The sequence below is a fragment of the Kitasatospora sp. NPDC101176 genome (assembly GCF_044768035.1).
Classification (GTDB): Bacteria; Actinomycetota; Actinomycetes; order Streptomycetales; family Streptomycetaceae; genus Kitasatospora.
In genome coordinates this window covers 1-57,671 of the sequence record NZ_JBIWPA010000009.1, presented here as the reverse complement: position 1 = coordinate 57,671, position 57,671 = coordinate 1, and the positions used below count along the sequence as shown (strand labels likewise).

At 74.2% G+C, this 57,671-nt stretch carries 36 protein-coding genes and 1 pseudogene (1 of these 37 running past the window's edge); 33 read left to right on the top strand and 4 right to left on the bottom strand.

Annotated features, from left to right (window positions below; all coding sequences use genetic code 11):
* Window positions 1-1,510: the 3' portion of a lysylphosphatidylglycerol synthase domain-containing protein gene (locus ACIRS1_RS15610; RefSeq protein ID WP_402839743.1), read on the top strand. It extends 1,040 nt beyond the left edge of the window; 1,510 of the gene's 2,550 nt are visible here — the last part of the coding sequence; its start codon lies off the left edge, out of view; the stop codon is at window positions 1,508-1,510.
* 30 nt (window positions 1,511-1,540) lie between these two features.
* Here ACIRS1_RS15610 and ACIRS1_RS15605 read toward each other — a convergent pair whose 3' ends face one another.
* Entirely contained in the window at window positions 1,541-1,738 is a 198-nt protein-coding gene (locus tag ACIRS1_RS15605; protein WP_360211157.1) for a hypothetical protein, read from the bottom strand.
* Between the two features lie 386 nt (window positions 1,739-2,124).
* Between ACIRS1_RS15605 and ACIRS1_RS15600 the strand changes: the two genes are divergently transcribed.
* The 13 genes from ACIRS1_RS15600 to ACIRS1_RS15540 all read left to right on the top strand — a co-directional run bounded on the left by ACIRS1_RS15600 (window position 2,125) and on the right by ACIRS1_RS15540 (window position 14,917).
* Window positions 2,125-2,769, top strand: a complete 645-nt coding sequence (locus ACIRS1_RS15600; protein WP_360211155.1) for a methyltransferase — start codon at window positions 2,125-2,127, stop codon at window positions 2,767-2,769.
* Complete coding sequence (locus ACIRS1_RS15595) at window positions 2,766-3,341, top strand: TrmH family RNA methyltransferase (protein WP_360211153.1); 576 nt, start codon at window positions 2,766-2,768, stop codon at window positions 3,339-3,341. The genes ACIRS1_RS15600 and ACIRS1_RS15595 overlap by 4 nt, the downstream gene beginning before the upstream one ends.
* Window positions 3,342-3,522: 181 nt before the next feature.
* Window positions 3,523-4,455, top strand: a complete 933-nt coding sequence (locus ACIRS1_RS15590) for a 3-oxoacyl-[acyl-carrier-protein] synthase III C-terminal domain-containing protein (RefSeq protein ID WP_360211151.1) — start codon at window positions 3,523-3,525, stop codon at window positions 4,453-4,455.
* 71 nt (window positions 4,456-4,526) lie between these two features.
* On the top strand, window positions 4,527-5,927 hold the full coding sequence (locus tag ACIRS1_RS15585; protein ID WP_402839738.1) for a hypothetical protein: 1,401 nt from the start codon (window positions 4,527-4,529) through the stop codon (window positions 5,925-5,927).
* Window positions 5,928-5,929: 2 nt separating this feature from the next.
* On the top strand, window positions 5,930-7,213 hold the full coding sequence (locus ACIRS1_RS15580; protein ID WP_360211147.1) for a type III PLP-dependent enzyme: 1,284 nt from the start codon (window positions 5,930-5,932) through the stop codon (window positions 7,211-7,213).
* Window positions 7,214-7,260: 47 nt separating this feature from the next.
* Window positions 7,261-7,527, top strand: coding sequence for an acyl carrier protein (locus ACIRS1_RS15575; protein WP_402839736.1), 267 nt, complete (start codon window positions 7,261-7,263; stop codon window positions 7,525-7,527).
* A 2-nt stretch (window positions 7,528-7,529) separates the two neighbouring features.
* On the top strand, window positions 7,530-8,423 hold the full coding sequence (locus ACIRS1_RS15570; RefSeq protein ID WP_402839734.1) for a hypothetical protein: 894 nt from the start codon (window positions 7,530-7,532) through the stop codon (window positions 8,421-8,423).
* Window positions 8,420-9,142 carry a hypothetical protein gene (locus ACIRS1_RS15565; protein WP_402839731.1) on the top strand — a complete coding sequence of 241 codons (723 nt, stop codon included), beginning with the start codon at window positions 8,420-8,422 and terminating at the stop codon, window positions 9,140-9,142. Before ACIRS1_RS15570 ends, ACIRS1_RS15565 begins: the two co-directional genes overlap by 4 nt.
* The gene (locus tag ACIRS1_RS15560) at window positions 9,139-10,299 is read left to right on the top strand and encodes an acyl-CoA dehydrogenase family protein (protein WP_402839729.1); all 1,161 of its coding nucleotides are present in this window, start codon (window positions 9,139-9,141) and stop codon (window positions 10,297-10,299) included. The genes ACIRS1_RS15565 and ACIRS1_RS15560 overlap by 4 nt, the downstream gene beginning before the upstream one ends.
* Window positions 10,300-10,352: 53 nt before the next feature.
* Complete coding sequence (locus ACIRS1_RS15555; protein ID WP_402839726.1) at window positions 10,353-11,114, top strand: 4'-phosphopantetheinyl transferase family protein; 762 nt, start codon at window positions 10,353-10,355, stop codon at window positions 11,112-11,114.
* A 153-nt stretch (window positions 11,115-11,267) separates the two neighbouring features.
* Window positions 11,268-13,493: an MMPL family transporter gene (locus tag ACIRS1_RS15550; protein ID WP_360211135.1), complete on the top strand. Its 2,226-nt coding sequence runs from the start codon at window positions 11,268-11,270 to the stop codon at window positions 13,491-13,493.
* A gap of 238 nt (window positions 13,494-13,731) precedes the next feature.
* Complete coding sequence (locus ACIRS1_RS15545) at window positions 13,732-14,022, top strand: helix-turn-helix transcriptional regulator (protein WP_360211133.1); 291 nt, start codon at window positions 13,732-13,734, stop codon at window positions 14,020-14,022.
* Between the two features lie 214 nt (window positions 14,023-14,236).
* Window positions 14,237-14,917: an AfsR/SARP family transcriptional regulator gene (locus ACIRS1_RS15540; RefSeq protein ID WP_360211131.1), complete on the top strand. Its 681-nt coding sequence runs from the start codon at window positions 14,237-14,239 to the stop codon at window positions 14,915-14,917.
* Between the two features lie 184 nt (window positions 14,918-15,101).
* On the opposite strand, the gene ACIRS1_RS15535 is transcribed toward ACIRS1_RS15540, so the two are convergent.
* The gene (locus ACIRS1_RS15535; protein WP_402839721.1) at window positions 15,102-22,250 is read right to left on the bottom strand and encodes an amino acid adenylation domain-containing protein; all 7,149 of its coding nucleotides are present in this window, start codon (window positions 22,248-22,250) and stop codon (window positions 15,102-15,104) included.
* Window positions 22,251-22,473: 223 nt separating this feature from the next.
* On the opposite strand from ACIRS1_RS15535, the gene sbnA reads away from it, so the two are divergent.
* The 13 genes from sbnA (at window position 22,474) to ACIRS1_RS15470 (ending at window position 48,367) form a co-directional block, all read left to right on the top strand.
* The gene (gene sbnA, locus ACIRS1_RS15530) at window positions 22,474-23,511 is read left to right on the top strand and encodes a 2,3-diaminopropionate biosynthesis protein SbnA (protein ID WP_402839719.1); all 1,038 of its coding nucleotides are present in this window, start codon (window positions 22,474-22,476) and stop codon (window positions 23,509-23,511) included.
* Window positions 23,512-23,596: 85 nt separating this feature from the next.
* On the top strand, window positions 23,597-31,552 hold the full coding sequence (locus tag ACIRS1_RS15525) for an amino acid adenylation domain-containing protein (RefSeq protein WP_402839716.1): 7,956 nt from the start codon (window positions 23,597-23,599) through the stop codon (window positions 31,550-31,552).
* A complete protein-coding gene (locus ACIRS1_RS15520) occupies window positions 31,549-38,805 on the top strand; it encodes an amino acid adenylation domain-containing protein (protein WP_402839713.1) in 7,257 nt (2,418 codons plus the stop codon). The genes ACIRS1_RS15525 and ACIRS1_RS15520 overlap by 4 nt, the downstream gene beginning before the upstream one ends.
* A 60-nt stretch (window positions 38,806-38,865) precedes the next feature.
* Entirely contained in the window at window positions 38,866-39,069 is a 204-nt protein-coding gene (locus tag ACIRS1_RS15515) for an MbtH family protein (protein ID WP_402839711.1), read from the top strand.
* 247 nt (window positions 39,070-39,316) lie between these two features.
* The gene (locus ACIRS1_RS15510; RefSeq protein WP_360221102.1) at window positions 39,317-39,565 is read left to right on the top strand and encodes an acyl carrier protein; all 249 of its coding nucleotides are present in this window, start codon (window positions 39,317-39,319) and stop codon (window positions 39,563-39,565) included.
* A 61-nt stretch (window positions 39,566-39,626) separates the two neighbouring features.
* Entirely contained in the window at window positions 39,627-40,895 is a 1,269-nt protein-coding gene (locus tag ACIRS1_RS15505) for a beta-ketoacyl-[acyl-carrier-protein] synthase family protein (protein WP_387908158.1), read from the top strand.
* Between the two features lie 13 nt (window positions 40,896-40,908).
* Window positions 40,909-42,030: a beta-ketoacyl synthase N-terminal-like domain-containing protein gene (locus ACIRS1_RS15500; RefSeq protein ID WP_363365656.1), complete on the top strand. Its 1,122-nt coding sequence runs from the start codon at window positions 40,909-40,911 to the stop codon at window positions 42,028-42,030.
* A complete protein-coding gene (fabG, locus tag ACIRS1_RS15495; RefSeq protein WP_360221093.1) occupies window positions 42,027-42,755 on the top strand; it encodes a 3-oxoacyl-ACP reductase FabG in 729 nt (242 codons plus the stop codon). The genes ACIRS1_RS15500 and fabG overlap by 4 nt, the downstream gene beginning before the upstream one ends.
* Window positions 42,756-42,781: 26 nt before the next feature.
* Window positions 42,782-44,482 (top strand): phytoene desaturase family protein, encoded by a 1,701-nt coding sequence (locus ACIRS1_RS15490; protein ID WP_402839705.1) that lies wholly within the window; start codon window positions 42,782-42,784, stop codon window positions 44,480-44,482.
* A 106-nt stretch (window positions 44,483-44,588) separates the two neighbouring features.
* Window positions 44,589-45,620: a 2,3-diaminopropionate biosynthesis protein SbnB gene (gene sbnB, locus ACIRS1_RS15485; protein WP_402839703.1), complete on the top strand. Its 1,032-nt coding sequence runs from the start codon at window positions 44,589-44,591 to the stop codon at window positions 45,618-45,620.
* Between the two features lie 167 nt (window positions 45,621-45,787).
* Window positions 45,788-46,285 (top strand): MaoC family dehydratase, encoded by a 498-nt coding sequence (locus ACIRS1_RS15480; RefSeq protein ID WP_387908168.1) that lies wholly within the window; start codon window positions 45,788-45,790, stop codon window positions 46,283-46,285.
* Between the two features lie 154 nt (window positions 46,286-46,439).
* A complete protein-coding gene (locus ACIRS1_RS15475; RefSeq protein WP_360221081.1) occupies window positions 46,440-47,759 on the top strand; it encodes a histidine kinase in 1,320 nt (439 codons plus the stop codon).
* A complete protein-coding gene (locus ACIRS1_RS15470; protein WP_360221078.1) occupies window positions 47,723-48,367 on the top strand; it encodes a response regulator transcription factor in 645 nt (214 codons plus the stop codon). Before ACIRS1_RS15475 ends, ACIRS1_RS15470 begins: the two co-directional genes overlap by 37 nt.
* A 39-nt stretch (window positions 48,368-48,406) precedes the next feature.
* Here the strand turns inward: ACIRS1_RS15470 and ACIRS1_RS15465 are convergent, their stop codons facing one another.
* Together ACIRS1_RS15465 and ACIRS1_RS15460 are read right to left on the bottom strand one after the other, a co-directional pair.
* Entirely contained in the window at window positions 48,407-49,279 is an 873-nt protein-coding gene (locus ACIRS1_RS15465; RefSeq protein WP_360221075.1) for an alpha/beta fold hydrolase, read from the bottom strand.
* A gap of 254 nt (window positions 49,280-49,533) precedes the next feature.
* Window positions 49,534-50,415: an AfsR/SARP family transcriptional regulator gene (locus ACIRS1_RS15460; protein WP_360221072.1), complete on the bottom strand. Its 882-nt coding sequence runs from the start codon at window positions 50,413-50,415 to the stop codon at window positions 49,534-49,536.
* 336 nt (window positions 50,416-50,751) lie between these two features.
* Here ACIRS1_RS15460 and ACIRS1_RS15455 point away from each other — a divergent pair, with 336 nt between their 5' ends.
* The 6 genes and pseudogenes from ACIRS1_RS15455 to ACIRS1_RS15430 all read left to right on the top strand — a co-directional run.
* A complete protein-coding gene (locus ACIRS1_RS15455) occupies window positions 50,752-52,956 on the top strand; it encodes a TOMM precursor leader peptide-binding protein (RefSeq protein WP_402839698.1) in 2,205 nt (734 codons plus the stop codon).
* Window positions 52,957-53,177: 221 nt separating this feature from the next.
* On the top strand, window positions 53,178-55,214 hold the full coding sequence (locus tag ACIRS1_RS15450) for a histidine kinase (RefSeq protein WP_402839695.1): 2,037 nt from the start codon (window positions 53,178-53,180) through the stop codon (window positions 55,212-55,214).
* Window positions 55,215-55,261: 47 nt separating this feature from the next.
* Entirely contained in the window at window positions 55,262-55,882 is a 621-nt protein-coding gene (locus tag ACIRS1_RS15445) for a response regulator transcription factor (RefSeq protein ID WP_360221063.1), read from the top strand.
* 108 nt (window positions 55,883-55,990) lie between these two features.
* Window positions 55,991-56,767 (top strand): alpha/beta hydrolase, encoded by a 777-nt coding sequence (locus ACIRS1_RS15440; protein ID WP_360221060.1) that lies wholly within the window; start codon window positions 55,991-55,993, stop codon window positions 56,765-56,767.
* A gap of 152 nt (window positions 56,768-56,919) precedes the next feature.
* Entirely contained in the window at window positions 56,920-57,522 is a 603-nt protein-coding gene (gene cysC / locus ACIRS1_RS15435) for an adenylyl-sulfate kinase (RefSeq protein ID WP_402839691.1), read from the top strand.
* A pseudogene (locus ACIRS1_RS15430) lies at window positions 57,519-57,671 on the top strand (sulfate adenylyltransferase small subunit); the annotation flags it as partial. The gene cysC and the pseudogene ACIRS1_RS15430, both read left to right, overlap by 4 nt.

The following is a 57,671-nucleotide window of genomic DNA, read 5'->3' as shown; positions in this document are numbered from 1 at the left end:
CACCGCCGGGCTCGGCCACGACACCGCGCTGATCGCCTACGAGCACCTCCCCGGACGCACCCTCGACCAGCTCGCCGAGCCGGAGATCACCGACGAGCTGCTCGCCGAGGCCTGGCGGCAGCTCGCCCGGCTGCAGCGCCGGGAGATCGCCCACCGGGCCCTCGTGCCGTCCTCCCTGCTCGTCGACGACGACGGCGCGGTGCACCTCGTCGACTTCGCCGACGGCGACATCGCGGCCAGCGAACTCGTCCTGCACTGCGACATCGCCCAGCTGCTCACCACCCTGGCGCTGCGCACCGGCGCCGCCCGCTCCGTCCGCAGCGCCATCGCCGTCCTCGGGCCCGACCCGGTCGCCGCCGCCCTCCCGCTGCTCCAGCCGATCGCCCTGGCCCTGCCCACCCGGCAGGCCCTGAAGCAGGCCGACCGGGCCGGGGCGCGGCCCGCCCCGGCCGCAGCGGAGACGGACGCCGGGGACGGGCCGGCGCCGGCCGCGGCCGGCAGCGGGCTGCTGGACGCCATCCGGGCCGAGGTGCTGCGGGCCCGGCCGCAGGCGGTGGGCCGGCCGGTGCGGCTGGAGCGGCTGCGGCCGCGGACCCTGCTGGCGGTGGTCGGCGGGGTGGTGGCCGGGTGGCTGCTGATCCCGCAGCTGTTCGCCGCCGAGGACAACCCGATCGCGGCGGTGGCCGACGCCGCCCCGGCCTGGCTGGCGCTGGCGCTGGTCGCGGCCGCGGCGAGCCACGTGACGGCCGCGATGGGGTTCGTCGGGTTCGTGCCGGAGCGGCTGGACTTCCGCAACGCGGTGCTGGCCCAGCTGGCCGGGGCGTTCGTGAAGCTGGTGTCGCCCGGGGGCGTCGGCGGCGTGGCGCTGAACACCAGGCTGCTGCAGCGGGCCGGGATCCCCACCGCGCAGGCGCTGTCCAGCGTCGGGGTGGGGCAGCTGATGGGCCTGGTGCTGCACCTGCTGCAGCTGGGCGCCTTCGTCTACCTGCTGGACCTGCAGCCGGGCGGTTCGGGGCTGGACGCGCTGCCCGCGGTGGTCGGCGGGCTCGCCGGGGCGGCGGCCCTGCTGGCGCTGGTGTCGGCCGTCCCGGCGGCCCGGCGCTGGCTGGTGGCCCGCTTGCGGCCGCTGACCGCGGAGGTGCTGCCCCGGCTGCTGGACCTGCTGCGCAGCCCGACCCGGCTGGCGGTCGGCCTGACCGGCCAGCTGCTGGTGTCGATCTGCCTGATCGCCTGCCTGTACTGCTGCACCCGGGCGATCGGCCGGGCCCCCTCGTTCGCCTCGGTGGCGGTGGTGTTCCTGGTGGGCAACGCCGCGGGCAACGTCGCGCCGACCCCGGGCGGGGCCGGCGCGGTGGACGGCGCGCTGATCACGCTGCTGCAGCAGACCGCGTCGATGGAGAAGGGCGGCGCGATGGCGGCGGTGGCGATGTTCCGCCTGCTGACGCTGATCCTGCCGGTGCTGCCGGGGTGGGCGGCGATGACCTGGCTGCAGCGCCGCAAGGCCCTGTAGGGCCTGTAGCCGCCCGTCCCGCCGGGCCGGCTACTCGCGGTACTCGTCCTCGTCTAGCTGCACGACCCGGCTCTGCTCGGCGGCGTCCGCGACGTCGGTGGCGGGGTCGGCGCCGAGGGCCCGCCGCTCGGCGACCTCGTCGTACTCGTCCCCCTCGGCCGCGTCGTCGTCGGGCTCGACGGTCTCGACCGTCTCGTCGATCAGGTAGTCCTCGTGATTCTGCGGCATGGCGTCCTTCCTCACTGTTCGTTCGGAGGCTCCCACGGGGCCCGGATGGCGGTACTCGCAGTATCCGCCGCCGGACGGCCGGACGCGAAGCCCCGGGCGGTCCGGCGTGTTGCCGGGGCTGCCGGACGGGCCGGGACCGGCTGGCGGAGCAAGGGGTCGAGCGGCCGCCGGGAGGGGTGCGCCGCGCACCCGGGGCCGCCGCCACGACGGGGCACGGCACCACCGGCGGCCCGGGGCGCACCGGCGCCGGGGTACCGGCCCCCCGCGGGCGGGCGGGCCGCGGGCGGAACGCGCCGCAGGCCGCCGGGGGTACGATCGGTGCCGTACCAAGGGCTTACCCACACCCACCCGGTGGCCCCGAGGCCCTTACGAACGACGGGGAAAGCATGTCCGGCTCGCACTACTTCACCGGTGCACCCGAGGTCGCCAGCGAGCGCCGGCCGATCACGGTCTCCCTCCCGGACCTCACCCTCGAACTGACCACCGACGCCGGGGTCTTCTCCCGCAGCCGGCTCGACCCGGGCACCCGGATCCTGCTGGAGCACGCCCCGCCGCCGCGGGTGCGCGGCCCGATCCTGGACGTCGGCTGCGGCTACGGCCCGATCGCGCTGACCTGGGCGAGCCGGCGCAAGCGCCTCCCGGTCTGGGCGGTGGACGTGAACGAGCGCGCGCTGGAGCTGGTGCGGCTGAACGCCGGGGCGCTCGGCCTGGGCAACGTCCAGGCGGCGCTGCCGGACGACGTCCCGGAGGACGTGCGGTTCGCCACGATCTACTCCAACCCGCCGATCCGCATCGGCAAGGCCGCGCTGCGCGGGCTGCTCACGCACTGGCTCGGCCGGCTGACGCCGGACGGCTCGGCGTTCCTGGTGGTGCAGAAGCACCTGGGGTCGGACTCGCTGCAGAAGTGGCTGAACGACCAGGGCTACCCGACCACCCGCGTCGCGTCGGTCAACGGGTTCCGGATTCTGGAAGCACGGCCCCGCCCGGAGGCGGGCGAGGGGCCGGAGAGTGGACGGGGAACGTCGTCGTGAAGCAGTTGCGCGGGACCGAACTGAAGCGCCTGCACCGCTCGTGGCGGCGCAGCAACGAGTTCCGGCTCGCGATCATCCTGGAGAACCTGCAGTCGCCGTTCAACGTCGGCTCGGTGGTCCGGACCGGCGCGGCGATGGGTGCCGAGAAGCTGTACCTGACCGGAGACACCCCGTCGGTGCGCTCCTCGGGCGCGCAGAAGGCCGCGATGGGCACCGACAAGTACCTCAAGGTGGAGCACTTCCCGACGGTCGCCGAGGCGGTGGCGGCGGCGAAGGCGGACGGCTTCAAGGTGGTCGGCCTGGAGCTGGCGGACGAGGCAGTGCCGATGTTCGCCGCCGAGCTGACCCCGGCGGTGGCCTTCGTGCTCGGGCACGAGGACCGCGGGATCACGCCCGAGGCGCTCGCGCTCTGCGACCAGGTGGTGTTCGTGCCGCAGCTGGGCCGGGTCGGCTCGCTGAACGTCTCGGCGGCCGCGACGGTGGCCTGCTACGAGGCCCGCCGCCAGGGCTACGCGATCAGCGGCACCCCGGACGGCGGCGACCTCGGCGGAGACCTCGGCGACGACGAGTAGCACCGAGCGGATCATCGTCACACCCCCGGAGGGGCGGGCCGGAAGGCCCGCCCCTCCGTCGTCGTGCCCGGCCGCGATCCGCCGGCCCGGCCCCGGCCCGCGCCCTCCCGCGGCGGCCGTCGGAGCGGGTGGTCAGCGCAGCGTCAGCTAAGCGTCAGCGCGTCACGCGACTGTAGTTGGCATGACGTCGATCACGGCAGTCTCCAGCTGTCTTCCCGACACCATCCCGATCGCCCGCTTCCAACAGGAACTCCAGCTGACGGATGTGCAGCTCCGGCGCTACCAGCGCTTCTACGGGCTCGCCGAGGTGTGCCGCGACCCCGCGGCGACCGAGACCGAGCTGCTGCTGCGCGCCGCCACCAAGCTGGTCGAGCTGCGGGGACAGGAACAGCGCGTCAAGTACGTCCTGCAGGCCCGGACCATGCCGTCGCCGCTGCCGTACCCGATGACCTCGCTGCAGCCGATCCAGGCCGAACTCGGCCTGGAGCACGCCGCGGGGTTCGTCGTCTCGCACCACGCGTGCGCCTCCGGGCTGCTCGCGCTGGACATGGCCGGCACCCTGCTGGCCGCCGACCCGGACCCGGACGCGCTCGCCCTGGTCCTGGCCGGGGAGAAGGCGTGCACCACCCAGACGCAGTCCATCCCGGACGTCACCGTCATGGGCGAGGGGACGGTGGCCTTCCTGGTCAGCGCGGACCGCACCGGATCCGACCGCATGATCGGCTACGCGACCCGCACCCACACCCAGTTCGGCGACGAGTTCATCATGGGCGACGCCGCCGCCAAGGAGTTCCAGGACCTGTACGGGCCGGGGCTCTGCGAGGTGATCGGCGCCGCCCTGGAGGAGGCCGACTGCCGCCTGGACGAGTTGGCGCTGGTGCTGCCGCACAACGTCAACCGGCTGTCCTGGATCGGCGTGTGCAAGGCGCTCGGACTGCCGCTCGAGAAGGTCTTCCTCGACCTGATCGGCGAGACCGGGCACTGCTTCTGCGCCGACCCCTTCATCAACCTGCAGAAGGCCACCGAGCTGGGGCGGCTGCGCCCCGGCGACCGCTACCTGATGACCAGCGTGGGGCTCGGAGCGACCTTCGCCGCCATGGTCTTCGAGCACTGAGGGCCGCCAGGCCCTGAGCCCGCCGCGCCGCGCCGCCCGAGCGGGCGCACACGAGAAATGACGAGGTCGACATGCATCTACCGTCCTCCGGCTTCAGCGCGCGCCTCAAGCGCGCCGTGACCGGCTCCGCGGACACCCCGCTGGTGTTCCTGGGCAACTTCGAGGTGGAGAACCACTGGGCGATCGGTGAGCCCGCGCTGCCCCGGGTCGCCTCGCACGCGGGCAGCGCGGTGGTGAACCGGATGGACGAGTTCGCGCTGCTGCTCGGCGGCAAGGACGACCACGTCGTGCTGAAGACCCCGCTGGACGAGGGCTACCGCGGCTACCTGGAGGGCCTCGGGCTGGAACTGCCCACCGTCCACGTGGTGGCCGGCCAGGACCCGCAGCGCACCGTCAGCGAGGACGCCCTCGCCGACCCGGCGCTGCTGCGCGCGCTGTCCGCCGTCGCCGCCGAGGGCGCCCGGCTGACCGCGCACGGCATCTCCGCCGTGGAGGAGGAGCTGTCCGAGCGCACCGGGCTGGCGCTGGGCGCCCCGTCCGCCGCGGTCTGCAAGAAGGTCAACAGCAAGGTCTACAGCCGCCGGCTCTCCGACGAGCTGGGCATCCGACAGGCCCGCGGCTGGGCCTGCGAGACGCTGGAGGAGCTGGCCGGGGCGGTCGCCGCGGCCACCGAACTGCTCGAAGCCGGCCGCAAGGTGGTGCTGAAGGACGCGTTCGGCGTGTCCGGCAAGGGCATCGTCGTGCTGGACAGCGCGGCCCGGCTGGCCCGGCTGCACCGGATGGCCGTCCAGCAGGCCGAGAAGGCCGCGAAGGCCGAGGGCGGCGCGCCGCGCACCGCGCTGGTGATCGAGGAGTGGGTCGCCAAGCGCTGCGACCTCAACTACCAGTTCACGGTCGGCCGGGACGGCTCCACGCACTTCGACTTCGTCAAGGAGCTGCTCACCGAGGGCGGCGTGCACAAGGGCCACCGGATCCCGGCCCGGCTGACCGACGGCCAGGTCGGCGAGATCGCCGCGACCGCGCTGCGGCTGGGCGAGCGGCTCGCCGCCGACGGCTACTACGGCGTGGTCGGCGTCGACGCGATGGTCGACCCGGACGAGGGCCTGTACCCGGTCATCGAGATCAACGCCCGCAACAACATGTCCACGTACCAGAACGTGGTGCACGAGGGCGGCCTGGCCGGGGCCGAGGAGGTCGCCGTCGCCCGGCACTTCCCGCTGCGGCTGACCCGTCCGCTGCCCTTCGCCGAGCTCGCGGAGCTCCTGGACGGGCTGCTGCTGACCGAGCGGGGCCCGCGACCGCGCGGCCTGTTCGTGAACAACTACGCCACGGTGAACGCCGCCGCGGGCACCGGCGCGGACGGCTTCGAGGGCCGGCTGTACGGCGTGCTCGTCGGCGCCTCCGACGAGGAGATCGAGGCGATCGACACCGACATCACCCGCCGCCTCGCGGCGCATTCGGAAGGGAGCTGACCGTGAGCGTCGCATTCGAGGTCCAGGGCCTCGGGATCACCGGGCTCGCCGAGGAGTTCGGCACCCCGCTCTACCTGTACGACGGCGAGGAGATCACCACCCGCTTCCAGGGGCTGCGCGAGTCGCTGCACCCGGCGCTGGAGATCTTCTACTCGCTCAAGGCCAACCCCAACATCTCCGTCTGCGCGCTGCTGCACGACCTGGGCTCGCGCGCCGAGGTGTCCTCGCTGACCGAGCTGGTCACCGCCCGCCGGGCCGGCGTCGCGCCGCAGGACATCATCTTCCTCGGCCCCGGCAAGAGCCGCGGCGAGGTGGCGGCCTGCCTGGACGAGGACATCCACGCCATCGTCTGCGAGTCGATCGGCGAGCTGGACCTGATCGACGAGGTGGCCCGGGAGCGCGGGATCACCGCCCGGGTCGCGCTGCGGGTCAACCCGAGCTTCTCGGTGAAGGGCTCCGGCCTGACCATGGGCGGCAAGCCCCGCCAGTTCGGCACCGACGAGGAGCTGCTGCTGGCCGAGGGCAAGGACCTCGCCACCCGCTACCCCAACATCCGGCTGATGGGCGTCCAGGTCTACCTGGGCACCCGGATCCTGATCGAGGAGTCGGTCGTCGAGAACACCCGCCGGATCCTGGAGCTGGCCGAGCGCCTCTCCACCGAGCTGGGCTTCCCGCTGGAGACCGTCGACGTCGGCGGCGGCCTGGGCATCGCCTACTTCGACAACGAGAAGGACCTCGACGTCGCGGAGCTGACCGCCGGGCTGAACCCGCTGATCGCGGACTTCCGCGAGCGGCACCCCGACACCCGCATGATCATGGAGCTGGGCCGCTTCCTGGTCGCCGCCTCCGGCACCTACGTGACCCGGGTGCGCTACACCAAGACCTCGATGGGCGAGAACTTCGCGGTCACCGACGGCGGCACCAACCACCACATGGCGGCGGTCGGCATCGGCTCGTACGTCAAGCGCAACTTCCCGATGGTCGCGCTGGAGCGGATGGACGAGCCGGCCACCGAGCCCTGGCACATCACCGGGCCGCTCTGCACGCCGAACGACGTGATCGGCAAGAAGGTGCCGATGCCGGCGCTGCGGGCCGGCGAGCTGGTCGGGGTGCAGCGCTCCGGCGCGTACGGGCCGACCGCCTCGCCGGTGCACTTCCTCAGCCACGGCTACCCGGCCGAGGTCCTCGTCCTGGACGGGCGGGCGCACCTGATCCGGGAGCGCGACGACGTCGAGGCGATGCTCGGCCGCCAGCGGCTCTACGCCGCCGGCGACGACCAGAACTGACCACCCACCGGCCGACCGACGGCCGGGACCGGACCGAGGAGAACAGCATGACCGAGACCACCGCCACCGACGCCAAGTACGTCGACGCCGTCCGCAAGGGCCTGTCCGAGGTCCTCAACAAGGACGTCTCCGGCGCGGCCGAGAGCGTCCGCCTCTTCGACGAGCTGGGCCTGGACTCCAGCAGCGCGCTCGAACTGCTCATCACCATCGAGGAGATCCTCGACGTGCAGTTCGACGCCGACGAGCTGGACATGACCCACTTCGAGACCGTGGGTTCGCTGGCCGGCTTCGTCGCCGCGGAAGCGAGCGCCTAAGCATGTTCCGCGCGAGTGCGCCCGTACGGCGCCCCGTCCCGGTCGGCGCGGACGGCCCGGCCGGACCGGCCCTGGCGGCGGCGGCCCTGCCCCGGCTCGTCCGGGCGGCCGCCCACGTGCCGCCGGGGCCGGGCGCACCGTACCGGCCGGAGGGCGCGCGGGAGGAGTTCTACCGCGAGCTCGGGGCGCTCTACGGGGCGGACTTCGACCGCGGCCAGTTCGCCGCCTCGGGGCGGCGCACCTCGGTGGAACTGGCCTACGGCGCGCTCGACGCGCTGGGGCCGCTGACCCCCGAGGAGTGCCCCGAGGTGGTGGTGGTCGCCTACGCCGCGCCGGACTTCGACCACGCCGAACTGGTCGCCTCCTGCGTGAAGCGGCGGCTGCCCGGCGAGCCGCTCTCCTTCGCGCTGTCCGACCAGGGCGTCCTGGCCCCGTTCAGCGCGCTGCGGGTGGCCGTGGAGTACGCCCGGCGCTGCGGCTGGTCGCGGCTGCTGCTGCTGGTCGTGGACCAGGGCACCCAGCCGTTCCCGCTGCCCGCGACCGGGCAGTCCGCCGTCCACGCGGACGCCGCGGTCGCCCTGCTGCTGCACTGGGACGGCGGCGACGCCGCCCTGGGCGGGGCCGCGCAGGGCGTCCCCGAGCCGGGGCTGTTCGCCCACTGGGACGACCGGGCGTCGGTGGTGGCCGGCGCCGGCCTCTCCGACGCCGGCGCTGAACTTCCGGCGCACGACGGGACGTTGATCAGGGTGGCGGACGGGCAGCCCGCCACCGGCGGCTGGGCCGCCCTGCTCGCCGTCACCGACCGGGACCGCCCGGTGGTGGTGGCCGACTACGACCGGGAGCGCGGCCTCCTGGCCTACTGCACGCTCGACACGGGGGAGCTGAGGGTCCGATGACGGTTCCGGCCGAGGTGCGCGAGCACTGGCGGGAGGCACGGACGAGTGCCCGCAACGACGGACTCGTCCCGGCGCTGACCCTGCTCTCCCGCGCGCTGTCCCCCGGGGTGGCCCCGCGCGGCCCGCGCGGACACGCCGTGGTCCCGCGCGAACTGCTCGGGGACCTCCCCGAGTTCGACGAGGAGGAGGACGGGGACGGGGGTGCGGACCCGGTGCCGGGACTCGCCGTCCTCGGCCCCGCCGCCACCCCGCCGGCCCCGGCCGGCCCGGACTCCCATGACTGGGGCACCGGGCTCGCCTGGCTGCGGCTCGGCGCGTCCGAGCGGCTGCGCGAGGCCTGCACCGCCTACCTCGCGGCCCGCCAGGTCGAGGGCACCTCGCTGCTGCTGCAGCAGCTGGTCAAGGGGGCGCTCGCCGACGTGCTGATCGACCACCTCGAGATCGAGGGCGTCCTCGACGACCTCGCCGAGGGCGTCGACCCGGACTCCCCGCTCGCCCCCGTGCTGCCGCTGGACGCCGCGGCCCTGGCCCGGCTCCAGGCCCAGATCACCCAGGCGGACCGGGCGCTGCTGCGGCTGCTCGGCGCCCACGGCTTCACCGCCGACGGGCCGGGCCGGACGGCGTACGCCTCCGAGCTGCTCGCCGACGTCTACTGCGGCTGGCCGGGCCCCGCCGGGGTCCCCGCCACGAACGCCACCTCCCGGAAGGACAACGCGTGACCAGCCTGCCGGCCTCGCTCGACACCACGCACCGGTACGTGCGGCGGTGGGCCGACGACCTGCGGGCGGGCGCGCTCGAACTCGACCGGGACCCGGAGGCCGTCCACCGCTTCCTGGACCTCCCCGCGGTGCGCTTCCTGGCCGGGCACCAGGTGCCGCCGGACTGGGACCGCGCCTCCGCCGAGGCCGGGGCCGGCCCGGCGCACGGCCTGGCCACCCTGGAGCGCGTCCTGGTCAGCGAGGAACTGGCGCGCGGCGACGCCGGGATGATGCTCGGCTCGCCCGGCGCCTCGATGTGCGGGGTCCTGCTGAGCGTGCTCGGCAGCCAGGCACAGAAGGACTGGGTGTACGGCCGGCTCGCCGAGCGCCCCCGCTGGACCTGCTTCGCCCTCACCGAGCCCGAGCGCGGCTCGGCCATCGGCGAGATGACCACCACGCTGACCCCGGTCGGCGACGGCTCGTACCTCCTGGACGGCGAGAAGCGCTACGTCGGCAACGCCGCCCGCGCCGACCTGGGCGCGGTGTTCGCCCGCGTCGCGGGCACCGAGCGGCTCGGCGTGCTGGCCGTCCTGGTGGACACCGCCGACCCGGGCTTCCGGGCCGAGCCGCTGCCCACCCTCGGACTGCGCGGCGTCCAGCTGACCCGGATCACCCTCGACCGGGTGCACGTGCCGGCCGAGCGGGTGCTCGGCACGCACCTGCCGCCGACCCGGCGCGGGATGTGGAGCATCGTCTCGGTCTTCAACCAGCTCCGCCCCAGCGTGGCCGCGATCGCCCTCGGCATCGCCCGCGCCGCGCACGACTACGTCGCCGAGAACCGCAAGGAGCTGCGCGGGGCGGAGCGCGAGCTGTTCGAGGCGCTCGGGCGGCGGATCGACGCCGCACGGGGGTTGACCTACCGGGCGGCCCTCGCGGTGGACCGCCGGCCGGCCGCCGGGCACCTCTCCTCCGCGGCGAAGGCCCGCGCCTGCGAGCTCGCCGAGGACGTGACGATGAGCGCACTCGGATTCTTCGGACCGGGTGCGCGACTGGATCACCCGCTCCTCGACAAACTCGCCCGCGACGCAAGGGGCGTGGAGTTCATGGAGGGGACACGGAACATCCAGAAGCTCAATCTGTTCCAGGGGCTGCACACCGGAAAGGTGGGCCGGTTCTGAACAGGACCGAACAGTCCTCCGCTCGGGATTCGGTCGAGATCTGGAGGATTCCGTTGAACGGCGCGCGCCGCCCCGGGGACCGGGGCGGCGGCGCCGCGCCGGACGGCCCGGACGGCTACCCGCCGCACCTGGAGGAGCTGCTCGACGAGCAGGAGCGGGCGCGCGCCCGGGCCGGGCGGCTGCCCGGTCTGCGGCGCCGTTTCGTGATCGCGCACGCCGCCACCCGGATCGTCCTCGGCGAGCGCCTCGGGCTCCCCCCGGACGGGCTGCGCTTCACCCGCGGACCGTGGGGCAAGCCCGCGGTCGCGGGGGCGGACGGGCTGCACTTCAGCCTCTCCCACTCGGGCGAGACCGCCCTGCTCGCGCTGGCTGCGCGGCCGGTCGGGGTGGACGTCGAGCTGGCCCGCCCGGACCTCGACGTCGACCGGCTGGCCGGACGCTTCTTCCCCCCGGAGGAGCGGGCCGCGGTGGCCGCCGGCGGGCAGCCGGTCTTCACCCGGCTGTGGACCAGGAAGGAGGCCTGCGTGAAGGCCTCCGGCGGCAGACTCACCCAGGGCATGGGGATCCCCGTCGCCCACCCCGGCCGGGAGGCCGCCGTGTACGCACGCTCCGGGCCGTTGCCCGGTCCGTGGAGAGTCGTCGATCTGCCGCTGCCCGGGGGATACGCGGGGTCCGTCGCACTGACCGGCGACGGGCCCTTTAACGTGTCCCGGCGGATGTGGTATCAAATTCCGCCTGGGGAATCCGGTGTCGACACTCTCCCACCGGTACTCGCGTCGAGCCCCGAGTCGGTTCTCGACGAGGCTGTCAAGTAGAAGAAACTCCCCCTCGAATCGTCGAAGTTGTACCCGTGATCATGCGTCGGAGCGTCACTAGATTCAGGGACGCGAGCAAACGTCGCACCGCACCGGCCGGACTCGGAAGTCAGGCCCGTGGCCGATCCGGGCATTTCTTCTGAGGAGGGGAACGTGATCGTGGAAGGCAGGAACGTGATCACCAGGGCCGCTCGGTGGAGCGCCGTCCACCCCTGGTGGGCGATAACGCTCTGGGTGGTGTTCGTCGTGGGGGCCCTGGTGGTCGGCGGCGTCACGGGCACCCGGCAGGCCACCACCTCCGACCTCTCCATCGGGCAGTCCGGCCGGGCGGCCGAGATCGCCCGCAGCGGCGGTCTGCAGGAGCGCGCGGTGGAGAACGTCCTCATCACCCCGTGGGGCGGTGGGCAGCTCGACCCGGTCCGGGCCGGGGCGGCCGCCTCGGACGCCGCCCGCGACCTGCGCGACGTGCCCGGCATCAGCGCCGTGGACGAGCCGGTGTCCGCCCCGGACGGCTCGGCGATGCTCGTCCCGGTGACCCTGGACGGGGATCCGGAGACCGCCTCCGACCGGGTGCAGCCGATCATCGACGCCGTGGCGAGGACCCACGAGTCGCACACCGACCTGCGGATGGAGCTGGTCGGCGCCGGGTCGATCAAGGCCGGGCTGAACGAGATGCTGAGCAAGGACCTCGGCAAGGCCACCGTGCTGAGCCTGCCGGTGACCCTGCTCGTCATGGTCTTCGTCTTCGGTGCGATCGTCGCCGCGAGCGTCCCGGTCGTGCTCGGCCTGTCCTCGGTGCTCGCCGGGCTCGGCCTGTGGGGGGTGGCCTCCCAGCTGGTGCCCGACCCGGGGCCGGTGACCCACGTCATCGTGCTGATGGGGATGGCCATCGGGGTCGACTACTCGCTGTTCTACCTCAAGCGCCAGCGCGAGGAACGGGCCCTGGGCGCCAACAACATCGACGCCATCGAGATCGCGGCCGCCACCTCCGGGCACTCGGTGCTGGTGTCCGGCGTGGTCGTCATGATCTCGATGGGAGCGCTCTACCTCGCCGGTCACATCGCCTTCGAGTCGATGGCCACCGGCGCGGTGCTGGTGGTCGGGATCGCGATCATCTCCTCGCTGACCGTCCTGCCGGCCATGCTGTCCCGGTTCGGCCGCTTCCTGGACGCCCCCCGGGTGCCGCTGGTGTGGCGGCTCACCCAGGCCGGCGGGGTGAAGCCGCGGCTCTGGTCGACGATGCTCAAGCCCTCGCTGCGCCACCCGGTCATCGCGCTGGTGCTCTCGGTCGGCGCCCTGCTCCTGCTCGCGGTGCCGGCCCTCGGCCTGAAGCTCAAGGCCACCGGGATCGACGACCTGCCCCGCTCGATCCCGGCGATGCAGGCCAACGAGCGGCTGACCAGGTCGTTCCCGAGCCCGGCGGACACCCACACCGTCGCGGTGAAGGTCCCGGACGGCAAGGCCTGGGAGCTGGCCACCGCGGTGACCGCGCTGGTCGACCTCACCTCCCGGGACGACCTCTTCGTGCACTCCCCCGCCCCGGTGGTGCGCACCTCGCAGAGCGGGACCGTGGCCACCGTGGCGATCGGCACCCGGTTCGACAGCGGCTCCCCGGAGGCCCGCGCCTCGCTGGCCCGGCTGCGCGAGGACCTCGCCCCGCAGACCCTCGGCGCGATCGCCGGCGCCCAGTTCGCGGTCGGCGGCAGCGACGTCGCCTTCGACGTCGACTACCGGGCGAACGTGATGCGCAAGATGCCCTGGGTGCTCGGGGTGGCCCTGGTGCTGACCTTCCTGGTGATGACCGCGGCCTTCCGCTCGGTGATGCTGGCACTGATCACCGTGGTGCTCAACGTGCTGTCCGCGGCGGCCTCCTTCGGCCTGCTCGCGCTGATCTTCCAGCACACCTGGGCGGAGGACCTGCTGCACTTCGAGTCCACCGGCCGGGTGGTCGCCTGGCTGCCGCTGATGCTCTTCGTGATCCTGCTCGGCCTCTCGATGGACTACCACGTGTTCGTGGTCAGCCGGATCCGGGAGGCGGCCCGCGGCGGACTGTCCGTCAAGGAGGCCGTGGAGCAGGGGATCACTCGCACCGCCGGGGTGGTGACCAGCGCCGCGGTGGTGATGGTCTGCGTGTTCGCCCTGCTGGCCTCGCTGAACTTCATCGAGATGAAGCAGATGGGGGTCGGCATGGCCTGCGCGGTGCTGCTCGACGCCACGGTGATCCGGATCGTCGTGCTGCCGGCCGTGGTCACCCTGCTCGGCTGGAAGACCTGGTGGCCCTCGCGGCTGGCCCGCCAGACCACCACCCGCACCCCGCGGATCCCCGCCATCGTGGCGGCCGCCGCGGCGGCCTCGGCGGCCCGGACGACACTTCCGTAACACCGGAACCACCCGCACCGGCCGGGGGGAAGGGCTATCCTTCCCCCCGGCCGTTTTCGTGCGCATACCCGTCTGATAACGGCCATGACAAGGTGTTTGACTCCACCTATCCTGTGGTGGTTTGTTACGGGAGTTGTAGAATCGCATGCGCGTTCGCCGGCGCGTGAGAGCCTTCCGAGGGGGGAGGCGGGCCGGCAACCGCACAACGGGGAAGCAGGGGGCGGTCAGGGGGGTGGCCATGCACAGTGACGGCAGCCTCGCCTCGACGCGCTGGCATGAGGAGCTCAACCGGGTCGGGACGCTGTCCGGACGGGAACGACAGGTCTTCGACCTGATCGGGGCCGGGCACTCCAACCGCGGCATCGCCGCCCGACTGCACGTCACCGAGCGCACGGTGAAGGCCCACGTGGCCAACATCCTGGCGAAGCTCGGTGTGGAGTCGCGGCTTCAGGTAGGGCTGGTGGCCCAGGTCCACCAACTCATGTACGAAGGTACATGGCCGCACGAGCCACGTGTGACCGATACTTGACCAGCGCGAATGATACCCAGGCTTTTCCCCATTTTCAGGCCCCCCTAAACAAGTCGACCGCTGTTCGTAGTAGCGGGCCTGAGGTCTCAACAGAAAAGCTTGTGGCTGGAGTTCACCGCTAGGGACGGGGAAATTGGTGTACATCTCCATTTTGGGCCCACTGTTGATCGGCGACGGTCAACGCACAGTAGGTCTGAGGGCGAAGAAGAACCGCGTGATGTTGACCATGCTGGCGCTCAACGCCGGCCAGGTCGTCGCGTTCGACGAGCTGATCGACGAACTGTGGGGGGAGGCACCGCTCAAGAACGCGCGCAACGCGCTGCAGGCCAACGTCAAGCGCATGCGCAAGTCCTTGGCGGAGCTCGGTCTGGAGGGGCCGGACCAGGAGGTCATCCGCACGGTCGACAACGGATACATGCTGAACGTCTCGGAGGAGTCGGTCGACGCGTACCGGTTCCTGCGGACGGCGGAGAAGGGCGCGCAGCTGGTCGGCGACCGGCCGTACGAAGCCATGGACACGCTCCGCGGGGCACTCGCGATGTGGCGCGGACCGGCCCTGCTCGACACGAGCGACGGGCCCTGGTGCCGGGCCGTCGCGCTGCGTCTGGACGAACAGCGCAAGACGGCCCGCGAGGACCTGATCGCGGCTCAGCTCCAGGCCGGCGAGGCCGCCGCGGTGGTGGCCGAGCTGAAGCAGTTGCTCGCGCAGTACCCGGAACGGGAGCGGTTCAGCGAGCAGCTGATGATCGCGCTCTACCGGTGCGGCAGACAGTCCGAGGCCGTCGACATCTTCCACCGCACGCGGAAGTGGCTCGACGAGGAGCTGGGGCTCAAGCCGAGCCGCCGGCTCCACCACCTCTACCAGGCGATCCTGATGCAGGATCCCTCCCTGTAGGTCCCGGACAGCTCCCGGGGTGACTCCCGGGGCGAGGGCAGCTCGCCCCGTCCGCCGGCGGCTCCGTCAGGGGCCGCCGGCGTTCTTGCGCGTCGTGCCGGCTCGTCGTTCCGGCGCGTGTCGTTCTCGTGCGTCGTTCCGGTGGTGGCCGGGCCCGGTCTCCCGGGCCCGGCCACCGGGCGTTTCAGGACCCGCGCAGCCCGGTGTCGACCACCGTGCCGATCCGGCGGGCCGCCGCCGGGGCGAGCATCTCCTCGTGCCCGCACGGGACTTCGTGCACGGTGAGGGCACCGGTCAGGTGCGCGCGCCAGCGGTCGGCCAGTTCGGCGGCCGGGGCGCCCTGGACCTCGTCCGCCGCGGTGAACAGCAGCAGCGACCCGTCGAACCGCCCGGGCGTGAAATCCCGCGCGATGTCGGTGTGGTGGCGCATCACCGTCATCAGCCGGCCGAGCTCCCGGTCGTCGATGCCGGCCCCCGCGGCGTGGTGGGCGAGGAAGGCCGAGCGGATCTCCTCGTCGGTCGGGTCGTGGTCCCCCTCGTGCACCGGGAAGACGTCCAGCGCCGCCAGGAAGGCCACCCGCTCGCCCTCCGCCTGCAGCCGGACCGCCATCTGGTGCGCCACCAGGCCGCCGAAGGACCACCCCAGCAGGTGGTACGGGCCGTGCGGCTGCACCCGGCGGACCCTGGCCAGGTAGAGCTCCGCCAGCTCCTCGACGCTCTCCGGCCGGTCCCACTCCCCCTCGGCGGCCGCGACGCCGTCGGACTGCAGCGCGTACACCGGCCGGTCCGGATCGACGTGCGGGGCCAGTTCGGCGTACGGCAGGCCGAAGCCCACCCCGCCGTGCACGCAGAACAGCGGCTCGGCGGATCCCGTCGGGCGGATCGCCAGGACCGGCTCCAGCAGCTCCTGCGTCACCCGCGGGGCCGGCCCGGAGGGCCGGGCGGCCGCGGCGAGCGCCGCCACCGTCTTGTGCGTGAAGACGTCGGCCAGCGAGAGCGTGAAACCGGCCTTGGCGGCCCGGCTGACGATCTGCACCGAGCGCAGGCTGTCCCCGCCGAGGGCGAAGAAGTCGTCGTCCGCGCCGATCCCGTCCAGCCCGAGGATCTCGGCGAAGACCCCCGCGATGGCCTCCTCGGCCGGGGTGCTCGGCGGCTGCGCCGGACCCCGGCCGGCCGCGGGCGCCGAGCCGGGGGCCGGCAGCGCGCGGGTGTCGAGCTTGCCGTTCGCGGTCAGCGGCAGCGCGGGCAGCGTCACCAGGGTCGCGGGCACCATGTGCGCGGGCAGCGACTCGGCGACGAAGGCGCGCAGCACCGGCACGTCCACGGCGGCGACGCCGGGCAGCGGCACCACGTACCCGGTCAGCTGGGGCACCCCGGTGGGCGAGGGGACGACCAGCACCGCGGCCTGGACCACCACCGGGTGGCGCACCAGCGCGGCCTCGACCTCGCCGAGCTCGATCCGGAAGCCGCGCAGCTTGACCTGGTGGTCGACCCGGCCGACGTAGTCGAGCGTGCCGTCGGCCCGCCAGCGCACGAGGTCGCCGGTGCGGTACATCCGGGTGCCGGCCGGGCCGTACGGGTCGGCGACGAAGCGCTCGGCCGTGGTGACCGGGCGGCCCAGGTAGCCGTGCGCCAGGCCGGTGCCGGCGATGTACAGCTCCCCGGTGACGCCGACCGGCGCGGGTGCGAGCGCCGCGTCCAGGACGTACAGCCGGTGGTTGTCCAGCGGGCGGCCGATCGGCGGGCGGCCGCTGCCCGGCAGCAGCGGGTCGCTCCAGGTCGCGCAGACCGAGGCCTCGGTCGGGCCGTAGGCGTTGCGGAACTCGGTCAGCGGGGCGAAGCGGTCGACCAGCGCGGGCGGGCAGGCCTCACCGCCGACCAGCAGGTGCAGGCCCTCGGGCAGTACCACGTCCTCCGGCAGGCCGGCCACCACGGTCGGCGGCAGCACCACGTGGTTGACGCGGTGCTCGGCGAGCAGCGCGCCCAGCACCTCCCCGGAGACCCTGCTCTCGTCGGTGGCGCACACCAGGGTGCCGCCCGAGAACAGCGAGACCCCGAGCTCCCACACGGTGGCGTCGAAGCTGAACGAGGCGAACTGCAGCACCCGGGTGTCCGGCCCGGCGCCCATCCGCGCCCGGTGGTTGGCGACCAGGTTGGCGGCCCCCAGGTGCGGCACCACGACGCCCTTGGGGCGGCCGGTGGAGCCCGAGGTGTAGATCACGTAGGCGACGTCGTCCGGCCCGAGCGGGCGGGTGCGCTCGGCGTCGACGGGGTCGTGGTCCGGCCGGCCGGTCAGGTCGGAGCGGGTGGCGAGCGAGTCCAGGACCAGCGGCACGACGCCGTCGGGCAGCCCGGGCAGCCGGTCGGCGACGGCCTCGACGGTCAGCACCTGGGCGGGCGCCGCGTCGCCCAGCATGTAGGCGATCCGGTCGGCCGGGTACTGCGGGTCGACCGGCAGGTAGGCGGCGCCGGTCTTGAGCACCGCGAGCAGCGCGACCACCAGCGGCGCGGAGCGCGGCATGGCCAGCGCGACCACGTCGCCCGGGCCGACCCGACGCTCCAGCAGCAGGTGGGCGAGCCGGTTGGCCCGCTCGTTGAGCGCCGCGTAGGACAGCCGCATGGTCGCCGGTCCGGCCGGCACGGCGTCGGGGCCGATCAGCGCCGGGTGCTCCGGGTCCGCGGCGGCCAGGCCCTCGAACAGCTCCGTCAGGGTGACCGGGGTGAGCGGGGCGGTCGGGCCGGCCCACTCCTCCAGCAGGACCCGCCGCTCCTCGGCGGTGAGCAGGTCGAGGGCGCTGAGCGGGGCGTCGGGGGTGCCGGCCGCGGAGCCGAGCAGGGTGGCCAGGGCCCCGGCGAGGCGGGCCGCCGTCGCCCCGGTGAAGAGGTCTTCGCGGTACTCCAGGCGGATGTCCAGCCCGGCCGGGGAGCCGTCCGGGCCGGTCCGCTCCAGCACCTGGAAGGACAGGTCGAACTTGGCCGTGGTGGAGCCGACCGGCAGCACCTCGGCGGTCAGGCCGGGCATCGCGGGCAGCGGGTCGGCGCTGTTCTCGAAGGCCAGGATCACCTGGAAGAGCGGCTGCCGGCCCATCGAGCGGACCGGGTTGAGCTCCTCGACGAGGTGCTCGAAGGGCAGCTCGGCGTGCGCGTAGGCGGTCAGGTCGCTCTCCCGGACCCGCCCGAGCAGGTCGGTGAAGCTCGGGTCGCCCGAGGTGTCGGTGCGCAGCACCACGGTGTTGACGAAGAATCCGACCAGATCGCGGACGGCGTCGTCGGTGCGCCCCGCCACCGGGCTGCCGAGCGGGATGTCGGTGCCCGCGCCGAGCCGGGTGAGCAGGGCGGCGAGACCGGCCTGGACGGCCATGAACAGGCTCGCGCCGCCGCGCCGGGCCAGCTCGGCGAGCCGGGCGTGGGTCGGCGCGGGCACGGTGCACCCGACCTCGCCGCCGCGGTGCCCGGCCCGGGCCGGCCGCGGGAAGTCGGTGGGAAGCTCCAGCTCCTCCGGGATGCCCGCCAGCGCCTCGCGCCAGTGCGCGAGTTCGGCGCTGGCCAGGCTGTCCGGGTCGTCCTTGGAGCCGAGCAGTCCGCGCTGCCACAGCGCGTGGTCGGCGTACTGCACCGGCAGCGGCTCCCAGCCGGGTGCGGCACCGGCCAGCCGGGCCCGGTAGGCCGTGGAGAGGTCCCGGGCGAGCGGGCCGAGCGACCAGCCGTCGGCGGCGATGTGGTGCACCGTCAGGGCCAGTGCGTGGTCGTCCGGGCCGAGCACGAACAGCCGGGCCCGCAGCGGCACCTGGGCGGAGAGCTCGAAGGGGTGGGCGGCCTCGGCGGCCAGCGCCGCCCCGAGCGCGCCCGGCTCCGATCCGGCGAGGTCCACCACGACCAGCCGGGCGCCGGCCCCGTCGGCCTCCCCGGGGGAGAGCACCAGCTGCGAGGGCAGCCCGTCGGCCTCGGCGAAGACGGTCCGCAGGCTCTCGTGCCGGGCCACCACGTCCCGGACGGCGGCGGCGAGCGCGGCGGCGTCCAGCGGGCCGGTGAGGCGCACCGCCAGCGGGATGTTGTAGGTGCCGGTCGGGCCGTCCATCTTGTCCAGGAACCAGAGCCGCTCCTGGGCGTGCGAGAGCGGCACCGAGGACGGCCGGTCGGGGACGGCCCGCAGCGCGGGGCGCCGGGGGCCGGCCGGTTCGCCGGCCGCCTCGGGCGCCTCCGGGTCGAGGGCCCGGGCCAGCGCCTCGGCCGTCCGGGCGTCGAACAGCGCCCGCACCGGGACGTCGGCGCCGAGCGCGGCGCGCAGCCGGTTGGCGACCCTCGTCGCGGACAGCGAGTGGCCGCCCAGCTCGAAGAAGTCGTCGTCCGCGCCGACCCGGTCGAGGCCGAGGGCCTCGGCGAAGACCGCGCAGAGCAGCTCCTCGCGTTCGCCCACGGGCGCGCGCCCGGTGCCCGCCCGCTCGTCCGGCGGGGCGGGCAGGGCCTTGCGGTCGATCTTGCCGTTGGGGGTCAGCGGCAGATCGTCCAAGGGAACGTACACGGCAGGGACCATGTGCGTGGGCAGCACCGATGACGCCCGCTCCCGCAACCGGTCGCGGTCGATCCCTGCCGGTACGACATAGGCGACCAGGCGGGCGTCCCCCGCCCGGTCGGTGCGGGCCGTGACGACGGCCCGCGTCACTCCGGGCTGCGCCGCGAGCACGGACTCGATCTCGCCGAGCTCGATGCGGTAGCCACGGATCTTCACCTGGTGGTCGCTGCGCCCCGCGTACTCCAGGGCGGCGCCGGCGGCGTCCCAGCGGACGATGTCGCCGGTGCGGTACATCCGCGCGCCGGACGGCCCGTACGGGTCCGCGACGAAGCGCTCGGCGGTCAGGCCGGCCCGGCCCAGGTAGCCGCGGGCCAGGCCGGTGCCGGCGATGTAGAGGTCGCCGAAGGTGCCGTCGGGCACCGGGCGCAGCGCGCCGTCCAGGACGTACACCCGGGTGTTGGCGATCGGGCCGCCGATCGGCGGCGGGCCGGCCTCGGGGTCGGTCAGGGGTGCGGCGGTGGACCAGATGGTGGTCTCGGTCGGGCCGTACACGTTGGTCACCGACGCGCAGTGCGCGGTGAGCGTACGGGCCAGGGGTTCGGGCAGCGCCTCGCCGCCGACCAGGGCGCGCAGCCCGGCCAGCCGGGGGGCGTGGTCGGCGGCCAGCGACTGCCAGAGGCTGGGGGTGGCCTGCAGCAGGGTGGCGTCCAGCCCGGTGACGGCGTCGGCCAGGGCGGCCGGGTCGCGGACCGTCCCGCGGTCGGCGACCAGCAGTTCGGCGCCGGCGGCGAGCGGGACGAACAGCTCCAGGTTGGCGATGTCGAAGCCGAAGGTGGTGACGGCGAGGAAGCGGTCGGCGGGGGTCACCGCGAAGCGGGCGACCATGTCCTCGACCAGGTTGACCAGGGCGCCGTGCGGCACCACCACGCCCTTGGGGCGGCCGGTGGAGCCCGAGGTGTAGATCACGTACGCGGGGTGGTCGGCGAGCGGGGCCGTGCGTGCGCGCTGCCCGTGCGCACCGGCCCCGGTCTCCGTGCCGTCCAGCACCCACAGCTCGCCGGTGGCCGAGCCGCCGTCCGCGGTGAGGAGCTCGCGGACCCGGCGGTGGGTGAGGGTGACCACCGGGGCGGCGTCGGCCAGCATGTAGCGCAGCCGGTCGACCGGGTAGTCCGGGTCCAGCGGCAGGTAGGCGGCACCGGACTTGAGGACGGCCAGGGCGGCCACCACCAGGTCGCAGGAGCGGTCCAGCGCGATCGCCACGACCTGCTCGGGCCCGGCGCCGGCGGCGGTCAGCGCGGCCGCCAGTTCGTCGGCGCGCTCGTGGAGCCGGCGGTAGGTCAGCCGCTCGTCGCCGCAGCGGACCGCGGGGGCGTCGGGGGCGAGGGCGGCCCGGGCGTCCAGCAGCGGGGCCAGCCAGTGCCCGGACAGCGGCGTCGCGGTGGCGTTGCGGTCCTCGGTGACCCGGTCCCGTTCGGCCTCGTCCAGCACGTCCAGCCGGCCGCAGGGCTCGTCGGGCGCGGTGACCGCGGCGGCCAGCAGCCGGGCGAAGCGCCGCCCGACCAGCTCGGCCTCCGCCCGGTCGACCAGCGCCGGCACGTGGTTGACCGCGAGGCCGAACGGGGTGCCGGGGAAGACGGTCAGGGTGAGCGGGAAGTGCGTGGCGGATCGGACGTCGGCGCCGGTCACCCGGGGGCCGCCGGCGGTGGCCAGCGGCAGGCCGCCCATCGGGTAGTTCTGGAACATCAGGGCGGTGTCGAAGAGTTCGCCGCGCACGGCGGTCAGCTGCTGGACCTCCGCCAGGGTCAGGTGCTCGTGCGCCAGCAGGTCGGCCTGCGAGCGCTGCACGTCGGCGAAGAGCTCGGCCGGGGTGCGGGCCGGGTCGACGTCCACCCGGACGGGCAGGGTGTTGGCGAACAGGCCCACCATCCGCTCGACGTCCGGGACCTCGGCCGGGCGGCCGGAGGTGACCGCGCCGAACAGCACCGTGTCCTGGCCGGTCAGCCGGGACAGCAGCAGCGCCCAGCAGCCCTGCACCACGGCGTTGACGGTCAGACCGCGCGAGCGGGCGAAGGCGGTCAGCGCGGCCGAGACCTCGGGGGTCAAGTCCAGCGGGACGGCCTGCGGCAGCGCGCCGGCCCCCTCGGCCCGGGCCCGGCCCGCCGGCACCAGCCGGGTCGGGTCGACCACTCCGGCCAGGGCGCCGGTCCAGGCCCGCCGGGCGGCCTCCTTGTCCTGCGCGCCGAGCCAGGCCAGGTGCGCCTGGTAGCGGGCGGCGCCGGTGCGCGGCTCCTTCGACGGCGTACCGCCGGCCTTCAACTCCTCTGCGAGCGCTGCGAGTTCACTGATCAGCGAGACCATCGACCAGCCGTCCACCAGGATGTGGTGGACGGTCCAGATCAGCCGGCAGCGGCCGCCCCCGGCACGGGCCAGGGTGATCCGCTGCAGCGGCGGGCGGGCGAGGTCGAAGCGGCGCAGCCGGTCCTCCTCGGCGAGCCGGTCGAACTCCTCCTCCGGCCCCGCCGGGGCGGCCGTCACCGCGACCTCCCGCCAGGGCAGCTCGACGGAGGTGGGGACGACCTGGATCGCCTCGCCGTTCTTGCGGTGCCGGAAGCAGGCCTTCAGGTTGGGGTGCCGTTCCAGGAGGAGGCCGGCCGCGGTGCGCAGCGCTGCGGCGTCGGCGTCGGTCAGCTCCTCGAGGTCGAGCACCAGCTGAATGGTGTAGACGTCCGTCCCCTCGCGGTCGTACTCCGAGAGAAAGAGCAGTCCCTGTTGCAGCGGCGAGAGCGGGAGGACTTCACTGATGGCGGACGGCCGATTCAAACCGGGCTCCTCATGGAAGGCCTGCATGGTGCGGAATAACAAACGTTTTCCGATGGCGCTGACGGGCAACTGACCGGCAACTGACGGACCGCTGACGCGCGGCCCCCCGGCGGCCCGAAACCCTGGTGGCGGGCCCCGTCAGCAATCCGTCAGCCCCTCGTCAGCGCGCGACGAGAGGCTTGCCGCCGAGGCTAATTCGTTACCGAAGGCCAGGAGTCTCCAAGTGCCGGTCATTTCCGCGTCGCACGAATTCGAGGTCAGCGACCTCTTCGTGAATCTGCAGCCGTTCTTCGGGCACCGTCTCTTCCTGAAAGTCGAAGGGTTCAACTTCGCCGGGTCCATCAAGCTGAAGGCCGCCCGGGAGATGGTCGCCCAGGCCGAGGCCGCCGGGGTGCTCGGCCCCGGCTCGACCCTGGTGGAGTCGTCCTCCGGGAACATGGGCGTCGCCCTGAGCGTGCTCGCCGCCAGCCGCGGCTACAAGTTCATCTGTGTCACCGACTCGCGCTGCAACGAGGTGACCAGGCGCACCATGGAGTCGTACGGCGCCGAGGTGCACCTGATCGACGTGCCGCACGAGACCGAGGGCCTCCTCGGTGCCCGGATCCGCCACGTCAAGGCGCTGCTCGCCGCCGACGAGAAGCGGGTCTGGCTGAACCAGTACCTGAGCCCGGGGAACTGGATGGCCCACTACCGGACCACCGCGCCGGCCATCGCCCGCGAGTTCCCGGACCTGAACGTGCTGTTCATCGGCGCGGGCACCACCGGGACCCTGATGGGCTGCGCCCGGTACTTCCGCGAGCGGCGCCCCTCGGTGCGGGTGATCCCGGTCGACAGCGTCGGCTCGGTCACCTTCGGCACCCCGCCGGCCACCCGGCACATCCCGGGCCTGGGCACCAGCGTCCGTCCGCCGCTGCTCGACGACACCCTGGTCGACGCCCCGATCCTCGTCGAGGAGGCCGACACCGTCCGCACCTGCCGCGAGCTGATGCGCGGCGGCTTCCTGTTCGGCGGGTCCACCGGGACGGCCGTCAGCGGGGCGCTGCGCTGGCTGGACGAGCACCACGGCGACGGCGCGGGCGGGGTGCGCGAGCGGATCACCGCCGTGACCATCGCCCCGGACCTGGGCGAGCGCTACATGGACACCGTCTACCACGACGCGTGGGTGCGCGACACGGTCGGCCCGGAGGGCCTGCTGCCCGGGATCGAGCACCGCGGGCTCGGGGCGGGCGTCGCCGCCGGGCTGCAGCCCGTGTCCGGCTGAGCGGACCGCACGGGCGCGAACAGCGGTGTCAGAGGTCGAGAGTGTCGCGGCGGGGCCGAGGCCGAGGATGACGGAGAGCAAAGCAGTGACCACCACCCGGAACGCAGTCCTGCCGCTGACCGCGGCGCAGGCCGAGATCTGGTTCGACGAGCAGTTCGCCGACGGGCCGCTGGCCTACAACATGGCGGACTACATCGACATCCGCGGGCCGCTCGACCCCGAGCTGCTCGGACGGGCGCTGCAGCGCCTCGGCCACGAGGCCGAGGGGCTGCGCGTCCAGTTCGTCGAGGAGGACGGCGCGCCGGGCCAGATCATCCGCCCGCTCGCGCAGATCCCGCTCAAGACGGTGGACCTCAGCGGCGAGGCGGACCCGCTGGCGGCCGCCGAGCGCTGGATGCGTGCGGACCACGCCGACCCGATGAAGGTCACCGACTTCCCGCTGTTCCGCGGCGCCCTGATCACCCTGGACGCCGAGCGGCACCTGCTCTACCTGTGCATGCACCACATCCTCGCGGACGGGTTCAGCCGCTCGCTGCTGTACCCGAAGCTCTCCGCCGTCTACACCCGGCTGGCCGCCGGCGAGGGCCCGGACGAGCTGGACGCCGACGCCATGCCGGCCTTCCACCGGCTGCTGGACGCCGAGCGCAAGTACCTCGACTCCACCAGCGTCGAGAAGGACCGCGCCTACTGGACGGACCGGCTCACCTCCGCCCGGCACGGCGCGGTGCCCGAGCTGGTGTCGCTCTCCGAGCAGGAGCCGGCCCCCGGCCGGGTCGCCCTGCGCGAGACCGCCCGGCTCTCCCCGGAGACCACCGCCGCGCTGCACGCCCTCGCCCAGGACGGCAAGGTCACCATGCCGGTCCTGATGGTCGCCGCGATGGCCGCCTACACCCAGCGCGTCACCGGCGTCCCGGCGCCGCTGCTCACCCTGCCGGTCACCGGCCGGGTCGGCGCGGTCAGCCGCGAGATCCCCGGCATGCTCGCCAACTACCTGCCGCTGGCCGTCCGGGTGCGCCCGGAGATGACCCGCACCGAGCTGCTGCGCGCGGCCTGGATCGAGGTCGCCGGCACCCTGAAGCACCAGCGCTACCGCGGGGACCGGGTGCGCCGCGACATCGGTCTGCGGATCGACGACCAGCGCGCCTTCGGCCCGTTCATCAACGTGCTCAACCAGGACCCGGAGCTGGCCTTCGGCGAGGGCTGCCGCGGGGTCGTGGTCAACCTGTCCACGGGCATCGTCAAGGACCTCATCATGACGGTCCTCAACGCGGACGACGGCACCGTCGAGATCCACCTCGACGGCAACCCCGAGCTGTACGACGCCGCCGAACTCGCCACCCACCTGGCCCGGTTCGAGACCTTCCTCGGCACCCTCGCCACCATGCCGGCGGACCGCCCGCTGGGCCAGGTGGGCCTGGGTGCCACCGGCGAGCAGCTCGGCCTGCTCGGCGGCTGGGACCGCGGCGCCGCCGCCGACCAGGGACTGGTGGAGCGGATCCGCGACGTCGCGGCCGCCCGGCCGGACGCGGTCGCCGCGGCCGACGGCACCGAGCGGATCACCTACCGCGAGCTGCTCGCCCGCGCGGGCGGCCTGGCCGCCCGGCTGGGCGACGCCGGGGTCACCACCGGTTCGGTGGTGGCGATGTACGCCGAGCCCGGCGTCCCCTTCGTCACCGGCGTCCTGGCCGTCCTGGCCGCGGGCGGCGCCTACCTGCCGCTCGACCCGACCGCCCCGGCCGCCCGCAACACCGGGCTGCTGACCGACAGCGGCGCCCGCCACCTGCTGGCCGGCGCCGGGTACCGCGAGCAGGCCGCCGAGGTCGCCGCCGGGGCGGCCGCCGTGCTGCCGCTGTCCGACCCGGCCGACGGCATCGCCGGTGCGGCCCTGCCGACCCGCGGCCAGGGCCTGGACCTCGCCTACGTGATGTTCACCTCCGGCTCCACCGGGAAGCCCAAGGGCGCGATGGTGCAGCGCTCCGGGATGATGAACCACCTCTGGGCCAAGGTCGACGACCTCTCGCTCACCGAGAGCGAGGGCGTCGTCCAGAACGCGCCGCTCACCTTCGACGTGTCGGTCTGGCAGATGCTGGCCCCGCTCGTCGTCGGCGGGACGGTGCGGGTCTCCGGCACCGAGATGGCCGCCGACCCGACCGCCCTGTTCGGGATGGCCCGCGACGAGCGGATCGCCGTCCTGGAGGTCGTCCCCTCCCTCCTGCGCGCCGCCCTCGACGCCTGGGACGTGGACGGCACCGCGCCGCAACTCCCGGACCTGCGCTGGCTGATGGTCACCGGCGAGGCCCTGCCCGCCGACCTCTGCCGACGCTGGCACGAGCGCCACCCGCACATCCCGATGATGAACGCCTACGGCCCCACCGAGTGCTCCGACGACGTCACCCACGCCGTCATCCGCACCGGCGACACCCTCACCGCCCGCGTCCCCATCGGCACCGCCGTCCGCAACACCCGCCTCTACGTCCTCAGCGACGAACTCCAGCCCGTCCCCGTCGGCGTCCCCGGCGAGCTCTACATCGGCGGCGCCGGCGTCGGCCGCGGCTACCTCCACGACCCCGCCCGCACCGCCGCCACCTTCATGGCCGACCCCTACGCCGGCCCCGGCACCCGCATGTACCGCACCGGCGACCGCGTCATCCAACGCCCCGACGGCCAACTCGAGTTCATCGAACGCCGCGACCACCAGGTCAAGATCCGCGGCCGCCGCGTCGAAACCGGCGAGATCGAAGCCGTCATCCGCACCCTCGACACCGTCGCCGACGCCGCCGTCGCCGTCCTCCCCGACGCCTCCGGCAACCCCCGCCTCGTCGGCTACCTCACCGGCCCCGGCGTCGACCCCGACCAGGTCCGCTCCGAGCTCTCCCAGCTGCTGCCCGGCTACATGATCCCGGCCTCCTGGCTCGTCCTCGACGCCATGCCCCTCACCCCGAACGGCAAGCTCGACCGCAAGGCCCTGCCCAAGCCGGCGCTCGGCGAGCAGGACACCCTGCGCGGCCCGCGCACCGAACGCGAGCGGATCCTCTGCGACATCCTCGCCGAGGTGCTCGGCACCGGGCGGGTCGGCATCGACGAGGACTTCTTCGCCCTCGGCGGCGACAGCATCCGCTCCATCCAGGTCGTCAGCCGCGCCCACAAGGCCGGCCTGAGCTTCACCACCCGCGACATCTTCACCCACAAGACCGCGGCCGCCCTGGCCCGGATCGCCGGCGGGGCGGAGCCGCAGGCCGCGGCCGCGCCCGCCGAGGACGCCGGCGGCACCGGCCCGTACGAACTGACGCCGATCATGGCCCAGTTGCACGACGACACGCACAGCCTCACCGGCCCGGTCGTCAAGTACAGCCAGCACGTCGTCGTGCGGGTGCCCGCCACGCTGGACGCCGACCTGCTCGACACGGCCCTGCACGCCCTGGTCGACCACCACGACGCGCTGCGCACCCGCGCCACCGAGCCCGCGCCCGGCCTGTGGCACACCGAGGCACTGGCCCCCGGCGCGCTCGCCGGCGTGCGCCTGGTCGCCACCGCCGAGCACGGCGGCACGGACCCGCAGGACGCCCTCGGCCACGCCGAGCGGCAGGCCTCCGCGGCCCGCGCCCGGCTCGACCCCGCCGAGGCCGTGATGATCCAGGCCGTGCTGATCGGCGCGGCGCCCGGCGCCGACACCACCCTGCTGGTGATCTCCGCCCACCACCTGGTCGTCGACGGGGTGTCCTGGCGGATCCTGCTGCCCGACCTCGCCGCCGCCTGCGCGGCGCTGGCCGAGGGCCGCACCCCCGCGCTCGACCCGGTCGGCACCTCCTACCGCGCGTGGTCGCAGCTGCTCGCCGCCCAGGCCCGCACCCAGGTCCGCGGGTCCGAACTCGCGCTCTGGCAGTCGGCCCTGACCGGCCCCGACCCGCTGGTCGGCACCCACCGGCTCGACCCCGCGACCGACGTCTACGGCACCCAGCGCACCCTGCGCCTGGAGCTCGGCCCCGAGGTCACCGGCCCGCTGCTCACCGACGTCCCGGCCGCGTTCCACGCCGAGGTCAACGACGTCCTGCTGACCGGCCTCGCGCTCGCCGTCGCCGACTGGCGCCGCCGGCACGGCCGCGCCGACTACGCGCAGACCCTGATCGAACTCGAGGGCCACGGCCGCGAGCAGCTCAGCGACACCCTCGACCTGTCCCGCACCGTCGGCTGGTTCACCAGCGCCTTCCCGGTGCGCCTGGACCCGGGCACGCTGGACTGGGACGAGGTCTGGGCCGGCGGCCCCGCGCTCGCCACCGCCCTCAAGCGGATCAAGGAGCAGCTGCGCGCGCTGCCCGACCGCGGCGTCGGCTACGGCCTGCTGCGCTACCTCAACCCGCACGCCGCCCGCGCCCTGGCCGGGCACCACAAGCCGCAGATCGGCTTCAACTACATGGGCCGCTTCGACGCCCGCGAGGCCGGGCTCTGGGAGCCGGCCGGCGGCGACGGGGTGGTCGGCACCGGGGCCCACCCCGGCATGCCGCTGCCGCACCTGCTCGACGTCACCCCGGCCACCGAGGACCGGCACGACGGCCCGCACCTGATCGCCAACTGGTCCTGGGCCGGCCGGACCGTAGCCGAGGAGGACGCCCGGGACGTCGCGGACACCTGGTTCCGCGCCCTGGAACTGCTCGCCCGGCACGCCGCCGCCCCCGGCGCCGGCGGCCGCACCCCCTCCGACCTGCCGCTGGTCGCCCTGGCCCAGGAGGAGATCGAGGAGTTCGAGGCCGAGCTCGCACAGACCGGCACCGCCCTCGCCGACGTGCTGCCGCTCACCCCGCTCCAGCAGGGCATGCTCTTCCACGCCGACTACGACGCCGCCGGCTCCGGGCCGGACGCGGACGCCGTCGACGTCTACACCCTGCAGATCGTCGCCGACATCGAGGGCGAGCTGGACGCCGCGGCGCTGCGCGCCGCCGGACAGGCCCTGCTCGACCGGCACCCCAACCTGCGCGCCGCCTTCCGCGCCCGCGCCACCGGCGAGCCGGTCCAGGTCGTGCCGCAGCACGTCGAACTCCCCTGGCTGGACGCCGACCTGACCGACCTGCCGGAGCCCTCCCGGGCTGCCGAGCTGGACCGGATCACCGAGGCCGAGCGCACCCGCCGCTTCGACCTCGCCGCCCCGCCGCTGCTGCGCTTCGCCCTGGTCACCCACGGCGAGGGCCGGCACCGGTTCATCTGGACCAGCCACCACATCCTGGTCGACGGCTGGTCGATGCCGCTGCTGGTCCGCGAGCTCTTCGCGCTCTGCGCACCCGGCGCGGACGTCGCCCTGCTGCCCGACCCGGCCCCGTACCGCTCCTACCTGGCCTGGCTGACCGCGCAGGACCGCACCGCGGCCCGGGAGGCCTGGCACCGGGTGCTGGCCGACGTCGACGAGCCCACCCTGCTCGTCCCCGCCGACCCGGCCCGCGTCCCGGCGCTGCCCGACGCGGTGCTCGCCGAGGTGCCCGCCGACCTCACCGCCGCGCTCTCCGGCTGGGCCCGCACCGAGGGCCTGACCCTCAACACCGTGGTCCAGGGCTGCTGGGCGCTGCTGCTCGGCCGGCTCACCGGCCGCCAGGACGTGGTGTTCGGCGCCGTCACCTCCGGCCGCCCGGCCGAGGTGCCCGAGGTCGAGTCGATGATCGGCATGTTCCTCACCACCGTCCCGGTCCGGGCCCGGCTGCACCCCGGCGACACCCTCGCCGAGCTGCTGCACGCCGTGCAGGACCAGCAGAGCGCACTACTCCCCCACGAGCACCTCGGACTCGCCGCGATCCACCAGGCCGCCGGCCTGTCCGGCGAGGTCTTCGACACCGTGGTGCTGTTCGAGAACTTCCCGCTGGACGAGAACGGCCTCGACACCGGCGTCGCCGACGGCCCGCGCGTCGTCCGGGCCGAGGCCCGGGACGCCCGGCACCACCCGCTGAGCATGGTGGTGCACCCCGGCGACACCCTGCACCTGCGACTGGACTACCACCCGGGCCTGTTCGGCCGGGACGAGGTCGAGCGGGTCGCGACGGTCTTCCAGCACCTGCTGCGCACCGTCGCCGAGCGGCCCGACCTGCCGCTCGCCCGGGTCGACGTGACCGCCCCGGCCGACCTCACCGGCCGCGCCACCCCCGGCGAGCTGGGCGGGCTGCTCGGCGCCTGGGACCCGACGGTCGCCGAGGAGAGCATCGGCGTGGTCGAGCGGGTGCGCGCGGTGGCCGCCAGCACCCCCGACGCGGTGGCCGTCACCGACGGCGCCGGCTCGCTGGGCTACCGGGAGCTGGTCGAGGCGGCCGGCGGACTGTCCGCCGAGCTGACCGCGACCGGGGTCACCACCGGTTCGGTGGTGGCGATGTTCGCCGAGCCCGGCGTCCCCTTCGTCACCGGCGTGCTCGGTGTGCTCGGCGCGGGCGGCGCCTACCTGCCGCTCGACCCGACCGCCCCGGCCGCCCGCAACACCGGGCTGCTCGAGGACAGCGGCGCCCGCCACCTGCTGGTCGGCGCCGGGTACCGCGAGCAGGCCGCCGAGTTCGCCGCCGCCGTGCAGGGCGAGCCGGTCACCGTCCTCCCGCTGGAGCAGTCCGGGCCCGGGGCCCTGCCGGAGTGCGTGGGCACCGGCCTGGACCTCGCCTACGTGATGTTCACCTCCGGCTCCACCGGGAAGCCCAAGGGCGCGATGGTGCAGCGCTCCGGGATGATGAACCACCTCTGGGCCAAGGTCGGCGACCTCGACCTGGCGGCCGGGGAGGGCGTCGTCCAGAACGCGCCGCTCACCTTCGACGTGTCGGTCTGGCAGATGCTGGCCCCGCTCGTCGTCGGCGGGACGGTGCGGGTCTCCGGCACCGACATGGCCGCCGACCCGACCGCCCTGTTCGGGATGGCCCGCGACGAGCGGATCGCCGTCCTGGAGGTCGTCCCCTCCCTCCTGCGCGCCGCCCTCGACGCCTGGGACACCGAGGGCGACGCCCCCGAACTCCCGGACCTGCGCTGGCTGATGGTCACCGGCGAGGCCCTGCCCGCCGACCTCTGCCGACGCTGGCACGAGCGCCACCCGCACATCCCGATGATGAACGCCTACGGCCCCACCGAGTGCTCCGACGACGTCACCCACGCCGTCATCCGCACCGGCGACACCCTCACCGCCCGCGTCCCCATCGGCACCGCCGTCCGCAACACCCGCCTCTACGTCCTCAGCGACGAACTCCAGCCCGTCCCCGTCGGCGTCCCCGGCGAGCTCTACATCGGCGGCGCCGGCGTCGGCCGCGGCTACCTCCACGACCCCGCCCGCACCGCCGCCACCTTCATGGCCGACCCCTTCGCCGGCCCCGGCACCCGCATGTACCGCACCGGCGACCGCGTCATCCAACGCCCCGACGGCCAACTCGAGTTCATCGAACGCCGCGACCACCAGGTCAAGATCCGCGGCCGCCGCGTCGAAACCGGCGAGATCGAAGCCGTCATCCGCACCCTCGACACCGTCGCCGACGCCGCCGTCGCCGTCCTCCCCGACGCCTCCGGCAACCCCCGCCTCGTCGGCTACCTCACCGGCCCCGGCGTCGACCCCGACCAGGTCCGCTCCGAGCTCTCCCAGCTGCTGCCCGGCTACATGATCCCGGCCTCCTGGCTCGTCCTGGACGCCATGCCCCTCACCCCGAACGGCAAGCTCGACCGCAAGGCCCTGCCCGAGCCCGACCTGGGAGAGCTCGCGCAGGCCCGGGCCCCGCGCAACGAGCGCGAGCAGGTGCTCACCGAGATCCTGGCCGAGGTGCTCGGCACCGGGCGGGTCGGCATCGACGAGGACTTCTTCGCCCTCGGCGGCGACAGCATCCGCTCCATCCAGGTCGTCAGCCGCGCCCGGCGGGCCGGTCTCACCCTCACCACCCGCGACATCTTCACGCACAAGACCGCGGCCGCCCTCGCACAGGTCGCCGAGGAGCTCGCGGAGGACGCCGCCGAGACCGCCCCGATGGAGTCCGGAAGCAGTCTGATCGCCCTGTCCGACGAGGAACTGGCCGATCTGGAATTCGAGTTGAATGAGGAACTTTCGTGACGACCGCCCCCAGACCCGGGTCGAAGATCAGCGAAGTACTTCCGCTCTCCCCCCTGCAGCAGGGACTGCTCTTCCTGTCCTCGTACGACCAGGCCTCGCCCGACCCGTACACCCTCCAGTTCGTCGCCGAGATCGACGGCCCGAACGCCGGTGACGGCGAGCAGCTCGCCGCCCGGCTGCGCGAGGCCTCCGCGGCCCTGCTGCGCCGGCACCCCAACCTGCGGGCCTGCTTCCGCAACCGCAAGACCGGCGAGCCCGTCCAGGTCGTCCTCAAGGAGACCGAGGTCGCGCCCGAGTGGCGGCTGCACGACCTCACCGGGCTGCCCGAGGGGGAGCGGGAGGCCGCGGCGCAGCGGCTGGCGGCCGAGGACCGGCAGCGCCGCTTCGACCTGGCCAGGCCGCCGCTGATGCGGTTCAGCCTGATCCGGCTCGGCGAGGGGCACCACCGGTTCCTCTGGTCGGTGCACCACATCGTCATGGACGGCTGGTCCTTCCCGCTGGCCGTCCGCGAGCTGATGCAGCTCGGCGACGCCGCGACCGCGGCCGCCCTGCCCGCGCCCGCGCCGTACCGCTCGTTCCTGACCTGGCTGAACGGCCGCGACCGGGACGCCGCGCGGGCGGCCTGGGCCGGACTGCTCGACGGCCTCGACGGGCCGGTCCGGGCGCTGCCCGCGGCCGCTCCCGGGCGGGAGCCCGAACTGCCCTCCTTCGTCCGGCGGTTCCTGTCACCGGAGCGCACCGCGGCGCTCTCCGGCTGGGCCCGCACCGAGGGCCTGACCCTGAACACCGTGGTCCAGGGCTGCTGGGCACTGCTGCTCGGCCGGCTCACCGGCCGCGAGGACGTGGTGTTCGGCGCCGTCACCTCCGGCCGCCCGGCCGAGGTCCCGGACGTCGAGGCGATGATCGGGCTGTTCGCCAACACCCTGCCGGTGCGCGCCGACCTCCGCCCGGACCAGCGGGCGGACGAGCTCTTCACCGCCCTGGCCGGCCAGCAGCTCGCGATGATGCCGCACGAGCACCTGCCGCTCGCCGAGGCGCAGGCCGCCTCCGGCGTCCAGGGCGAGCTGTTCGACACCGTCCTCGCCTTCCAGAGCTACCCGCTGGACGAGGCCGCGCTGTTCCGCGAGTCCGGGGGCACCGTCAGCGCCGCCCGGATGCTCTCGGCCACCCACTACCCGCTGAGCCTCACCGTCTTCCCCGGGGAGCGGCTGGACCTCCAGCTCGCCTACCGCGCCTCGGCCTTCGCCGAGGACCCGGAGGCCTGCGCGGCGAAGGTCCTGGACCGGCTGCTCCGCGTCCTGGAGCAGGTCGCGGACGACCCGCGGACCCCGCTCGCCCGGCTCGGCGCGCCCGAACCCGCCGAACTGGCCCGCATCCTCCAGGAGTGGAGCGGCGCCGCCACCGCGCCCCGGCAGCCCGCCCGGCGCGCCACCGTCCAGGAACTGTTCGCCGAGCAGGCCGCCCGCACCCCCGACGCCGTCGCGGTCACCGCGCCCGGCACCGCCCTGCGCTACCGCGAGCTGGACGAGCGGGCCAACCGGCTCGCCCACCTGATCGCCGCCCGCGGCGCCGGCCCCGGGAGCCTCGTCGCCGTCGCGCTGCCGCGCGGCGCCGAGCTGGTCGTCGCCGTCCTCGCCGTCCTCAAGGCCGGCGCGGCCTACCTGCCGCTGGAGCCCGGCCACCCGGCCGACCGGATCGGCTACACCCTGGGCGACGCCCGGCCCGTCCTGCTGCTCACCGCCACGGGCGTGCTGCCCGAGCTGCCCGAGGCCGCGGACGTGCCGCGCGTCGACCTGGACGCCCCGGAGACCGCGGCCGACCTGGCCGCCCGCCCGGCCACCGCGCCGGAGACCGCGGCCACCCCCGACGACCCGGCCTACGTCATCTACACCTCCGGCTCCACCGGCCGCCCCAAGGGCGTGGTGGTGCCGCACCAGAACGTGGCGCGGCTGCTGGAGTCCACCGACGGCTGGTTCGGCTTCGGCCCCGGCGACGTCTGGACCCTGTTCCACTCCATCGCCTTCGACTTCACCGTCTGGGAGCTGTGGGGCGCGCTGCTGCGCGGCGGCCGGCTGGTCGTCGTCCCGTACGACGTGTCGCGCTCCCCGGACGCCTTCCTGGACCTGCTCGCCGAGGAACGGGTGACCGTCCTCAACCAGACGCCCTCCGCCTTCTACCAGCTGATCCGGGCCGACGCCGAGCGCCCGCGCCCGCTCGCCCTGCGCACCGTGGTGTTCGGCGGCGAGGCCCTGGACGTCGGCAAGCTCGCCGACTGGTACGCCCGCCACCCCGACGACGCGCCCCGTCTGGTCAACATGTACGGCATCACCGAGACCACGGTGCACGTCTCCCACCAGGAGCTGGACGCCGCGACCGCGGCCGGCGGCGGCGGGAGCGTGATCGGGCGTGGCATCCCCGACCTGCGGGTCTACCTGCTCGACGGGGCCCTGCAGCCCGTCCCCGCCGGGGTGCCCGGCGAGCTCCACATCAGCGGCCCGGGCCTGGCCCGCGGCTACCTGAACCGCCCCGACCTCACCGCGGCCCGGTTCGTCGCCTGCCCGTTCGAGCCCGGCGGCACCCGGATGTACCGCACCGGCGACCTCGGCCGCTGGCGCGCCGACGGCACCCTGGAGTACCTGGGCCGCGCCGACGAACAGGTCCAGCTGCGCGGCTTCCGCATCGAGCTGGGCGAGATCGCCACCGTCCTCGGCCGGCACCCGGCGGTCGCCGAGGCCGCCGTGGTCGCCCGCGAGGACCGGCCCGGCGACCAGCGGCTGGTCGGCTACGTGGTGCTGCGCGACGGCGCCGACCCGGCCGGGCTGCGGGAGTTCGCCGCCGAGCGGCTGCCCGAGTACATGGTCCCGGCGGCCGTCGTCCCGCTCGCCGCGCTGCCGCTCACGGCCAACGGCAAGCTCGACCGCCGCGCCCTGCCCGCGCCCGCCTACGCCACCTCGGCCCGCGCCCCGCGCGGCCGCGAGGAGGAGCTGCTCTGCGGCGTCTTCGCCGAGGTGCTCGGCCTCGACCGGGTCGGCGCCGACGACGACTTCTTCACCCTCGGCGGCCACTCGCTGCTGGCCACCCGGATCGTCAACCGGGTCCGCGCCGAACTCGGCGCCGAACTCCAGGTCCGGGACCTCTTCGAGGCCCCCTCCCCCGCCCGCCTCGCCGAACGGCTCGGCGCCGCCGCGCCCGGCCGGCCCCCGCTCACCGCGGGCCCGCGCCCGGCGGTGCTGCCGCTGTCCCACGCGCAGCAGCGGCTCTGGTTCGTCGAGCACCTGGGCGCGCCCGGCGGGCTGTACGGCATCCCGCTGGCGATCCGGCTGACCGGCCGGCTGGACACCGCCGCCCTGCAGGACGCCCTGCAGGACGTGGTGGCCCGCCACGAGGCACTGCGGACCGTCTTCCCGCAGCTGCCCGCCTCCCCTGAGGGGACCCCCCAGACCACCGGCGCCGGTTCCACCCCCGTATCCGGCGCCGGTGCCGGACCCGCCGAACAGCGGGTGCTCGCACCGGCCGAGGCCGTCGTCCCGCTCCCGGTCACCGAGGTCACCGAGGCCGGACTGCCGGAGGCGCTCGCCGCCGAGGCCGCCCGCGGCTTCGACCTGGAGCACGGACTCCCGCTGCGCGCCCGGCTGTTCGCCCTCGGCCCGGACGAGCACGTGCTGACCCTCGTCCTGCACCACATCGCCGGTGACGGCTGGTCGCTCGCCCCGCTCGCCCGCGACCTCACCGCGTACTACCGCGCCCGCCGCTCCGGCCGCCCCGCCGAACTGCCGCCGCTGCCCGTCCAGTACGCCGACTACGCACTGTGGCAGCGCGAGCTGCTGGGCTCCGAGACCGACCCGGCGAGCGAACTCTCCCGCCAGCTCGGCCACTGGACGGAGACCCTGAAGGGCCTGCCGGAGGAGCTGGCGCTGCCCTACGACCACCCGCGCGGCACCCGGGCCGACCACCGCGGCGACGTCGTGCGCACCGCCGTCCCGCCGCGGCTCGTCGAGGAACTGCACCGACTGGCCGCCGCCTGGGGCGTCAGCCCCTTCATGCTGCTGCGGGCCGGACTGGCCGCCCTGCTCACCCGGCTCGGCGCGGGCACCGACATCCCGCTCGGCAGCCCGATCGCCGGCCGCACCGACGAACGGCTCGACGACCTGGTCGGCATGTTCGTCAACACCCTGGTGCTGCGCACCGACACCTCCGGCGACCCGGGCCTGCGCGAGCTGGCCGAACGGGTCCGGGCCTACGACCTGGCCGCCCACCAGCACCAGGACGTGCCCTTCGAGAAACTGGTCGAAGTGCTCAACCCCGAGCGCTCGATGGCCCGCCACCCGCTGTTCCAGGTGATGCTCGGCTTCCAGCAGGCCGGCCCCGCCCCGGCGCCCGCCGCCGACCCGGAGCTCGTCGTCACCGAGCAGCCCGTCCCGGTCCGGACCGCCAAGTGGGACCTCTTCTTCCAGCTCACCGAGCAGGCCGACGGCGCGCTCGCGCTGGCCGTCGAGTACCGCACCGACCTGTTCGAGCGCGCCACCGCCCGCCGGATCACCGAGGCCTACCTGCGGCTGCTCGCCGCCGCCCTCGCCGCGCCCGCCGAACCGCTCTCCCGGCTGGAGCTGCTCGCGCCCGCGGAGGAGGCGGAGCTGCTCGCCCTCGGCACCCACCGGGCCGGCACCCCGCGCACCACCCTCACCGCCCTGGTCGACGAGCGGATCGCGGCCGCGCCGGACGCGGTCGCCCTGGTCCACGCCGAGCCCGGCCGCCCCGGCGAGCTGCGCCGCACCACCTACGCGGAGCTGGACGCCGGGGCCAACCGGCTGGCCCGTCTGCTGACCGCCCGCGGCACCCGCCGGGGCGACCTGGTGGCCCTGCGCCTGGAACGCGGCCCGGCCGTGGTCACCGCCCTGCTGGCGATCGCCCGCACCGGCGCCGCCTACCTGCCGATCGACCCGTCCCACCCCGACGAGCGGGTCGGCGACATGCTCACCGACGGCGGCGTCCGGCTGCTGCTCACCGAGCGCGCGCTGGCCGATCGCGAGCTGCCCGCGGGGGTGACCCGGCTGGTCCTGGACGAGCCGGCCACCGCGGCCGAACTGGCCGCCCTGCCCGGCACCCCGGTGCCCGCCGTGCCGATCGACCCCGACGACCTGCTGTACGTCATCCACACCTCCGGCTCCACCGGCAAGCCCAAGGGCGTCGCCGTCCCGCACCGCGCCGCCGTCCGCCTGGTGCTGGGCCTGCCCGAACTGGCGCCGACCGCGCAGGACACCTTCCTCTACTTCGCGCCGGTCGCCTTCGACGCCTCCACCTTCGAGATCTGGGGCGCGCTCGCCCACGGCGCCCGGCTGGCGATCCACCCGCCCGGCCCGGCCGACCCGCAGGCCCTGGAGGAGTTCACGGCCCGGGCCGGGGTGACCGTCGCCTTCCTCACCACCCAGTTCGTCAACACCCTCGCCGACACCCGGCCGCGCGCCCTGGCCCCGCTGCGCGCGCTGCTGACCGGCGGCGAGGCCCACTCCCGCGACCACCTGGACCGGCTGCGGGCCGCCCTGCCGGACACCACCGTGTTCCACGTGTACGGCCCCACCGAGGTGACCACCTTCGCCACCGGCCAGGACCTCGGCCGGGCCGACGGCACCGTGCCGATCGGACTGCCGATCGGCGACACCACCGCGTACGTCCTGGACGGGGCACTGCGGCCGGTGCCGCGCGGCGTGGTCGGCGAGCTCTACCTGGCCGGCGCGGGCCTGGCCCGCGGCTACCTGAACCGGCCCGCGCTGACCGCCGACCGCTTCGTCGCCTGCCCCTTCGAGCCGGGCGGCGCCCGGATGTACCGCACCGGCGACCTCGTCCGCTGGGACCGCAACGGCCGGATCGAGTACGTCGCCCGCGCCGACCAGCAGGTCAAGATCCGCGGCTACCGGATCGAACTCGGCGAGATCGAGCGGCTGCTGGCCGACCACCCGGACGTCGCCCGGGCCGCCGTCCTGGCCCCCGCCGACGCGGCCGGCCAGCGCCGCTTGGTCGCCTACCTGGTGCCCGCCGACGGCCGACCGGAGCCGGACCAGGCCGCGCTGCGCAGCCACCTGGCCCGCTCGCTGCCCGGCTACATGGTCCCGGACGCCTACACGGCGCTGCCCGAACTGCCGCTGAACGCCAACGGCAAGCTGGACGTCAGGGCGCTGCCCGCCCCCGCCCCCGCGGCGCGCGCCCCGCAGGTGCCCCGCACCGGGCCGGAGCGGCTGCTCTGCGCGGCCGTCGAGGAGGTCCTCGGGATCGCCCCGGTCGGCCCGGACGACTCCTTCTTCGCGCTCGGCGGGGACAGCCTGAAGGCGATCCGGCTGGTCAACGCGGCCACCCTGGCCGGGTTGCCGATCAGCCTCGGCGCGGTCTTCGAGCACCGCACCCTGGAGGCGCTGGCCGCCGGCGCCGCCGGGGGCGGCGCGGTCGACCTGCTCGGCCCCGTCCTGCCGATCCGGGCGACCGGCGGGCGCCCGCCGCTGTTCTGCGTGCACGGCGGCCTCGGCTTCGCGATCCCGTTCGCCGCGCTCGCCGAGCACCTGGACCCGGACCAGCCGGTCTACGGGCTGCAGGCCCGCGGTCTGTCCGGGGACGGCCCGCTGCCGACCGACCTGGGGGACGTCGCCGAGGAGTACCTGGCCAGGGTCCGGGCCGTCCAGCCGCACGGGCCGTACCACCTGCTCGGCTGGTCCTACGGCGGGGTCGTCGCCCACGAGATGGCCGTCCGGCTGCAGGCCGCCGGGGAGCGGGTGGCGTTCCTGGCCAACCTGGACGCCTACCCGGACGACGCACCGGACGCCCGGCCGAGCGACGCGGAGTTCCTCGCCGACTTCCTCGCCGAGGCCGGCGTCGACGCCACCGGCCTGCACCGGCTCAGCCCGCAGGACGTCGCCGCGCACCTGGCCCGCACCGGGGGCCCCCTCGCCGCGCTCGAACCGGGTACGCTGGAACGGCTGCTGGACGTCATGCGGAACAACCTGGAGCTGTTCCAGCGGTTCACGCCCACCCGCTTCGACGGCTGCCCGATGACGCTCTTCGTCGCGGCCGGCGGCGAGGACCGGCCCACCCCGGAGGAACGCGCCCTCAAGGTCAAGGGCTGGGAGCCGTACGTCGGTTCCGCCGTCTTCGCGCACGACGTGGACTGCGGACACCAGCAGATGCTGCAGCCCGCCCCGGCGGCGGCGATCGGCACCGCCGTCGAACGCGCCCTCGCCGCCCTGGCCGCCGACCCGACCACCTGACGCCCAATCAACCCGGCACGCCCGAGATCCCGAGACCTTCCCGAGAGCTGGAGAACAGTCATGGCGAACCCCTTTGACCGCGAAGACGGCACCTTCCTCGTCCTCGTCAACGAGGAGGGGCAGCACTCCCTGTGGCCGTCCTTCGCCGCGGTGCCCGAGGGCTGGACGGTCGCCCTGGAGGCCACCGACCGGGCCACCGCCGTCGCCCACATCGAGACCAACTGGACCGACATGCGACCGCTCAGCCTGCAGCAGCAGGGCTGACCGGCCCGCCGCCACCGCGCGTCCGAACGGCCGCGCCACCGCCGCCCGCCGCACCCACCAGGGCCCTGGCCCGAGGGTGCGGCGGGCGGTCGTTTTGCCCCCCGGCACCCCCTGCGACCTGGCCTTCCACCCCCCGACAGGACCCGTCAGTGAGCGGTCAGTTGGACGTCATCGACCCGTCATCGGGGCTGACTACGTTCCTACTCGGAAGCCACTTCAGGGCCCATGGACAGACGGAGGAACGAGCATGACCACGGTTGCGCCGGAGCGTCTCACCCGGATCCGCGAGATCGTCGCCGAGAACATCGACGTGCACACCGAGTTCGCCGACACCGCGCTGTTCGTCGACGAGCTGGGCGCCGACTCGCTCAAGCTGATCGACGTGCTGAGCGCGCTGGAGATGGAGTACTCCATCGTCATCGACATGAACGAGCTGCCGAAGATGGTCAACGTGGAGGCCACCTACCAGGTGACCGCGGCGGCCGCCGGCTGGTGATCGGGGCGGGTTCCGGCACCGGAACCCCCGCTCGCAGGCATCCCACTGCTTAAGGAGTCCCATGTCCACCGCACAGTCACCAGCGGCACCCCGGGGCGGCGTGCCGGCCGACCGCCGCAGGGTCGTCCTCACCGGCCTCGGGGCGATCTCCAGCATCGGCACGGGGGTCGAGGAGTACACCGCGGGGCTGCGGGCCGGGCGCTCCGGTGCGCGGCCGATCACCCGCTTCGACACCGAGGGCTTCGGCCAGAACGTCGCCTGCGAGGTCCCGGACTTCGAGCCGGAGCGCTGGATCCGCAACGTCCCGCTCGAGGACGTGGGCCGGGCCGGGCAGTTCGCCGTCGCCGCCGCCCGGATGGCCGTGGAGGACGCCGGGCTCACCGAGGCCGACCTCGGCGAGCGCCAGGCCGTCATCAGCGTCGGCACCACCGACGGCGAGGGCCACGACATCGGCGTGCTGGTCGAGCAGGAGCTCGCGGCCGGCGACCCGGAGGCCATGGACCCGGTGCTGTCCCGCCGGATCAACGCCGGCCGGCTGACCACCGCCATCGCCCGCGAGCTGCGGATGCCGAACGTCGAGCCGACCACCATCACCACCGCCTGCGCGGCCGGCAACTACTCGATCGGCTACGGCCTGGACGCGATCCGCTCCGGCGAGGTCGACATCGCCCTGTGCGGCGGCGCGGACGCCGTCTGCCGCAAGGCCTTCGCCCTGTTCAAGCGCTTCGGCGCGCTCACCCCGGACGTGGTCCGCCCGTTCGACAGGAACCGCCAGGGCATCCTGACCGGCGAGGGTGCGGGCATCCTCGTCCTGGAGAGCCTGGAGTCCGCCCTCGCCCGCGGCGCGCACATCTACGCCGAGGTGCTCGGCTACGGCCTCAGCTGCGACGCCGCGCACCCGACCGCGCCCAACCGGGACGGCATCGCCCGCGGCATCCGGCTCGCGCTGGACGACGCCGGCGTCGAACGGGACGAGATCGACTTCATCTCCGCGCACGGCACCGGCACCAAGGCCAACGACAAGACCGAGTCGGCGGCCATCCTCGACGTGTACGGCGACGCCCCGCCGCGCACCGTCGCGGTGAAGTCGATGCTCGGCCACTCGATGGGCGCGGCCAGCGCGCTCGGCGCGATCGCCTGCGGCCTCGCCATCGAGCACCAGTTCATCCCGCCGACCATCAACCACCTGGAGACCGACCCGGACTGCCCGCTGGACGTCGTGCCCAACCAGGCCGTCGACGCCGAGGTCCGGATCGTGGAGAACAACTCCAGTGCCTTCGCCGGCAACAACGCCATCCTGATCCTTGGCACGTACGGAGAGCGAGTCTGAGATGACGAGTTCATTGGAAAGCGCAGCCACCCCGGCGGCCCTGCCGCCGGAGACGCTCGTCATCACCGGCTGGTCGGCCGTGTCGCCGTACGGCCTGACCCGCCAGGACTTCGCGGCCGGCGTGCGCGCCGGGGCCAAGACCGCCGTCAAGGCGGACGCCGACCTCGGCCCGCTGCCCTCGCCCGACGTCTGCCTGGTGCCCGGCTTCGACATCAAGGGCCTGCTCGGCCCGAGCGGCACCGCCAAGATGGACCGCCTCACCGCCCTGACCCTGGTCGCCTCCGACGGCCTGCTCCAGGACGCCGACGGCAACCGGGTGGTGGAGACCGACGACCGCACCGGTGTGGTCCTCGGCATCTCGATGGGCAGCCTGGAGAACGTCACCAACTTCCTCAAGCAGTCCTACACCAACGCGCTGCCCTTCCACGTCGACGCCGGCCGGATCCCCTTCGGCAGCCTCAACCACGCCGCGGGCGCCACCGCCATCCGGCACGACCTCAAGGGCCCCAACACCACCGTGGCCGGCGGCCGGGTCTCCGGTCTGCTGGCGCTCAGCTACGCCCGCCGGCTGATGGGCCAGGGCCGGGCGACCAAGTACCTGGTCGGCTCCGCCGAGGAGTTCTCGGCCGCGCACGCCTGGATCGAGCACACCGCCGTCGCCCCCGGCGACTCCACGCCGCTGCTCGGCGAGGGCTGCGGCCTGTTCGTGGTCGAGCACGCCGGCACCGCCCAGCGTCCGGCGATAGCCGCCGTGCTGGCCGTCGAGACCCGTGTCGACATCGACGACGACCCGGCGGCCGCCGTCACCGCCTGCGTCCGGCGCGCCCTGGACCGCGCCGGCGTCACCGCCGACGAGGTGTGGGCCGCCGTGCCGTGCGCCGCGCCCACCGCGGCCGGCCGGGCCGAGCACGAGGCGCTGGCCGCGCTGCTGCCGGCCGAGGCGCTGAGCCGGATCCCGTCCATGGAGCTGATCGGCGACACCAGTGCCGCCGCGGCGACCTTCCAGATCCAGGCGGTGCTCGGCGTGGCCGAGGCCGACCCGGCGGCCCGGGGCCGGATCGCCCTGGTGTCCGCCGTCGACCGTGACGGCGCCGTGGGCTGCGCCGTCCTCAGACTGATCGGGGAACAGGCGTGATCGCGCTGGTCAGCGGCGGGTCCCGGGGCATCGGCAAGGCCATCGTGCTGCGCCTGGCCCAGGACGGCTACGACGTCGCCTTCTGCTACCGCTCGAACGCCGAGGCGGCCGAGCAACTGGCCAAGGAGGCCGGCGAGTTCGGCACCCGGATCACGGCCACGGCCTGTGACGTCGCGGACCCGGAGCAGGTCCGCGACTGGTTCGGCCGCACCGAGCGCGAGCTCGGCCCGGTCGACGCCGCCGTCACCTCGGCCGGCATCACCCGGGACCGCCCGGTGATCCTCATGCCCGAGGACGACTGGAACCAGGTCCTGCGGACCAACCTCGACGGCGTCTACCACGTCTGCCGCGCCGCCGCGTTCGCGATGAGCAAGCGCCGCAGCGGGTCGATCGTCAACCTGTCCTCGGTGTCGGGCATCTACGGCAACCTCGGGCAGGCCAACTACGCCGCGTCCAAGGCCGGGATCATCGGCTTCACCAAGTCCCTCGCCAAGGAGTGCGGCCCGCGCGGCGTGCGCGCCAACGTGGTCGCCCCGGGCCTGATCGCCACCGACATGGTCGGCGACATGTCCGAGGCGGCGGTGGAGCGGATGCTGAAGAACGTCGCGCTCGGCCGGGCCGGCAAGCCCGAGGAGGTGGCCGACCTGGTCTCCTTCCTGGTGTCCGACCGCGCCGCGTACATCAGCGGTTCGGTCCTCGAGATCCACGGCGGCGGCACGTTCTGATGGCAGCAACGCGAATGGGGGCGCGCATGCGGGGGGCCGAGGGACTCAGAGACCACTACGACGCGATCGTCGTCGGCAGCGGTCTCGGCGGGTTGGTCAGCGCGGGCTACCTGGCCGCGGACGGGCGCAGCGTGCTCGTCCTCGAACAGCACGACATCGCGGGCGGCAACGCGCACGTGTTCCGCCGCCGGCGCAAGTACGAGTTCGACGTGGGCACGCACTACCTGGGCGACTGCGGCCCGGGCGGGCTGTTCCCGGCGATCCTGTCCGGCCTCGGCGTCCGCGACCGGGTGAACTTCCTCCCGATGGACAACGAGCAGGGGTTCGACCGGATCATCACGCCCACCGCCACGGTGGACGTGCCGGCCGGCTGGAACGCCTACCGGGACCGGCTCCGCCAGGCACTGCCGGAGGAGGCCGACCGGATCGACCGGTTCGTCGACCTCGCCGAGGCGGTGGCCGGCGCCACCCGGGACGGCCTGCACGGCGCCTCGATGGTGGAGCTGTTCCGCCGGTCCCCGCAGACCATGCGGTGGACCCGCCGGACGCTCGCCCAGGCCCTCGACCACTGCGGTCTCTCCCCCAAGGGGCGCACCCTCGTCGCGGCGCAGGCCGGCAACTACGGCACCATGCCGGACGGCATCACCTTCTCCGAGCACGCCGCCATGCTGGACCACTACCTGCGCGGCGCCTACTACCCGGAGGGCGGCGGCCAGGTGCTGGTGGCCGCGTTCGTCGAGGCACTGGAGTCCGCCGGCGGCGAGCTGCGCACCCGCTGCGAGGTGCGCCGCATCCTGATCGAGGACGGGCGCGCCACCGGCGTCGAACTCACCGACGGGACGCGGATCTCCGCCCCGCTGGTGATCTCCAACGCGGACTACCGGCGCACCGTGCTCGACCTGTGCGGCGGCGAGGAGGCCTTCCCCGCCGAGCTGGTCGCCAAGACCCGCGCGGCGACCATGCGCGGCGCCGTCGTCGCCGTGTACGTCGCGCTGGACACCGAGCTGCCGGGATTGCCCAACGCGAACATCTGGTGGCACGACAGCGACGACATGGAGGCCGCGCACGCGGCGATGCAGGAGCGCTACGCGCGCGACGGCTCGATGGAGTCCGTGCCGCAGCTCACCTTCTCCTTCGCCTCCCTCAAGGACCCGGGCGCGGCGGCGGTCTGCCCGCCCGGCCACAGCAACTTCCAGCTGATGACCGGCTGCCCGGCCGGCCACGAGTTCTGGGGCGTCCGGGGCGGACCGGTGGACGGCGAGCCGTACCGCCGCAACGCCGCCTACGTCGCCCGCAAGCAGCAGCTCACCGAGCTGATGCTGACCACCGCCGAGAAGGTCGTCGGCCCGTTCCGGGACCGGATCACGCACCTGGAGACGGCCACGCCGCTCAGCCACGAGCGCTACATCCGCGGCACCGGCGGCACCCCGTACGGCATGGCCAGCTGGGGCGGCGTGGGCCAGCGCCCCGACGTCCGCACCGACGTCGAGGGCCTGTACGTGGTGGGCCAGAGCGTCCGCTACGGCAGCGGCCTGGGCGCCGTCGCCACCTGCGGGATGGCCGCCGCCTCGCAGATCGTCGGGCGCGGCCTGCTGCCCGAGGTGCTCGCCGGGTCCGTGCTGGGCGACGCCTCGCGGCTGCCCGAGCGCGGCCCGGACTGGGACCCGATGGTGGTCTCGCGCGGGCGGGCCCGGCAGCGCGCCAAGGGCCTGGCCCGGATCGGCTGAGCGCCGGCCGGGGCGCTCCGCGCGCCCCGGCCGGACCGCTCGGCCGCCCGCCCCGTTCCGACCGTTCCGCCCCCGTTCCGACCGTTCGACCAGGAGCAGTGTTCCCATGAATCAGGTACCTCCCTTCGCCGTGGTCTCCGGCGCCCAGGTGCACGAGGCCCTCAACGGGCACGAGGACGAGGTCGTCGCCACGGTCGAGGCCGCGTACCGGCTGCACGGCGAGGGCCAGACGGTCAACCCGGACTCGTACTTCCTGCGCTTCCCCGACCGCCCGTCCTCGCGGATCATCGCCCTGCCGGCCTCGGTCAAGGGCGAGGTCGGCGTGCACGGCATCAAGTGGATCTCCAGCTTCCCGGAGAACGTGGCGGCCGGCCTGCCCCGCGCCTCGGCCGTGCTGATCCTCAACGACGCCGAGACCGGCTACCCGTTCGCCTGCCTGGAGAGCTCGATCATCAGCGCGGCCCGCACCGCGGCCTCCGCGGCCCTCGCGGCGGCCCGGCTGGCCGACGCCCGCGGCGAGCGCCCCACCAGCGTCGGCTTCTTCGGCGTCGGCCTGATCGCCCGGTACGTGCACACCTACCTGGCGGCCAACGGCTTCGACTTCACCGAGATCGGCGTCCACGACCTGTCCGCCGAGCACGCCCGGGGCTTCTCGGAGTACCTGCGCCGGGCCGAGGGCGAGGACGTCGCGATCACCGTCCACGACAAGGCCGAGCAGCTGATCCGCTCCAGCGACCTGGTGGTCTTCGCCACCGTGGCCGGCGAGCCGCACGTGACGGACCCGCAGTGGTTCTCGCACAACCCGCTGGTGCTGCACGTCTCGCTGCGCGACCTGTCCGCGGAGATCGTCCTCGACTCGTGGAACGTCGTCGACGACATCGAGCACTGCATGAAGGCGGGCACGTCGCCGCACCTGGCCGAGCAGCAGGTCGGCCACCGCGACTTCGTCGCCGGCACGCTCTACGACGTGCTCACCGGCGGCATCACCCCGCCGTCCGACCGCCCGGTGGTGTTCTCCCCGTTCGGCCTCGGCGTGCTCGACATGGCCGTCGCCAAGCACGTCTACGACCGCGTCCTGGCGAGCGGGCGGCTGCACACCGTCCCGGACTTCTTCCACGAGCTCAAGCGCTACGGCTGAGCCGCCCCGCACGACCGTCCGACGCCCGCCCGGTGCCCCACCACCGGCGGGCGTCGGCCGTTTCCGGGGCCTGCGCGCCCGCTCGCTGACGGCCAGCTGACGGCGCGCTGACCGAACGCCCCCGCGGGCCCCGAACGCCTTGTCGGCGCCGTGGACGGCCGCCCAGAATCACCCGCATGAGATCCTTTGCCAGCCTGGCCGAATTCACCGAGGCGACCGGGGAGCACCTCGGGTACAGCGAGTGGCTCGAGGTCACCCAGGACAGCGTCGACCGGTTCGCGGGCGCCACCGGCGACCTCCAGTGGATCCACGTGGACCCGGAGCGCGCCGCCACCGGCCCGTTCGGCGGGACGATCGTCCACGGCTACATGACGCTCGGCCTGCTGCCCGCGATGATGCGCGCGATCTTCGAGATCCACGACGTCAAGCTGGGCGTCAACTTCGGCCTGGACAAGGTCCGCTTCGCCCGCCCGATCCCGGTCGGCGCCCGGGTGCGCGGCGGCGCCAAGGTCACCAGCGTCCGCGAGACCCCGATGGGCCACCTGGCCGCGGTCCGGATGACGGTGGAGGTCGAGGGCCAGCCGAGCGCGGTCTGCGTGGCCGACACCCTGTCGCTGTTCGTCGCGGCCGAAACCGGCGCCGAGGCGGCCGCGGACGGCTTCTGACCGGGGGCGCAGGCGGCGCGAGGTAGGGGAACCTCCCCCTCGCGCCGCTCAAGAGGGGGGTTAGTACTACCGATTTCTCCCCCTCGTCCCGGCCAGAATGGACGCACGGCCACACGGCCGGGGCAGTGCGAACGGCACCAGAGAGGAGCGGGTCATGGACCGCACGATGCAGCTCGGGGGAAGCCCCTCGGCGGTCGAGATCAGGGGATTCTCCGTCCCCGCCGGATTCACCGGTCTGCGGCGGGCGTTGTCCCTCTGCTGGATGTCCGTCGCGGCCTTCGGCCGGTCGCTCGGCGTCACCGGCGCGATCTCCCTGGTCGGCCCCGGCCTCGGCCTGGTGCCGCGGGCCATGGAGGGCGTCCGCTCGCTGGCCGCCCGTCAGCGCGCCCTGTCCGAGGCCTGGGCCGGCGTGCGGATCCCCGGCCCGCCGGCCGGTCTGCCCGCGGCGCCCGAGGGCGCCTCGGGGGCGGTCGCCCGCTACCGCTGGATCATGAGCGACCCGCAGACCCGGCGGGAGTTCGCCTGGGTGCTCACCGACCCGATCGCCGGCGGCTTCCTCGCCTTCATGCCGATCGCGGTGCTGCTCAGCGGCTTCTGGGGGATCTTCCTGGCCTTCTTCGGCGTCCCGCTGTCGACCGAGTGGGACGGCCTCTGGTACCAGTTCATCCCGATCGACGGTCAGGCCACCGCGGTGCTGGCCGGCGTCCTCGGGGCGCTGCAGCTGCCGCTGGCGCTGTGGATGGCGCCCCGCGCGGTCCGCAAGCACGCCCTGTACACCCACTCCATGCTGGCGCCCAGCGAGCAGGAGCTGATGGCCAGCCGGATCGAGCACCTCACCACCACCCGCAGCACCGCCGTCGACACCCAGATGGCCGAGATCCGCCGGATCGAGCGCGACCTGCACGACGGCGCCCAGGCCCGGCTGGTCGCGATGGGCATGACCCTGGACGCCGCCGAACACCTGCTGGAGACCAACCCGGAGGCCGTCCGGGCGCTGCTGATCGAGGCCCGCCAGTCCTCCTCGAAGGCCCTGGAGGAGATCCGCAACCTGGTCCGCGGCATCCACCCGCCGGTGCTCGCCGACCGCGGGCTCGCCGACGCCGTCCGCGCCCTGGCCATGGTCTGCCCCGTCCCGACCGAGGTCGTCGTCGACCTGCAGGGCCGCCCGGAGATGCCGGTCGAGTCGGCCGCCTACTTCGCGATCTCGGAGATCCTCACCAACGTCGCCAAGCACTCCGGCGCCGACCGGGCCTGGATCGACATCCGTTACGATCACGGCATGCTGCGCATCACCGTGACCGACAGCGGTCGCGGCGGAGCGGACGCCACCCGGGGCACCGGCCTGCGCGGCATCGAGCGACGGCTCAGCACCTTCGACGGGGTCCTGGCCGTGAACAGCCCCGTGAACGGCCCGACCATGGTGACGATGGAGCTTCCGTGCGTATTGTCCTCGCCGAAGACCACTTCCTCCTGAGGGACGGTCTGATCCGCCTCCTCCAGGCCTACGGGCACGAGGTGGTGGCCGCCGTGGACAACGGGGCGGACCTCCTCGCCGCCCTCACCGAGCAGCAGCCGGACGTCGCGGTCGTCGACGTCCGGCTGCCGCCGAACTTCACCGACGAGGGCCTGCGCGCCGTCCTCGCCGCCCGCCGCACCATGCCGGACCTGCCCATCCTGCTGCTCTCCCAGTACGTCGAGCCGCTCTACGCCCGCGAGCTGCTCGCCAGCGGCGGCCGCGGCGTCGGCTACATGCTCAAGGACCGCGTCACCAACGGCTCGCAGTTCCTGGACTCGATCCGCCGGGTCGCCGACGGCGGCACCGCGATGGACCCGGAGGTCATCTCCCAGCTGCTGATCCGCAAGGAGCGCGACGAGAGCGTCGGCAGCCTCTCGGAGCGCGAGCGGGAGGTGCTCGAGTGGGTCGCCCAGGGCCGCTCGAACGCCGGCATCGCCCAGGGGCTGTTCATCTCCGAGAAGGCCGTCGCCAAGCACATCAGCAACATCTTCACCAAGCTCGGGCTGCTGCCCACCGACGGGGACAACCGCCGGGTCCTGGCCGTCCTCGCCTTCCTCGACCAGTAGCCCTCCCGGTGCGGCGGCCCTCCCCCCGCCGGCGGCCGCTCAGCCCGCCCCGGCCAGCAGGCACTGGTCCAGGAACGCGAGCGCCCGCAGGTGGTAGGAGCGGGCCGCCCAGCCGAGGCTGACGTTGTGCCCGGCGCCCGGCTGGCGGTCCACCCAGACCGTCGTCCCGGTGAACAGGCCGGCCAGCTCGGTCACCGCCTCCTCGTCGTGCCGCCACCACTGCTCCTGCTCGGCGAAGGTGAACCGCACCGGTGTCCGCACCCGGGCGGCGAGCCCCGGCAGCAGCCCGGGCCACCGCGGCACCTCCGCGGACTCGCGGTGCGGCATCGGCGAGACCAGGGCGCGGGCCAGCGTGAAGGCCTCCGTCGGGTAGTGCCGGGTACTCCCCCAGTGCCGCCGCCACTCGCCGGAGCGGTCCGGTCCGGGCAGCAGCTCCAGGTCGACGGCGTGCCGGTGGCCCAGGCCGGAGATGTCCAGGCCGAGCAGGTCGCGGCCGGCCGGGTCGGCGGCGGCGGCCAGCGCCAGCTTCCCGCCGTAGGAGTGCGCCACGACGAAGTACCCGGCGCCGACCGGGTGCCGGCGGGCGAACTCCGCCAGCACCCGGTGCAGCGTCGCGGACTGCTCGGCGAGGCCCTGCCCGTCCGGCAGGTGCGCGGCCGAGGCCCCGTAGCCGGGGCGGTCCAGCGCCAGCACGGTGCAGCCGAGCCCGGCGCCGAGGGCGAGCAGGGACTGCCCGGCGACCGCCCGGCAGTCGAAGTAGCCGGCGCTCATGCCACCGCCGTGCAGGGCGACCACCACGGCCCGGGGCCGCCCTCCCGGCGGCTCGGCGAGCAGTCCGGAGACCGGCAGTCCGTCGGCCTCCAGGGTGACCGGCCGGACCTCGGCCGGACCGGACCTCCACGACTCGACCATCAGTGCGCTCCCGTCGACAAGGTTTCCGCCCCGGCCGCTCCATCCTGCTGCACACCGCGGGCGCCGGGGGCCCGCGGCGGCGGATCGGCCGCGGGTCGGCGCCCGCCCGGAGTACCCGCGGGGGCCGGGCCGCGGCCGGACGTGCGTGAGGGCGGCGGCAGCCTGCCGTCGCCCTCGCGCAGCCCTCCGGGAGCCCCTCCTCCCGCCCCTCCCCTCCACCTCGCGCCGGGCGGCCGCACCCGGCCGGCGCGGTCTCAGACCCGGGCGAGCCGGCTCGCCGCGAACTCCTCCGGGGACCACGACACCGACCAGACGTCCAGCGCCGGGTCGCCCGACAGGATCGCCGTCTGCAGGCGCTGCAGCCGCGGACAGGGCTCCACGCCCAGTTCGTGGTTGAGCACGGACCGCAGGCGGTGGAAGGCCTCCAGCGAGCGGCCGACGCGGCCCGCCCGGTAGAGGGCGATCATCAGGTAGGCGCAGAGGTTCTCGTTCATCGGGTTCCGGGCCACCACCCGGGTCAACTCGCCCAGCAGGTCGGCGTGGCGCCCGAGGGCGAGGTCGGAGGCGATGCGCCGCTCGAGCGCACCGAGCCGGCTCTCCTCCAGCGACACCGCCTCGATCTCCAGGACGGTGCCCTTGCGGACGTCCACCAGGGCGGGCCCGCGCCACAGGTGCAGGGCCTGCCGCAGCTCCTCGGAGGCGCGGCGGTGGTCGCCCATCTCGGAGGCCGCCCGACCGGCCCGCACACGGCGCTCGAACCCCTCGACGTCCGTCTCGCAGGCCCCTTCCTCCAGCAGGTAGCCGCTGTGACGGGTGCTCAGGATCTGCCGCACGCCCGGGCGGTCGGCGTCCGCCGCCGCCAGCGCGTTGCGCAGCTGCAGGACGTAGGTCTGCAGGGTGGTGGCGTGGCTGCGCGGGGGGCGGTCCCCCCACAGTTCCTCGATGAGCGCTGGTACGGTGACGACCCGGCCCGCGTTCAGGGCGAGCATGGCCAGCACCTGGCGCTGCTTGGGGGCGCTGATCGTCACCGGCGTCCGGTCGAGGTGCAGGGAGAGCGAGCCGAGCAGCCCGATGCTCAGCGGTCCGGGGCGGCGCCCGGATTTGGCGGGGTCATGACTTCTTGGGCCTTCGGACATTTCGTTCCTCCAGGCATCGAACCTTCGGTCTCCCCTCCAGCATGGACAGTGCGCCGGGAGTTGCCCACTGAGCTGCACATCTCTCCGGTATGAAGAATTCACACGGCGAACGTGAATCTCTGCCTGGTGTCTCGCTAGAGGATCGCTGGAGACTTCCTTCACCGCGGCGACGGACCGCGGGGCAGAACCGGGAGGGCGACCACCATGCAGATCACCGCGGGCACCGACGACCTGGTCATCGAGAACCTCGACTACGCCACCCAGAACACCGATGTCGTCACCGGATGGTGTTTCATCGTCACCGTCGACTCGGCCCAGTAGCAGAGAGCGGCCACCGTGCTCACCGACGAACGGCCGATCGGATTCCGGCGCCACCTGCGCGCCGAGATCGTCCCGGGCGAGGCGGTCTACCTCGTCTCCCCCCGCGGCACCACGGCACTGTCCGGATCCACCATCCAGAAAGTGGCCCCGCTGCTCGACGGCTCACGGACCCTCACCGAGCTCCGGGCGGCGGCGCAGATCCCCGCCGCCGACCTCGACCGCATGCTCGACCGGCTCGGCGCGGCCGGCCTGGTCGGCTTCCACACCGGCCGGCAGGACGCCGCGGCCGGCGCCTACTGGGACCTCGCCGGGGTCGGCGGCCCGACGGACGCCGCGCTCACCGTCCTCGCGCTCGGCGGGGCCGACGCGGCCGCGGCCGAACGGGCCTGCCGCGCGGCCGGCCTGACCTGCGGCCCCGGGGCCCCGTTCACCCTGGTCGTCTGCGACGACTACCTCGACCCGGCCCTGGCCGAGTTCAACGCCGCCCGCCTCGCGGACGGGCGGCCGTGGCTGCCGGCCAAGCCGTACGGCGCGCAGCTCCTGGTCGGCCCGGTCTTCCGGCCGGGCGCCGGGCCCTGCTGGTCCTGCCTGGCCGTGCGACTGCGCTCGCACCGGCGCGGCGAGAGCCACGTGCGGCGCGCGCTGGGCCTGGCCGGCCCGGTCCGGCTGCCGGACGCCTCGCTCGCGGCGACCCGCGAACTCGGCCTCCAGACGGCGGCGCTGGAGGCCGTCAAATGGCTGGCCGGCGTGCGCAACGACGGCCAGAACGCGCTCTGGGCCCTGGACACGCTGGTCCTCGGCGCCACCCACCACCCCGTCGCACGGCGCCCGCAGTGCCCGGACTGCGGCGATCCCGGTCTGATCGCCGACCGGGCTTGGCAGCCGGTCCGGCCGGCCTCTCGGCCGAAGGGCGTCACCGGCGGCAACGGCCACCGGGCGCTGTCCGCCGAGCAGATGTGGGAGCGTTTCGGCCACCTCGCCGATCCGGTCACCGGGATCGTCGAGCGGGTGGTCCGCGACCCGCGCAGCCCGTCCTTCCTGCACTGCTACCAGAGCGGCCCCAACCTGGCGCTGACCGAGGCCGGCCTGGCCTCGATGCGCGCCGGGCTGCGGATGCAGAGCGGCGGCAAGGGCCGCACCGACCTGGACGCCCGGGTCAGCGGGCTCTGCGAGGCGGTGGAGCGCTACAGCGCCTCGCGGGCCGGCGACGAGGCGACCGTCCTCGGCAGCTACCGCGACCTCGCGGCCGACGCCGTCCACCCGGGCGCCTGCATGCTGTTCGACGAACTGCAGTACCGGGACCGCGCGGAGTGGAACGCCCCGGGCATCCCCTTCCAGCACGTGCCCGAACGCTTCGACGAGGAAGCCGAGATCGAGTGGACGCCGGTCTGGTCGCTCACCGGGGGCAGGCACCGGCTGCTGCCGACCGCCATGCTGTACTACGGCGACGGCGCCCCGGCCTCGATCCTCGCCGACTCCAACGGGAACGCCGCCGGCGGCACCCTGGAGGACGCCACCCTGCAGGGCCTCCTCGAACTGGTCGAGCGCGACGCCGTCGCCCTCTGGTGGTACAACCGCACCCGTCACGCGGCCGTGGACCCGACCGCCTTCGGCGACCCGTGGGTCGCCGCACTGCCCGAGCGCTTCCGCGAACTGGGCCGCGAGCTCTGGGTGCTGGACCTCACCTCCGACCTGGGCGTCCCGGTGATGGCCGCGGTCTCCCGCCGGGTCGACGGGCCGGCCGAGGACATCGTGCTCGGCTTCGGCGCGCACCTGGACCCCGCCGTCGCGCTGAGCCGCGCCGTGACCGAACTGGGCCAGATGCTGCCCGCCGTGACCAACGGCTACACCCCGGGGCTGCCGGCCCACCTCCTCGAGTGGTGGCGCGAGGCGAAGGTCGATTCTCAGCCGTATCTCGCACCCGATCCCGGGCGCCCCGCGAGGACCCCGGCGGACTACGCGTACACCCCGCGCACCGACCTCCGGGAGGACCTGGAGCACCTCTGCGCGCTGGCCCGCAGCCACGGCCTGGAGGTGCTGGTGCTCGACCAGACGAGGCCGGACCTCGGAATTCCGGTCGTGAAGGTCGTCGTCCCGGGCCTGCGGCACTTCTGGGCGCGGTTCGCCCCGGGCAGGTTGTTCGACGTGCCGGTCCGCACGGGCCTGCTGGACGCCCCGACCCACTACGAGAATCTCAACCCGATTCCGCTGTTCCTGTAGATCTGGAAGATCGTCCATGGAAGTCGGGAAGATCATTCATATAAAACTGGTAGATCCCCCAGCGTGGTGATGTGCGCCGGTCTATCCGGTCGGATAAGTGAGGATTGTCGCCCATGACAAGCTGATGCTTCGTCGGTAAGATCATCGCGGTTTTTCAGGAGAACTCGGGTCAACTCCCCGTGCTCTCAAACACCGTAGGTCGAACCGGGAGGCAGACGCCGATGCTCGACGCGCCCCACGGCAAAGGCCAGGACGACGGTCACGACCACGAGTCCGGCGTGCGGGCGCAGCGCATGGCGCTGCTGGTCACCCTGGGGGTGCTCGGCGGCCACACCCTGGTCACCGTGCTGGACGTGCTCCACCAGGGGCCCGACCCGTTACGGACGGCCGTCCTGGCCGTCGGCATGGGTGCCGTGCTCTGCCTCCAGTTCGCCCACTCCACCCGAAGACCCCGGACCTGGCCGGTCCGCACCCGGGTGCTCACCCTCACCGCGCAGGCCGCGGTCACCTACCTGCCGCTGGTCTGGCTGGGGCTCCCGTGGGGTGCGATGGCCGGACTGCTCGCGGGCTCGGTGCTGCTCGCCGTGCCCGGCCGGGCCCGCTGGCTGCTGTACGCCGCGGTCACCGCGGCCATCGTGCCCGCCGTCGTGGCGATCGCCGGGCCCGGCATCGCCCTCTACGGCACCGGCGCGACGATGCTCGCCAGCCTCATCATCTACGGCGTCAGCTCGCTGTCCGGCCTGGTCACCGAGCTCCGCAACACCCGGCGCGCGCTGGCCGGCCTGGCCGTCGTCCAGGAACGGCTGCGGGTGGCCGGGGACCTGCACGACCTGCTCGGCTACAGCCTGTCGGCGATCACCCTGAAGACCGAGCTCGGCTACCGGCTCGTCCCGGTCGCGCCCGACCGGGCCAGGTCCGAGGTCGCCGAGGTGCTCGGGATCGCCCGGGAGGCCCTCGCCGACGTGCGCCTGGTCGCGACCGGCTACCGGGACATGTCGCTGGCCGCCGAGACGGAGTCCGCGGTCTCCGTCCTCACCGCCGCGCAGATCACCACCGACACCGACCTCACCTGCGGCCCGCTGCCCCGCGAGGTGGACACCGCGCTGGCCATCGTGCTGCGCGAGGCCGTCACCAACGCCCTGCGGCACAGCAAGGCCCAGCACTGCAGCGTCACCGCCACCCGCGAGGGCGGGACGGTGTCGCTGCGGATCCGCAACGACGGCGTCGGCGAGGAGCGGCTCGACACCATGCCGGGGGGCGGCAGCGGGCTCGCCAACCTGGCGACCCGGCTGCGCGGCGTCGGCGGCGACCTCACCGGCGGGCCCACCGGCGACGGCTGGTTCGAGGTCCTCGCGCACGCCCCGGCCACCGCCCGGGACGACGACCGGCACACCGAGGCCCGGCCCGAGGACCCGGCGATGGCCGCCAGCCCCTGGGCCCCGCGGATGGCCCGGGGCATGCTGGTCGCCGTGCTGGCCGGCTACGCGCTGATCACCGTGATCAACGCGGCGGGCCAGGCCCGGTCCGGCCCCGCGATGCTCGCCTTCCTCGGCTGTTTCGCCGGTGTCGTGGCGCTCCACGCGTTCCACTCGCTGCGCCGCTCGCGGACCTGGTCGGTACGCATCCGGACGCTCACCCTGGCGCTGCTCGCCGCGGCCACCTACGCCCCGTTGCTCTGGCTCGACGCCCCCTGGGGCTCGATGGCGGGCTGCCTCGCCGGATCGCTGCTGATCACCGTGCCGGGCCGGCTGCGGGTCCCGTTGTACGCGGCCGCGATCGCGGTCCTCGTGCCCGCGGCGGTCGCGGCCGGCGAACCGTTGTCCGAAACCGTCTACCTGGCCGACTCCTCACTGGTCGCGGGCCTGGTTTTCTACGGGTTCAGCGCGCTCTACTGGCTGGTCACCGAGCTGCACGAGGCCAGGGGCGCGCTAGCGCAGCTGGCCGTCGCCCGCGAGCGCCTGATCGTGGAACGCGAGCTGCACGAGGTGCTCGGGTCGAGCCTGTCCGAGGTCACGATGAAGTGCGCACTCATCCACCGGCTGCTCCCGCAGTCACCGGAGCCGGCGAGGGAGGAACTGACCACCGTGCTCGACGTGTCCCGCCAGGCCCTCGCCGACGTCCGGCTGGTCGCCCGCGGCTACCGCGGCCACCTGGGCACTCCCGATCCGTCCGACCGCCCGCAGGTGTTCCAGGAATTCGGCCTGTCGGCGTCGGACGGTTCACCGGTCATCGTGCAGCAGGCGGATGCCACGACCTGACAATCTCATTCACACTTTGGGGAATCAGCACAATTAAAGGGGGATAGGTGGACAATCGGCGGCTCAGAATTCTCCTGGCCGAGGACATGCACATGGTGCGGGGAGCCCTGGTCACGCTGCTCGAACTGGAGCCCGACCTGGAAGTCGTCGCCGTGGTGGACCGCGGCGACCTCATCGTCCCCACCGCACTGAAGTCCCGGCCCGACGTGGCGATCATGGACGTCGACCTCCCCGGCATGGACGGCCTCACCGCGGCCGAGATCCTGCACGACCAGCTACCGGAGTGCCGCACGCTGATCATGACCGGACTGGGCCGGCCCGGCTACCTGCGCCGGGCGATGTCCGCGCGCGTCTCCGGGTTCCTGCTCAAGGACTCCCCGGCCGAAGGGCTGGCGCAGGCCGTCCGGGAGGTGGCCGCGGGCCGCCGGGTGATCAACCCCCAACTCGCGATGAGCGCCTGGGACATCGGCGAGAACCCGCTCTCCGAACGGGAGATAGAGGTGCTGCGGATGGCCTCGCTGGGCGACGAGCCCCGGGAGATAGCGGCCAAGCTGCACCTGTCGATCGGCACCGTGCGCAACTACCTGACGACCGTCGTGGTGAAGCTCAACGCCCGCAACCGGATCGATGCCGTCCGGATCGCCACGGAGGCCGGCTGGCTCTCCTGAGCGCGCTCCCCACCCGCGACCGGGCCTCGACCGGCGGTCCACCGCCGCGTCCAAGGATGCCGACAACGGCGAGGTGAGAACACCTCCGTTCGGCATGAGGAGTGCGTGATGCGCAAGGTCGTTTCCCGGGACGGCACGACGATCGCCTATGAGAAGGCCGGCGAGGGCCCGCCGATCGTGCTGCTCAACGGTTCGTTCCGCGATCACACCATCTTCGACGCCCTCGTCCCCGAGCTGGCGCCGCACTGCACCACCTATGTCTACGACCGGCGCGGGCGCGGCGAGAGCGGCGACGCCGCCGAGTACGCCGTCGAGCGGGAGATCGAGGACCTCAGGGCGGTGATCGAGGAGGCCGGCGGCTCCGCCGTGGTCTTCGCCGGGTCCTCCGGCGCGAACCTGGCGATCGAGGCCGCCCTCGCCGGCGCGCCGATCACCAAGCTGGCCCTGCACGAACCGTTCTACCGGGTCGACGGATTCCCCAAGCCGGTCTGGAACTTCGCCAAGACGCTCCGGGTCACCCTGGAGGAGGGGCGCCGGGACGAGGCCGTCGAGTACTACCTCGGTGCGTTCCTCGGCCTGACCCCCGACACCGTCGCCGAATGGCGGCAGGGCCCGATCTGGGCGATGAACGAGGCGAACGCCCACACCCTCGTCTACGACACCACGATCTGCGGCGACTGCAGCATCCCCGCCGACCGGCTGGCCGGGTACCGGACGGAGACCCTCGTCCTCAACAGCTCCGGCACCAGTGCCTGGCTCCGCGCGGCGGCCCGGGCGACCGCGGCCGCCGTGCCCAACGGCCGGGCCCTCGAACTGCCGGGCTCCTGGCACCGGATCGACATGGACGTCCTCGGCCGGACCCTGGTCGAGTTCGCCACCACCTGAGAGGTCCCGCCACCCCGGCGGACGGCGGCGCCGTCCGCCGGGGTGTCCGCGGTGGTTCCGTTCAGCCGGCGGTCCGGGAGGCCTGGTTCTTGCGGAAGTGCGCCGGCGTCCAGACCTGACCTGCCGTCAACTCGCCCCAGGAGAGCATCACCGTGACCACAGTTCACACCCCGGCCGCCGCGGCCGCAGCCGCGGAGGCGGCCGGCGCGGCCGGCCCCTGCGAGCGCGGCGCCACCGTGTGGCTGACCGGGCTGCCGAGCGCGGGCAAGACCACGCTCGCCTTCGCCCTGGCCGGGCGGCTGCGCGCCGAGGGCCACCGGGTGGAGGTCCTCGACGGCGACGAGATCCGCGAGTTCCTCTCCAAGGGCCTGGGCTTCTCCCGCGAGGACCGCCACACCAACGTGACCCGGATCGGCTTCGTCGCCGAGAAGCTCGCCGCCAACGGCGTGAAGGTGCTCGCCCCGGTGATCGCGCCCTTCGCCGACTCCCGGGCCGCCGTGCGCGAGCGCCACGCCGCCGCCGGCACCGAGTTCCTGGAGATCCACGTCGCCACCCCCGTCGAGCTCTGCGCCGAACGCGACGTCAAGGGCCTCTACGCCAAGCAGGCCGCCGGCGAACTCTCCGGCCTCACCGGCGTCGACGACCCGTACGAGGCACCGCAGGACCCGGAGCTACGGATCCAGACCCGGGGCCGCGAGGTGGCCGAGTCCGCCGCCGAACTGCACGCCTTCCTGACCGAGAGGGGCCTGGCATGACCACCGCGACGCGCGGCCCCGCCGAGACCGGCGACCCCGAGCGGACTCCGGAGGACCCCTTCGCGTTGTCCCACCTGGACGCGCTGGAGGCCGAGTCGGTGCACGTCTTCCGCGAGGTCGCGGGCGAGTTCGAACGGCCGGTGATCCTC

Bases quoted from the DNA above. Each gene is read 5' to 3' on its own strand.
- ACIRS1_RS15605 (WP_360211157.1), bottom strand. From the start codon at position 1,738: ATGCCGCAGAATCACGAGGACTACCTGATCGACGAGACGGTCGAGACC.
- ACIRS1_RS15600 (WP_360211155.1), top strand. From the start codon at position 2,125: ATGTCCGGCTCGCACTACTTCACCGGTGCACCCGAGGTCGCCAGCGAG.
- ACIRS1_RS15590 (WP_360211151.1), top strand. From the start codon at position 3,523: ATGACGTCGATCACGGCAGTCTCCAGCTGTCTTCCCGACACCATCCCG.
- ACIRS1_RS15585 (WP_402839738.1), top strand. From the start codon at position 4,527: ATGCATCTACCGTCCTCCGGCTTCAGCGCGCGCCTCAAGCGCGCCGTG.
- ACIRS1_RS15575 (WP_402839736.1), top strand. From the start codon at position 7,261: ATGACCGAGACCACCGCCACCGACGCCAAGTACGTCGACGCCGTCCGC.
- ACIRS1_RS15570 (WP_402839734.1), top strand. From the start codon at position 7,530: ATGTTCCGCGCGAGTGCGCCCGTACGGCGCCCCGTCCCGGTCGGCGCG.
- ACIRS1_RS15565 (WP_402839731.1), top strand. From the start codon at position 8,420: ATGACGGTTCCGGCCGAGGTGCGCGAGCACTGGCGGGAGGCACGGACG.
- ACIRS1_RS15545 (WP_360211133.1), top strand. From the start codon at position 13,732: ATGCACAGTGACGGCAGCCTCGCCTCGACGCGCTGGCATGAGGAGCTC.
- ACIRS1_RS15515 (WP_402839711.1), top strand. From the start codon at position 38,866: ATGGCGAACCCCTTTGACCGCGAAGACGGCACCTTCCTCGTCCTCGTC.
- ACIRS1_RS15510 (WP_360221102.1), top strand. From the start codon at position 39,317: ATGACCACGGTTGCGCCGGAGCGTCTCACCCGGATCCGCGAGATCGTC.
- ACIRS1_RS15505 (WP_387908158.1), top strand. From the start codon at position 39,627: ATGTCCACCGCACAGTCACCAGCGGCACCCCGGGGCGGCGTGCCGGCC.
- ACIRS1_RS15490 (WP_402839705.1), top strand. From the start codon at position 42,782: ATGCGGGGGGCCGAGGGACTCAGAGACCACTACGACGCGATCGTCGTC.
- sbnB (WP_402839703.1), top strand. From the start codon at position 44,589: ATGAATCAGGTACCTCCCTTCGCCGTGGTCTCCGGCGCCCAGGTGCAC.
- ACIRS1_RS15475 (WP_360221081.1), top strand. From the start codon at position 46,440: ATGGACCGCACGATGCAGCTCGGGGGAAGCCCCTCGGCGGTCGAGATC.
- ACIRS1_RS15465 (WP_360221075.1), bottom strand. From the start codon at position 49,279: ATGGTCGAGTCGTGGAGGTCCGGTCCGGCCGAGGTCCGGCCGGTCACC.
- ACIRS1_RS15460 (WP_360221072.1), bottom strand. From the start codon at position 50,415: ATGTCCGAAGGCCCAAGAAGTCATGACCCCGCCAAATCCGGGCGCCGC.
- ACIRS1_RS15450 (WP_402839695.1), top strand. From the start codon at position 53,178: ATGCTCGACGCGCCCCACGGCAAAGGCCAGGACGACGGTCACGACCAC.
- ACIRS1_RS15440 (WP_360221060.1), top strand. From the start codon at position 55,991: ATGCGCAAGGTCGTTTCCCGGGACGGCACGACGATCGCCTATGAGAAG.